Below are 54,854 nucleotides of genomic sequence, written 5' to 3'. Positions count from 1 at the left end.
CAACCGTCGCACTTGCCCCCCAAGTGGCTCGACACCCAATACCGAGGTTAGACATGTCCACCCCCTCCGCGCCGGCCAACCCGAAAGTCGGCTTCGTATCCCTGGGTTGCCCAAAAGCTCTGGTCGACTCCGAGCGCATCCTCACTCAACTGCGCATGGAAGGCTATGACGTGGTCTCCACCTACCAGGACGCCGACGTCGTGGTGGTCAACACCTGCGGTTTCATCGACTCGGCCAAGGCCGAATCCCTGGAAGTGATCGGCGAAGCCATCAAGGAAAACGGCAAGGTCATCGTCACCGGCTGCATGGGCGTGGAAGAAGGCAATATCCGTGACGTGCACCCTAGCGTGCTGGCGGTCACCGGCCCCCAACAGTACGAGCAGGTGGTCAACGCCGTGCACGAAGTGGTGCCACCGAAACAGGACCACAACCCGCTGATCGACCTGGTGCCGCCGCAAGGCATCAAGCTGACCCCGCGACACTACGCCTACCTGAAGATTTCCGAAGGCTGCAACCACAGCTGCAGCTTCTGCATCATCCCGTCGATGCGCGGCAAGCTGGTCAGCCGCCCGGTGGGCGATGTGCTCGACGAAGCCCAGCGCCTGGTCAAGTCCGGGGTCAAGGAACTGCTGGTGATCTCCCAGGACACCAGCGCCTATGGCGTCGACGTCAAGTACCGCACCGGCTTCTGGAACGGCGCGCCAGTGAAGACCCGCATGACCGAGCTCTGCGAAGCCCTGAGCACCCTGGGCGTATGGGTTCGCCTGCACTACGTGTACCCCTACCCGCACGTGGACGAGCTGATTCCGCTGATGGCCGCCGGCAAGATCCTGCCGTACCTGGACATCCCGTTCCAGCATGCCAGCCCGAAAGTGCTCAAGGCCATGAAGCGCCCGGCCTTCGAAGACAAGACCCTGGCGCGAATCAAGAACTGGCGCGAGATCTGCCCTGAACTAATCATCCGTTCGACCTTTATCGTCGGCTTCCCGGGCGAAACCGAAGAAGACTTCCAGTACCTGCTGAACTGGCTGACCGAAGCCCAACTGGACCGCGTCGGCTGCTTCCAGTACTCGCCGGTGGAAGGCGCTCCAGCCAACGACCTGGACCTGGAAGTGGTCCCGGACGAGGTCAAGCAGGACCGTTGGGAGCGCTTCATGGCGCACCAGCAGGCAATCAGCTCAGCACGCCTGCAACAGCGCATCGGCAAGGAAATCGAAGTGCTGATCGATGAAGTCGACGAGAATGGCGCCGTGGGCCGCTGCTTCTTCGATGCCCCGGAAATCGACGGCAATGTGTTCATCGACGGCGCGGGTGACCTGAAGCCGGGCGACAAGGTCTGGTGCCGGGTGACCGACGCCGACGAATACGACCTCTGGGCCGAAACCCTGTAAGGCGTAAAAAACTGCCAAGCCCCGCTCTCGCCACGAGATGCGGGGCTTTTTTCGGTCTATCGTTTGCTCTGCCAGGCCTGCAATCACTGCGGCCTATCACTTCAGGGGCAGGCGGCATGCGCCAACACTCGGTCGTGCATACACCCAAACTCAGCGATTACCCGGAACTGACCCAGGTCTGGGAAGCCTCGGTACGTGCCACCCACGACTTTCTCCCGGACAGCTATATAGAGTTGCTGCGCAACCTGGTGCTGACCCGCTACCTGGACGCGGTGATGCTGATCTGCACCCGCGATGCACGCCAGCGCATCACCGGGTTTGCCGGGGTCGCGGCGGGCAAGGTGGAAATGCTCTTCATCGACCCGGCCCATCGGGGCCGAGGCCTGGGCCGCCAGCTGCTGCAGTACGCGGTGGAACACCTCAATGCCCAGCAGTTGGACGTCAACGAGCAGAACCCCCAAGCCCTGGGCTTCTACTTCAGGCAAGGCTTCGAAGTGGTCGGGCGCTCGGAGCAGGACGGCATGGGCCAGCCCTACCCGCTGCTGCACATGCGCCTGAAACAGGCACAACTGCAGGCCCGGCGCGGCTAAAAGCCACAGCGGGCAAATGGACCCGCGATTAACCGGCGCCAGGCAGGTACAATAGCTGCCCTCTTTTGTTACGGCCCCTGTCATGACTGACCCGATTCGTCTCTCCAAACGCCTCATCGAACTGGTCGGCTGCTCCCGCCGGGAGGCTGAGCTGTTCATCGAGGGCGGCTGGGTCACCGTAGACGGCGAAGTCATCGACGAACCGCAGTTCAAGGTCGGCGCGCAAACCGTCGCTCTGGACCCCGAGGCCAAGGCCACCGCGCCGGAGCCTGTGACCATCCTGCTCAACGCGCCTGCCGGCCAGGACCTGGACAGCGCCATGCAGTCCATTGGCGCCGACAGCCTGTCCGAAGAACACCGCTACGGCAAACGTCCATTGCGCGGGCATTTCCTGCGCCTGACCGCCAGCGATGACCTTCAGCCCAACGCCAGCGGCCTGCTGGTGTTCACCCAGGACTGGAAAGTGCTGCGCAAGCTGACTGCCGACGCGGCCAAGATCGAGCAGGAATACGTGGTCGAGGTCGAAGGCGAGATGATCGACCACGGGCTCAACCGCCTGAACCACGGCCTGACCTACAAAGGCCGCGAGCTGCCACCGGTAAAAGCCAGCTGGCAGAACGAGAACCGCCTGCGCTTCGCCATGAAGAACCCGCAGCCGGGCGTGATTGCGCTGTTTTGCCAGGCCGTCGGCCTCAAGGTCGTCGCCATCCGCCGCATCCGGGTCGGCGGCGTGTCCATCGGCAAGGTGCCGCCGGGCCAGTGGCGCTACCTGTCGGCCAAAGAGAAGTTCTAAAGCCGCCCCCATTCAGACGCCGTGCCCTTGCGCGGCGCTCCACGCGCATTGATCAGGACTGTAACCATGATTCATAACGATGTACTGCGCAGCGTGCGCTACATGCTCGACATCAGCGACAAGAAGGTCGTCGAGATCATCAAGCTCACCGGCTTCAAGGTCAGCCTGGACGATATCGTCAGCTACCTGAAGAAGGATGAGGAAGAAGGTTTTGTGCATTGCCCGGACGAAGTCATGGCGCACTTCCTCGATGGCCTGGTGATCTTCAAGCGCGGCAAGGACGAAAGCCGTCCCCCGCTGCCGATCGAACTGCCGGTCACCAACAACATCATTCTGAAGAAGCTGCGAGTGGCCTTCGAACTCAAGGAAGACGACATGCACGCCGTACTCAAGGCGGCCGACTTCCCGGTGTCCAAGCCGGAGCTGAGCGCGCTGTTCCGCAAGTTCGGCCACACCAACTACCGCCCGTGCGGCGATCAGCTGCTGCGCAACTTTCTCAAGGGCCTGACCCTGCGCGTACGCGGCTGAACCCCTTGCGCGGCCGCTGTACATTCTCAGCGGCCCTGATGAGCCGCTATTGCCCCAGGCAATAGTGGCTCCCCGGCAAGCGCCTGAAGACTAGGGTAGGCACACACCTATCTGCTCAGGACTTCCCATGCATCCCTATTTCTCCCTGCAAGGCCGCACCGCCCTGGTGACCGGCGGCACCCGTGGTATCGGCAAGATGATTGCCAAGGCCTTTGTCGAAGCCGGCGCCCGGGTGTATATCTGCGCCCGTGATCCCGACGCCTGCCAGCAGGTCGCCGAGGAACTGGCCGCATTCGGAGAGTGCCGGGGGCTGGCCGCCAACCTGGCCAGTGAGGAAGGCGTGCAGCAGCTTGCCGCCACTTTGGGCCAGCAACTCGACTCCCTGGACATCCTGGTGAACAACGCCGGCACGACCTGGGGCGCGCCACTGGAAAGCTACCCGGCCAAGGGTTGGGAAAAGGTCATGCAATTGAACGTGACTTCGGTGTTCAGCTGTATCCAGCAGTTGCTGCCGCTGCTGCGCCGTGCCGGCTCGGCGGCCCATCCGGCGCGCATCATCAATATCGGCTCGGTGGCCGGAATCAGCTCATTCGGCGAACAGGCCTACGCCTATGGCCCGAGCAAGGCGGCGCTGCACCAGATGTCGCGGATCCTCGCCCGGGAGCTGGTGAGCCAGCACATCAACGTCAATGTCATCGCGCCGGGACGTTTTCCCAGCAAGATGACCCAGCACATCGGTAACGATGAACAGGCCCTGGCCGAAGACGTGGCGCTGATCCCGATGAAACGCTGGGGCCGGGAAGAGGAAATGGCCGCCCTGGCCATCAGCCTGGCAAGCACTGCGGGGGCCTACATGACCGGCAACATCATTCCTCTGGATGGCGGCTTCAGTCTCTGATCGATGTTGTGCAATTCGCCGGCAAGCCGGCTCCTACAGGTGGCGCGGGTGTTGTAGGAGCTGGCTTGCCAGCGAACGGGTTATCATGCCCTCCCCTTACAGCCTCGACCCCAGAACATGACCTACAGCGTTTCCCCCATCGGCTTCGTGCGTTCCTGCTTCAAGGAGAAGTTCGCCATCCCGCGCCAACCGCAACTGGCTCCGGCCGCGCGCGGGGTGCTGGAACTGGTGGCGCCTTTCGACCAGGGCGACGCGGTGCAAGGGCTGGAGCAGGTCAGCCACGTCTGGCTGCTGTTCCTGTTTCACCAGGCCCTGGAGGACAAGCCGCGACTCAAGGTGCGCCCGCCGCGCCTGGGGGGCAACAAGTCCATGGGGGTCTTCGCCACCCGTGCGACCCACCGCCCCAATGGCATCGGCCAGTCGGTGGTCAAGCTGGACAAGGTCGAGGCCAACCGCCTGTGGATCTCCGGCATCGACCTGCTGGACGGTACGCCGATCCTCGATATCAAGCCCTACGTGCCCTACGCCGACATCATTGCCACCGCGAGCAATGAGATCGCCAGCGCCGCGCCGCAGATTATTCCGGTGCAGTGGCAGGACAATGCCCTGCAACAGGCTCAGATCCACGCTCAGCGTCTGCAGGAGCCCCTGGTGGAGCTGATCGAGCAGTGCCTGGCTCAGGATCCGCGTCCGGCCTACCAGGTGCCCACGGCCGAACGCGAGTACGGCGCCCAGTTCTGGGATCTGGACGTGCGCTGGCATTACCCAGAGCCCGGGGTGATCCGGGTGCTGGAAGTGGTCCCGGCGGGCTGAACCCCGGAAACGAAAAAGCCCGCGCTGCCTTTCCAGGCAACGCGGGCTTTTCTGTGTCCGGGAGAATCCGCCCAGTCAGCACCAATGCGCTGCCTGGACGGTCTTCGCGAGCACGCTCGCTCCTACTTTTCGACGAATGCACGCTCGATCAGGTAGTCACCCGGCTCGCGCATGCGCGGCGAAACGGTCAGGCCGAAACTGTTGAGCACTTCGCTGGTTTCATCCAGCATGCTCGGGCTGCCGCACAGCATGGCGCGGTCGTCCTGCGGGTTGATCGGCGGCAGGCCGATGTCGCGGAACAGCTTGCCGCTGCGCATCAGGTCGGTCAGGCGGCCTTCGTTCTCGAACGGCTCGCGGGTCACGGTGGGGTAGTAGATCAGCTTTTCACGCAAGGCTTCGCCGAAGAACTCGTTCTGCGGCAGGTGCTCGGTGATGAACTCGCGGTAGGCGACTTCGTTGACGTAGCGTACGCCGTGGCACAGGATCACTTTTTCGAAACGCTCGTAGGTTTCCGGATCCTGGATCACGCTCATGAACGGCGCCAGGCCGGTGCCGGTGCTGAGCAGGTACAGGTGTTTGCCGGGCTTCAAGTCATCCAGTACCAGGGTACCGGTTGGCTTCTTGCTGATGATGATCTCGTCGCCTTCCTTCAGATGCTGCAGTTGGGAAGTCAACGGACCGTCTGGAACCTTGATGCTGAAGAATTCGAGATGCTCTTCCCAGTTCGGGCTGGCAATGGAGTAGGCACGCATAAGCGGACGGCCATTAGGCTGTTGCAGGCCGATCATCACGAACTGACCGTTCTCGAAGCGCAGACCCGGATCGCGGGTGCACTTGAAGCTGAACAGAGTGTCATTCCAGTGATGAACACTGAGGACACGCTCGTGGTTCATGTTGCTCATGTACGGGGGCTCCTAGAAATTGCCTGCGCTGACCATGAGCGCAATTGCACAGCATTCTAATGGCGGCGACAATATCTGTTAACTGGATTATTAAGATAAGGGTTATCGGTTATATCGATATGCGATTTACTCTCCGTCAACTGCAAGTCTTCGTCGCCGTCGCCCAGCAAGAGAGCGTTTCTCGTGCTGCGGGGCTGCTGTCCCTGTCGCAATCGGCCGCCAGTACCTCGATCACCGAACTCGAGCGCCAATCCAGTTGCCAGCTGTTCGATCGCGCGGGCAAGCGCCTGAGCCTCAATGCCCTGGGCAAACAGCTGCTGCCACAGGCAGTGGCCCTGCTGGACCAGGCCAAGGAGATCGAAGACCTGCTCAACGGCAAGTCCGGGTTCGGCTCGCTTTCGGTGGGTGCGACCCTGACCATCGGCAACTACCTGGCCACCCTGCTGATCGGCAGTTTCATGCAGGTGCACCCGGAGAGCCAAGTGAAGCTCCATGTGCAGAACACTGCGCATATCGTGCAACAGGTGGCCCACTACGAAATTGATCTGGGTCTAATCGAGGGCGACTGCAGCCATCCGGATATCGAAGTCCAGACCTGGGTCGAAGATGAACTGGTGGTGTTCTGCGCGCCCCAGCATCCACTGGCCAAGCGCGGCCACGCCACCATGGAAGAACTGACCCATGAAGCCTGGATCCTTCGCGAACAGGGTTCCGGGACGCGCCTGACCTTTGACCAGGCCATGCGTCACCACCGCAGTGCACTGAACATCCGCCTGGAGTTGGAGCACACCGAAGCCATCAAGCGTGCGGTGGAGTCGGGTTTGGGGATTGGCTGCATTTCCCGGCTGGCCCTGCGCGATGCGTTTCGCCGCGGCAGCCTGGTGCCGGTGGAAACCCCGGGCCTGGACCTGGCCCGGCAGTTCTACTTCATCTGGCACAAGCAGAAGTACCAGACCTCGGCCATGCGCGAATTCCTGGAACTGTGTCGCGCCTTTACCGCCGGGGTGCAACGCAGCGACGAAATCGTCCTGCCAAGCATTCCCTGATTCAGATCAGGATCACTGCCCAGACGATGGTGATCATGCTCAGAGCGACAAACTGCGCCGCGCTGCCCATGTCCTTGGCGTTTTTCGACAAAGGATGACGATCCAGGGAGATGCGGTCGATGGCCGCCTCCACCGCCGAATTGAGCAGCTCGACGATCAGCGCCAGCAGGCACACGGCGATCAACAGCGCACGCTCGACCCGGCTGACATTGAGCAGGAAGCTCAGGGGAATCAGGATCACATTGAGCAGCACCAACTGACGGAATGCCGCCTCGCCAGTGAACGCCGCGCGCAAGCCATCGAACGAATAGCCGGCGGCGTTAAGGATACGTTTGAGACCGGTTTGACCTTTGAAAGGCGACATAAGCTGGGCAACTGAAGAAAAAGAAGTGGGGAAGCTAGTTCAACCAAAGTCAAAAAAGCGTGAACAAACAGCCGGTTAATGGCTGGAAATTGACTCAAGCTGTTGCAAGAGCAGCGCTGCCTGGGTCCGGGTACGCACCCCGAGCTTGCGAAAGATCGCCGTCACGTGGGCCTTGATCGTGGCTTCCGACACGCTCAGCTCGTAGGCAATCTGCTTGTTCAGCAACCCTTCGCAGACCATGGTCAGAACCCGGAACTGCTGGGGCGTCAGGCTAGCCAGGCCTTCGCTGGCGGCCTTGGCTTCGGCTGAGACACTGACCTCTTCAAACGCCTGGGGCGGCCACCAGACATCACCGTCGAGCACACTGCGCACGGCCTGCTGGATGACTTCCAGGGAACTGGACTTGGGAATGAAACCGCTGGCGCCGAACTCTCGGGAGCGCACCATGACGGAGGCTTCTTCCTGCGCCGAAACCATCACCACCGGAATTTGCGGGTACTGCCCGCGCAACAGCACCAGACCGGAAAAACCGTAGGCACCGGGCATGTTCAGGTCCAGCAGGACCAGATCCCAGTCGGATTTTTCGGTGAGTCGCACTTCCAGTTCGGCAATGCTTGCCACTTCCACCAGACGCACATCGGGGCCCAGGCCCAAGGTGACAGCTTGATGCAGTGCACTGCGAAAAAGCGGGTGATCATCGGCAATCAGGATTTCGTATGTGGCCATTTTTCAAATGATCCTGTTTTTCATGGCAGGACTGATGCATTCAGCCCTCACCAAAGCAACACGGAGGCACGCCAGAATACCGCACCCAAAGAGCACGAACGCCGCGAAAAGCCTGAGCAAAACAGTGGTTCAAACAGCGCCGGCGCCCTAATCGGCGCCAAGCATGCCCAGCCAAGCCAGGGTGGTCAAGCGTGAAGCTTTGCGGCATCTTAGCTGGCTAACTAATAAGAGAGCCATCATGCGCAGCCAAGCCTTGCGTGCCGATGTCCTGATGCTGATTACCGCGGTGATCTGGGGCTCGGCGTTTGTCGCACAAACTTCCGGTATGGATCATATCGGCCCCTTCCTTTATTCCGGCCTGCGCTTCGCCCTGGGCTCACTCTGCCTCTTGCCGCTGGTGCTGCGTAAAACACCCACGGATCGTCAGCCCGAACCCTTGCTCAATCGTGGGCTGCTACTGGGCGGCGTACTCATGGGGCTGGCCCTGGCCCTGGGCATCAATCTGCAACAGGTGGGGCTGATGTTCACCACCGTCACCAATGCAGGTTTCATCACCGGGCTCTATGTCATTGTAGTGCCGCTTCTGGGGCTGCTGATTGGCCACAAGACTGGCTTGGGTACCTGGCTCGGCGCCGTGCTGGCGGTGGTGGGCATGTTCCTGCTGAGCGTCAGCGACAGCTTCCACGTTGCCTCGGGAGACTGGCTGCAGTTGATTGGCGCCTTCGTCTGGGGTGGGCACGTGATTCTGGTGGGAGTTTTCGCCGGCCGTCATGACCCGATTCGCCTGGCGTTCCTGCAATTTGCCACCTGCGCGGTGATCAGCCTGATCCTGGCGTTGTGCCTGGAACCGCTTCGCTGGGAAGCGATTGTCGGCGCCGGGCCGGCCATTCTCTATGGCGGGGTGGTGGCCGTCGGTATCGGCTACACCTTGCAGGTGATTGCCCAAAAGGACGCAATCGCCTCTCACGCGGCAATCATTCTGTCCCTGGAAGCGGTATTTGCCGCCATTGCCGGGGCCTGGTTGCTGGATGAGTCGCTGCAGGCCCGCGGCTACTTCGGCTGCGCGCTGATGCTCAGCGGCATGCTGGTAGCCCAGCTATGGCCACAAAAGCCTCATTCCAGCACGACTACACAAAGGGCTTGAGCCGGGCATGCACATCGTCATCCGGATCGATGGCCTTCTGGAACTTCGCTGACAGGTAATGGGTGCTGAACACATCGAGGTAGGCATCCAGTACCTGGCTGACCTGCTCATCGCCGGCCAGCTCCAGGCATAACGCCGCCACTTCAGCGGTACAGAAGTGATCATCACGCTTGGAGCGACGCAGCTTGTAGCGCGAGAGCTTCTCCGGGGACAGGCTGAGAACCGGCAAGTGCTCCAGGTAAGGGCTCTTGCGGAACATCTTGCGCGCCTCGCTCCAGGTAGCGTCCAGCAGAATGAACAGCGGCCGCTTGCCCTCCTCCTGCCTGACTTCGCTGACCACCCGTTCGGGCGCGACGAACTCGCCCGGAAACACGATATAGGGCTGCCACTGCGGGTCGGCCAGCAACGCCAGCAGTTGCGGATCGACCTCAGTACGCGACCAACTGAACGCCGTCGTGTCGCCGATCACATCGGCAATCAGCCAACCGGTATTGCTCGGCTTGAGCGGTTCGACGTCGTGCATCACCAGGCACATGGCTGACCGGGCAACGACTTTCGGTCGCCAGGCACACAGGCAATGGCTGGGAATCACTCGGCAGCGGGGGCAGCGTTCAGCCCGTGAGCCGCGTGCGAAAAAGGGCTTGGCCACGCGCGCCATCCGCAGATCACGTAGACGGGAAACCGCATGACTCATCGCAGGACATGCCAGCAAGAAACAGAAATCAACACGACAAACACTCAAGAGGGTAAAAAGTCGGACAAGTTTATCAGAGCTATATGTTCAAACCTGTACCGCCCTGCGGCCTCTCCCCCTATAATTCGTCGCCACTGAACGCACAGTCGAGTGGCTGGTCGAAGCATCAGTCACTGCACCAGGAGAGTTTCATGTTGCGCTTTACCATTCCTACCGTCGCCCTTCTGCTGGCCCTGCCCCTGGGTGCCCAAGCTGCGTCCCTGCAAGAATTCGAACTGGGCAAAATGCTGGAGAAGGTCGCTGCGGAAAGCAACGTCGGCACTCCTCGGGAAATCAACGAGAACATTCTCGACCAGGGCTATACCGTTGAAGGCAAGGAACTGATCAACCACCTCAGCGTGCAGTCTGGCCATGCCGAGCAGATGCGCGCCAATCCCAAGGCGGTCTACCTGCAACTTGGGGCAAGCGTCTGCCGCAATCCCAACTACCGCAAGCTGATGGCCAAAGGCGCCATCATGCGTTACGAGTTCACTGAAAACCGCACCAATCGCCCGGTGGCGTCGGCGCGCTTTCAGGAGTCGGATTGCCCGGCGCAAAGCACGCCCAAGAAAAAGTAATCACGAACGAGCGGCGCGCCGCTGCTGATCATCGGCGCGCAGTTCGGCGACCAGGGCCTGTAGGTATCGCGATGGCCGCTCCTGTGCTGCCAATCGGCGCCGGCACTCATCCTCCAGGCTTATTTGATGGTCAGCGGCAGCGGCTTGCAGCAGCTGATACAACTGCGGATCAATCTCCAGCGTGACAATGGTCATCCTCTGCCTCCCTGCTCTGGGCCTGCATGGCCCAGAACCCGCCTGCCTCTCTCCGGCCCCTGCTCCTGCGCCAGACGCTGCACCTTAGTAAATCAGAGCCGTCATCCCTTGCCGCCCCTCCTGACCAGCGGTGCCAGCCTGGGGAAAACCGCGAACAAGCGGTTGCCAGCCAAGACTTTATGAGCACATGATCAAGCCATGTCCGAAACGGCTTGCGGACGGTTGAGGAGGCCGTCCTTGTGCGTCTTGCTGTGCAAATGTTCTCAAATAAAGGAAAGCAGGACCTCTGTGGATGACCCCAACACTGCCCAGCGATTGTCAGCTGTGATCGGGTCCGGAAATTCGCTCATTCGCTGGGCTGAGCAGGCAGCGACACAGGCAGTGTCGTGGCACATTCGAATATCTCGATCGTGCGCAAGGTTCTGTGCAGAAGGAGAAGCTGAATGCCTTACCAATCGAATGACCTGTTAAGTCGTCATTTTCAGAGCAACGGCGTCGACCTGACGAACCAGGTCGAAGCGCAACTCAACCAGATAGCCCCCAACAGCCCGAATCTTCCTCTTTACCGCGACATGGTGCTCACCGTCCTACGTATGGCCGAGGATGACCTCAATCGCTGGAATGCCAAGATAACCCTGCAGGCCCTGCGCGAACTGGAGCACGCCTTCCGTGTCCTGGAACAGTTCAAGGGCCGACGCAAAGTGACGGTCTTCGGCTCGGCACGCACCCCCAGTGAACACCCGCTATACGCCATGGCCCGAGAGCTGGGCGCGGCCCTGGCCCGCTCGGATCTGATGGTCATTACCGGGGCCGGCGGGGGCATCATGGCCGCCGCCCACGATGGTGCAGGCCTGGAGCACAGCTTGGGGTTCAACATCACCCTGCCTTTCGAGCAGCATGCCAACCCCACCGTTGGTGGTACGGAGAACCTGCTGTCGTTCCACTTTTTCTTCACCCGCAAGCTGTTCTTCGTCAAGGAGGCCGACGCACTGGTGCTTTGCCCAGGCGGCTTTGGCACCCTTGATGAAGCCCTGGAAGTACTGACCCTGATTCAGACCGGCAAAAGCCCGCTGGTACCCGTGGTACTGCTGGACATGCCGGGTGGACAGTTCTGGCAAGGCGCCCTGGACTTCATCCACAACCAACTGGAAGCCAATCGCTACATTCTGCCCAGTGACATGAAGCTGGTACGCCTGGTGCACAGCACTGAAGAAGCGGTGCAGGAAATCCAGCAGTTCTATGCCAACTTCCACTCCAGCCGCTGGCTCAAGCAGCAGTTCGTCATCCGCATGAACCACAACCTCAATGAGCAGGCGCTGGAGCAGATGCAGACAGCATTCGCCGACCTGTGCCTGAGTGGCCAGTTTCAACAGCATGCCTACAGCGGGGAGGAACACGACGAAGTGCAGTTCAGCCATCTGGCGCGGCTGTCATTCGCCTTCAATGCTCGCGACAACGGTCGCCTGCGCGAGCTGATCGACTTCATCAACCTGCCGGAAAACTGGGCCAGGCCTCAGCCCCAAACAACGCAACGGGCACGAGAAACCAGCAAAGCCAACTGACCCCAACCATAGCCCGCTGCGTTATGCAGCGGGTACGGCTTCAGTCGTCCATGCCTCGGCCACTCAACAAGCGGCTGATCATGTCCATGGAATACCCGCGATAACTCAGGAAACGCCCTTGCTTGGCACGCTCTCGAGCATCTGCAGGAAACCGCCCAGCAAACTTGCGCTGCCAGACGTCACGCAATTGTTCCTGCCAATCGATACCGCACTCGCGCAGCGCAAGATCAATATCGCTGCGCTGCAAGCCGCGCTGGCCCAGTTCCTCACGAATACGCATGGGCCCGTAACCGGATCGGGCACGGTAGGAAACGAAGCTTTCGAGATAACGGGATTCGGACAGCAGGCCTTCTTCCGTCAAACGGTCAAGGGCTGCTTCGATCATTTCAGGAGGGGCGCCGCGCTGACGCAGTTTACGCGTCAGCTCGACACGACCGTGCTCGCGTCTTGCGAGCAGGTCCATTGCGGTTCGCCGCACCGCGACGAGGGTATCGAGTACGGCGGTCATTGGATCAATCAGATATCAGCGTCGGCCATATCGTCTTCGGTCTCTTTGACCGGGTTGGCTTTGACGTCTGGCGATGCAGTCAGCAGTTTTTCACGGATCTGCTTCTCCAGCGCGTTGCCGATTTCCGGGTTGTCCTGCAGGAACTTGGCCGAGTTGGCCTTGCCCTGACCGATCTTGTTGCCCTGGTAGCTGTACCAGGCACCGGATTTCTCCAGGAAGCCGTGCAGCACGCCCAGATCGATGATTTCACCGTTGAGGTAGATGCCCTTGCCGTAAAGAATCTGGAACTCGGCCTGACGGAACGGCGGAGCCACCTTGTTCTTGACGATCTTGACCCGGGTTTCGCTGCCCACCACTTCGTCGCCTTCCTTCACCGCACCGGTACGGCGGATGTCCAGACGGACCGAAGCGTAGAACTTCAGCGCGTTACCACCGGTGGTGGTTTCCGGGCTACCGAACATCACGCCGATCTTCATGCGGATCTGGTTGATGAAGATCACCAGGCAGTTGGCGTTCTTGATGTTACCGGTGATTTTGCGCAGCGCCTGGGACATCAGGCGGGCTTGCAGGCCCACGTGCATGTCGCCCATTTCGCCTTCGATTTCAGCCTTGGGCACCAGGGCCGCCACGGAGTCGACGATGATCACGTCAACCGCGTTGGAACGCACCAGCATGTCGGTGATTTCCAGGGCCTGTTCGCCGGTGTCCGGCTGGGAAACCAACAGGTCGTCAACATTCACACCCAGCTTGCCGGCGTATTCCGGATCCAGTGCGTGCTCGGCATCGACGAACGCACAAGTTGCACCGGCTTTCTGCGCCTGGGCAATAACCGACAGAGTCAGGGTAGTTTTACCGGACGACTCAGGGCCGTAGATTTCAACGATACGGCCTTTTGGCAGACCGCCAATGCCCAGAGCAATGTCCAGACCCAGAGAGCCGGTGGAAATGGCCGGGATCGCCTGACGGTCGTGATCGCCCATACGCATTACGGCACCCTTGCCGAATTGACGTTCGATCTGACCCAGGGCCGCAGCCAAGGCTTTCTTCTTGTTGTCGTCCATTAAAGTCCTCACGTAATCAATAAGGCCTGACGGCCAACACCTGTATAAGTAGCCAGTATTATTCCACAGCGCTCGAGGATCGCCTACCCCTGATTTGCGATTTCTGCCGCAGCATGTTGCAGCAACCCCTCTAGCGCGGCCTTCACCGTTTGTCGGCGGACCTCATCGCGATTTCCCGGAAAGTGCCGGCACTCGGTGGTCAGCGTCTCTCCCGCCCCCCAGGCCAGCCACACAGTGCCCACAGGCTTCTGCGCAGAACCGCCATCCGGCCCGGCGATACCGCTGACCGCCACGGCAAAATGCGCATGACTCCTGGCCTGTGCCCCCCGGACCATGGCCTCGACCACTTCACGACTGACAGCGCCGACCGAATTGAACAAATCGGCCGGTACATTCAATTGCAGGGTCTTCTGGCGATTGGAATAGGTGACATAACCGGCCTCGAACCAGGCCGAACTGCCAGGGATCCGCGTGATCGCCTCGGCGATGCCTCCCCCGGTGCAGGACTCCGCGGTGGTGACGTGGGCATTCAGAACCTGCAAACGCCTGCCGAGTTCAGCGGCAAGCTGGGTGATTTCTTTCACAATCCTCTCCTGATGGGGCTGGCGTGTGCTTACCGTACACCAGGCGAGGTGGCTTGCAAGTGACAGGCTGTCAGATCGGAATCAGAGTTGAGTACTCTTGGACCGGTCTATCTCCCTTGCGCAGCTTCGACAATCACGCGCGGCCTCCAGAACCACTGATAGAGGCACGTCACTTGGTGATCAGCATGTCGATGGTGCTGGTATCGCAAGAGTAATTGGCCTTCTTGTCCAGGACAAAATAGATGGACGACAACTTGCTGACAGGCACCTTGCTTACCGAAAAAACAGCTCCCGTACCTCTGGCCAAGCTACCCGACTGAAGAACCGAGTCATCCAAATTCAGGGACCAGGCAACCCCATCGCCACAGCTGTCGTGAATGCTGTTGACACGCCCGAGAACATTTACCTCACCAACGACCGGGCTGCTCCAGCGGATAACCGTCTGGCTATTTTTCCCGGGGTGAAACGCCACATTGCCCGGAGCGATAACAAAACTGCCGTTTCCAGTGAATGTATAAGTCTTGAAGTGGACCGATACGTGAGCCCCTGATACCGGATCCTGCCAACAGGTCACAGGTTGAGCAGTGCAGTCGTCCGCCTTGAAGAAAGGTAGCAACGTATAGTTTTCAGGCTTATTCACCCCTGATGTGTTCTGCATGAATGTCCAGGGCGAGTTCGCCACGACGCTCTCCTTGGCCAGCATTACATCCCTTGCCAGGTTCCACGACATGGCCGTCTCTGCACTCACATTGAGGGAAATCCCGATCAGTGCAAACAAGCTCATCAGCAAGATGTTTTTAGTATTCTGCATAACTTCTCCAGTAGTTCTCATTCCGAGCGAACATGCTCATTTTTCAAACAAAGCCGTGCGCATTCGGCAATCCTGAAACGGCCAAATAATGCGAACTTCATATAAGTCCCCAAGTACCCGAGGCCATAAGCCAATGTCCTGCATCGCTGATGCGATAGCACTTTTACTGGCTGTCACTGGCCGTCACCTTGTCACTCCTCCCTTCCACCTGGATGCAACCCAACCCGGCCGGCTCCAGTGGAGCCGGAGAGTTGATCGACAACCTGCTCTCAGGGCTGCAGCAACATCTCCGTAGTGCTGCGCAGCACAGCCTGGGATTCGCGCACCCACCGCTGCAACGCCTTCAATTGCTCGGCATTGGCGTGGCATTCGCTGTAGTTGTCGACGACGCTGGCGGCGACGGTAGAGAGTGCAAGGCCCGAGGCGGCGCCATCAGTGACGCTGGGGCCTCCGGCCACGGGCAGGTTGGCGGCGCCGGCGTCGTGCACCCGGACAAAACCAGCAGGCACAACGCAGGCTCTATCAGCCGCTTTCGAGACATAGACAGGAACCTCCTTGGTGATGGTGGCGCCCGTCTGATAGACCTTGACGATACGGTCGACGTACTCGACCACCACCTTTTCCCTGATCGTGCCCAGGGCCCGGCCTTGTTCAAAGGATTGTTTGAGACGAGCCTCATCGAGGCGTTGGTTGTTACTGCGCTCACTGCCGGCACCGCTGACGTAGCCGAGTGCATAAAGCAACCCGGCCGCCACAGCGATGGCCAGCCAGCCACGGATATTCATCAAGCCCTCCTGAGGCGGGCAGGAAATGAATCACCCAGCCTGCCAAAAAAACCTGTAGCCGCTGCCGCAGGCTGCGAAAAGGTCCGCAGGACCTTCAGACGGCAGCCCTCACACCACCGGCAAACACAGCACCGCCCGCGCCCTGGCCCAGAGTTGCAGGCGCTCCTGCAAGCCATTCAGGCCACCATTGATCCGCCGGGTAATGCTGTTGAACTCATCGCGGTCAGCCAGCGCATTGAGCCCACCGCGCTCCCAGAACCAGGCCGCCGACTCGGCGGCCCATTGCGGCTGCTCCAGCAGCTGCGGCAACTCCAGCAGACGCTCATCGCCAAACAGCCCGAGGCTGCACTGGCGATAGTTGCTGCGCCCGGTGATCTGGATCAGCCCACGCCCGCGATACCGCTGACCGTCGCCGTCGGCCTCTGGGGTGTTGCCCAGGCGTGCGGCGAGAGAGCCCGTGTCGTACTTGCTCAGGTATTGATCACTGCCCAATTCGCGTACGTATTGCAGCTGCCCGGATTCGTGTCCGATCTGAGCAAGAAAAGCCGCCTGGCGCTTCGGCGTATCGATCTGCCGCTTGGCCATGGCGGTGTTGAGTGGAGAAACAAAAACGCCCGCTTGGCGGCGGGCGTTAGGCATGATTTGCAGCAGTTGTTCTTCGGTTATTGGCATGGTCAGTGTTTGCAGGTCGGATAAGAAAACGCCCCGGCGGTACGGGGCGTTTATTCAGTTTGTTCAGTAACCCAGGATGGCGCGACAGGGCGGTACTGAGAGTCGGGGAAGTGCGGCGATTGCGGCCAGTCACGCAAGGCCTGCATGTACACAAGCAGTTGCTTGAACTGTGCACTGGCAAGCGTTGTAGGTACTTCGATCTCCAACTGATCGCGGTGCCGCTCACGCAACCACCTCACCGAATCCAGTGCTGAATCACGCCAGACACGCTCTCCTACCGATACAGGTGACGGCGCCGTCGCACTTTCTATGTGGAGCCGAACTTCCTCTTCGGACATCGGGATCAACTGGCTGGATATGAAATGCGCGGGGGCATCGTCATCGTAAGCATGGACACGGTTTGTCTCGGGATTATGAAAATACTTCATGCACGTAACTCCGACCAAACTGGATTGACTGGACTACCAAAAGTTACTGAGTAAGTTGCTCCGACCGGCACCACGAACGATGCGTGATAGGCAGAAGTTGCCACGGCCACACCACCGCAAGTTGCAGTAACCGCACCGGTCGTAATAGATGCCTGAACTTGAATCGGGCGCCCCGTAGTATTGGTGTAGACAGTGCCTGAAACGCGACTGGCCGTAACATTCTGCCAGGCCTGTCCATCACCCAAGCCCCGAGGTCGGGTCTCTAACGCTGAAACGTTCGCAGCCAGACCGGAAATGTCGATATTCCCCTGGTTGATGGGAGCGTTCCAGGCCTTAATGCACCACATAACCGCCAGGTTGCGAGGGCGGGTTTCAATTCCGCCTGTTGGATTGGTTTTTAGATTTTCGTCGTCGGTGACTCCATTTCCAGTATCACCATAAACCCAAGAATCAAACACATTTCCAGCACTCGAGCTGTCCTTCACTGAGTGTGTATGACTCTTGAACTCATCGGCCTGCCAGCTGCCTACCGCCCGCCCAGCATCCACCCCCCGCCCATGATCCCAACCCCGCAAAAACTCGCCTCGCGACTCAGGCAAGCGGAAGTTACCCGCCCCCTCACCCCCGGTATTGAACATAGTCCCCAGATAAGCCGCCAGATCCGGATAGGTCGCAGCACTCTGCACACTGCCATCCACCTCCAGGAATCCGGCCGGCACCGTGCCCTTGGGAAACGGCACCATCGCCCCCACCGGCAAGGCCGACATGTTCTTCAACAGCGCCTCGATCTCCGCCTTGGTATAGGTCACCGACTTGGTATAGGCATCGGTGATCCCGTAATCGGCCAGGGTGGTGCGGATCTTCTCCGGTGGGATCGAATCACGCACGATCGCCTTGATCGCCGCCAGCAACTGGTCATGCTCGGCCTCGGCCGGCTCTTCCCCTCCTGCACGAATCACGTTGAGCAATTCGTCGGTCACTGCATTACCCCAATCGGAAGAAATCATTGAGCCGACTTGGCCCGTGACGGGGTTCTCATCGACAAACTTTCCGTTCAACAGCCCTACGCTGGGAACACTTTTCGGATAGTCCACGTATTCCTGTCCTCTCTAGTCATAGTTGATGTACACCTGTGTATGCGCCGGTGTACTGCGATGGATTAGGCACTCCAGGGCGCTGCCCGGGTTCATGCCAAAACGTTCGCCCCAATAGCTGGCGCCGAAGCGCCGGCCCAGTTGCAGGCGGCCGCCGGTATTGAGGGTCCACATGAAGTTCGCCCGCCAGGTGCCGAAATGCGCGTGACCAAAGCGTGAGCGGCCCATGCGCGGGGTACTCAGCTCAGTGACGCTGGCATTGGGATAGCCCTGGCTGCGGGCGATTTCGACGAAGTAGGCGGCGCGCTGGCTGCCCACCGCCAACAGACGACGGCGCACGGCCAGGCGCCGGTCTTCGAACAGCGGCGTCAGGCCCAGGCAGGGGTCGGGCAGGTCCATGACCTTTTCCCAATCCGTCACCAGTTCGCTGACGCTGGCCGGGTCCATTTCGTTTTGCAGGTCCACGGCCCGGGCGTCGATGCGCGCCAGCTCCTGGGAGATGCCCTGCAACACCCGTTCAAGCTCCGGCACCCGTTCCGGGTCCCAGGCCGGGCCGCTGGGCAGCAGGCTGCGCAGCTGGCCCTGGTACTGGGCGGCGCTTCTTATTGCAGCCATTGGCAACCTCCAAATACCAGCAGTTGGTTGCTGCTTGCCGGCACATCGGCCAGCGGCGCCAGCAGGCGGTGATCCTGTTCACCGGTGGCGCTGCTGATGGCCTCGCGGATGTGGCTCAAGAGCAGGGTTTCTCCCAGGCCGGCCTCGCGGCTGTGCAGATCACGCAGTTGGTCCTCGACCGCGGCCCGCACCGCACTGGTGTCGGGGGTCAGGCGCACCTGGTAGATCACCGGCTGTATCACTGGCGCCAGCACATGCACCTCGGCGGTTACCGGGCGCAAGGGCTCGATATAGGCCAGAACCCGCGCCAGCTGCTCGGCATTGGGAATCGGCTGCAGGTCGTCGTCACGCATGACGAACAAGCCCACGGTGCCCGGCCCCAGGTAATTGCGCCGGCACCATGCACGGGTGATGCCCGGGCACTCCATGGCCCAGGTTTCGTAGTCGTCCGCCGAGCCGCCATGGGGAATGATCCGATAGGAACGGATCACCCGCGAGCGCAGGGATTCGAGGCTTTCCCGGGCCACGCCACCGCTCAGGCCCGGGGCCAGGACGGTGAACGAGTTGCTGATGCCCTGCACCGGCTGCACCGCGGTCAGCTCCAGGCCGGCATCGGCATTGCCCAGGGTACCGCCGTCGACGGCCTGGATCGTGGTGCTGTTGAGGCCTGCGCTGGTGGTTCGCGCGGCGGTCACTGTGTAGCTGCGACCGTCGCTGCTTTGCAACAGGGTGCCGAGATCCAGCACGGCACCGGCTGCCGCGTTGAAACTGACGCTGCCACTGGCCGCCTGGGCAGCCTTGCGCGGCTGGTTCAGGCGCAGCGCGGCGATGCGCTCCAGGGTCGACTCATCGGCCTTGTCCGGAAGGATCTGCTCGGCGATCCAATCCAGGTAGCCATACAGGCCAAAGGCGGCACCGCTCAGGGTGCGGGCCAGCACTTGGGCATCGGACTGGCGCAGCGAATCGCTGGCCAGGTCGCTTTGGGTGCGCTGAATCAGCACCGGCAGCGAAGGGGTTTCAAACGGCATAGGTCACCTGCCAACTGTGAATGAGGTTGATGTCCAGGCGCTCGCCGTCGGCCAGGATCAGCACCGTGCGCAGGTTCAGGCGCTGGGCATCGAGGCGCTCGGTCATGATCTCCACGGCGTTGCAGTGGCCATCGTCGATCAGCCACTGCAGGGCCTCGCGGGCATAGAACTCGGCATCGAGCTGGGTCTGCCGGCTCAGCTTGACCCGGCGCAACAGCCACAGCCGCGAGCCGATACGGTCGTCGGCCACGCTGGGAAAACTGTCGCCCCACCAGCCGTAGCGCTGGTCGTCATCCAGGGCGTCGTCATCGGCGGCGCGGCGCCAGGTGAACAGGCTGATTTCCACGGCCCGGGTCAGGGCGTTCTTCAGGTCATAAGTGGCGAACATGCTTAACCTCCCACCGGCACGCCGGTCTGCCCCGGGCCGGGTTGCACGCCGCTGTGGACGTGGTTGATCTGGCTGATGCCGGCGGCGACCTGATCGCCCTGGGAGACGATCTTGCCGCTCATGCTCAGGGTCGGGCTGTCGATGATGACGCCGCTGCTGGCGCGGATATTCAAGGTGGCGGTGTCGATGTCGATGACCCGCCCGCGCTTGAAGTGAATCTTGTCGCCCTCGTCGGTGTAGATCGCCACTTCACCGGCGGCCAAGGCCTTGAGGCGATAGCGCCGGTCGGCCACCACCAGCACCACTCCATGGGAGCGATCGCCGCCGAGGAAGGTGGCGATGCCCTCGGCGCCGGCCAGGGGGTTGCTGGTAAAACCGTAAGGCTCGAAATGCTCCATGTCGTCGTTGACCTCGCCGGCGGTGAGGCGCATTTGCAGCGATTGCAATTTGTTGGCCGAATGGGCGAGCACCACGGTGCCCCGCGCCAACAGGCGTGTCAGTAGGCTCATGCTGGGTTCCTTGGGGGGAGAAGAGCCGGCTTGCCGGCGAACAGGGATTGCGCGGTTTCGTGCCGGGTGCCTTCGCCGGCCAGCCGGCTCCTGCGGTTGGGCGCAGGTTTCAGTTTTTTGCGGGTGTCGGGTTGGCATCGAAGGTCTGCGGCGGCGCCACCTGCAAGGTGGTGATGGAGCCCTGGTCGGACAGCGACCAGGTGACCTTGGAGATCAGCATGTCCTGGTCGAAACCCAGCACCGGGTCGATGACCCGCACCAACGTGTTGTGTCGCCACAAATCACCATTGCTCTGGCGCCAGCCCTGCACCTGATAGGTGGTGGTCAGCGCCTTGCCGGTGCGGGTGCCGCACTCCCAGTCAGCCCGCTGCTGAGCCAGTTCCGCACTCAGTTGCGCCGCCTCGTTGATCACCGTCACCCGTTTGCGCGAAGCCCGGGCATCGCTGGCCTGGCCGGACACCTCGCAGACCGCAACACCGCTGCTCTGGTCGCTGCCCTTGTGCTGGCCGATCACCCGGTACTCGGAAAACACCGCGGAAAAATCCATCGCTGCATTGGCCGAAAGAATGTTCTTGCCCAGCTCCAGGGCATCGCTGGCGCGCCCGCCGCTGCCCGGTGCCGCCAGCAGCAGGTAGCCGTCGGCGTCATCGGTGGAGAACACCCGGTACAAGGTCAACAAGCGGTCGATGGAGGCAAACACCGTCTCCCCCGGCACAATGCTGTGGGTGTGCAACTTGCTGGTGGGTGCAATCTCGCTGCGCACCCCCACCCCGTAAGAGCCGGCCAGGGCGCGAACGATGCTCAGCACATCCTGCTGGCGCCACTGGCTCGGCCGGTTGATGGCCGCGCAATCCACCAGATCCTGGGTCAGGGAGCTGCCCTGGATGCTCAGGCTGATCTGCCTGCCGTCATAACTGACCGGCGCCTTGTAGACATGCCCGGTGAGCACCAGGTCGCAGCCGATGCGCACCTGGCAGCGAGCGCCCGGGCGGATCCGCACCTGCCCATCCTGCCCCGGCCATTGCCAGGTGATGTTGAGGCTGAAGGTGCGGAACTGGCGCTCCAGGTCTGCCGTGATCTCCACGCTTTTCCAGCCGCTGTAGTCGAGCCCGTCCACCGTCAGGGTGACGATATTTGCCAGTTCGTCCATGGGTCACTCCCGCGCAATCTGCAGATCGGCCGGCGGCAGGAAGCCCGGATGGGCCACCCGGTTGCGCTGTACCACTTCACCGACCCGCGTCGCATCGGCAAACCGCTCATAAGCCAGGACCAGCGCCGGCATGCTGCTTTTGGGGCTGAGACTGACCAGCCGTACCCCGGACGAAGCCACTGCATTGAGATGGCCCTGCAGTTGCTGGCGCAGGGTGTTGAGCGCCTGGTAATGCATCGGGTCGGCCTTGAGCGCGGCTTGCCAGATCACTTCGTTGAGCTGGTCACGCAGGGCCAGTACATCGTCGGCCACCGGCACCTCCAGGCGCTGCACCGGCTGGCTGGCCTGCTGCGCCAGGGGCGGCGTGCTCTTGAGCTTGACCACCGGGGTGGCCACCGGCAAGGCCGACACCAACCGGGCGATCTGCACCAGCAACGCATCCTGGACCAGGTTCGCTACCGCCTCGACCGCCGCGGTGGTGTCCTTGCCGGTGGTCAGCTTGGGCGCATCAATGCGCCTGGCCGCCTCCACCTGCTGGGAAATATCGGCGAGCATCTGCCGATAGCCGGTGCGGGCAAAATCCTTGAGCCCGCGTACATCCTCCAGCAACCCCTTGAACTCCGTGCTCAGCTCCTTGGGTATTTCCTTGACCGCCTTGACCAGGGTGTTGAGGTCGCCATACAACTCGATCAGCGGCTTGAACTCGTGTTCGATGACCGCGTACACCTCAGTCAATCCCTTGCGCAGCGAATCCACGCCGATCCGCGCCTGCTTGATCAGGTTGGTGGCGAACTCGAACCGCAGCACCGCCGAGCCCAGCAAGGTATCGCTGGCCACCAGCACCTGCTGCTGGGTGTTGACCACCGCCGAAGGAAAGCGCAGCGGCTGGTCCGGGTAGAACTTCAGGCTGAAGGTCACCAGGCCACCATCCTGGCGGCTCTGGGTCATCTCGCACTCGCCGACCTTGACCTGCATCCGTCCAAGCCACGGATGCACCAGCTCGCCGCTGCCCTCCTCCAGGGCCTTGAGCAGCCTGTCGCGCTGCTCCAGGCAATCGGCGCCGACGATGAAGGCCGTCAGGTCATGGACTTTCGCCTGCTGGCCAAGGCCCTCGAAAAACGGCTGGTCGCGCTGCGGGTACTCATGCAACTGGCCTTTTTGCCCCACCGGGGTTTTCGCCTGGTCAACCCAGAAGGGCACGCCGCGAAAGGATGCGGGCAACAAACGATCACGCCAGTTATCCGCCATGGGAACCTCCTAGGGAAAGTGAGCGATAGCCCAGGGTCGAAGCGATGTTCAAACCCGGTTGATTGGTCGTGGCCTGTTCGGCGCGCAGGCCAGCCGGGGCGTTTTCGAAGCGCAGGGTCAAACCGCCTTCGAGTTGAGTGCGGTTGTTCGCGGCGTTCTGCTGGATCAGCGCACTGGAATTCTGGGTCAGCGAGCTGCCCTGGGTTGCGGCAAAGGGTGATGCCAGCCCGCCTTTACCCTCGGCGTTGATCTGCTTTTGCGCTTCGGTAAAGCCTTCGACCTTGGCGGTGACCGTGGCAATCAGCCCTCCGAAACCGCCCTCGAACAGCTCCTTGAATGGCACCATCAACTCTTGAAGCTTGCTCCACAGCCCGGAAAACCAATCGGCGATGGGGGCCCAATTGGTCATGATCAGCTCCATCGGCGACCAGTCGAACAGGGCCTCGATGGCCTTTCTGATCGAGTCGATACCCGGTTGCAGCTCGGCCCAGATCGAACCGAAGAAGTCCGTGACCGCGCCCCAGTTGTTGTAGAGGATCACTAGCGGGGAAAAGTCGAACAGGGTGTGCAGGACTTTCTTGACCCCGTCGATGCCCGGTTGCAGCCCCGCCCAGATCGACGCGAAGAAGCCGGTGACTGCCCCCCAGCTCCTGGTGATCATGTCCATCGGCCCCCAGTCGAACAGGCCTTTTAGAAAGGCCATCGCCGGTACCGTCAAGGCCTTGAGGGATTCCCAGATAGAGGCGAATAGCCCCGTCAGCCCTGCCCAGTTATTGATGATCAGTCCCAGAGGCGACCAGGAGAACACCTCCTTGAGGAAGCCGACGATCGAAGCCGTCATCGCCTGGATACTGTCCCAGAGCCCGGCAAAGAACGCCGTGATCGCCCCCCAGTTGCCAATTAGCATGCCCAGGGGCGTCCAGCCGAACAGAGTACTGAGCACCTCCATCGCCTGCGCCGCGAAGCTCTTCACACCTTCCCAGAGGCTGACGAAAAAGGCCGAGATCGGCGTCCAGTTGGCAATGATCACCCCGGCGGCCAGTGCAATGCCCATGGAAATCAGCATCACCGGGCTGGCCTTGGTCACGGTGCCCATCAGATCGAGCACCTGGGTCGCCCCGGTCACGGCGGTTTGCATCGCCGAGAAGGCAATGGCGCCCATCGCCAGCCCCTCAACCAGCTTGGGGTTGTCGTCGAGCAGCGTCCCCACACTGTTGAGCATGGGCTCCAGACCGACCACCAGCGCCCCCACTGCCGGCGCCAGTGCAGCATCAATGGCCGAGGACACCTTGGCCATCGACTGACTGAATACATTCATGCCTTTGGCCGCATCAGCCGGCGCGCTGGAGTCGCCGACTTCGGCCAGCTTGCCCTTGAACGCATCGCAGGCCTTGATCCCGTCCAGAAACGGGGTGATCAGGCTGCCGCCCTTGAACAGCCCGCTGATATCCAGCTTGCCCAGCCCGGTCTGCTCAAGGTTTTTCTTGAACAAGTCGACCTTGCCTTGAAGGGCGACGAGTTTGGGTGACAGTTGGTCTATGCCGGTCAACAGCACCGACTTCTTCTCTACGGTTTGTGTGTCTGCCATCACTGCACCTGCTGCATCGCATTGATCCGTTGCGCGTGCTCCAGGGATTCGCGGAGCACATCCAGTGGCCTGGCCATCATCTGTTCGGGGTCAACCTTCCAGAACCAGGCCAGGTCATAGGCGACAGCGATCAGGTCGGCGATGGCTGCGATGCCGCACTCATGAAAAAACTCGCCACCGCCCAGCTCAGGGCGTTGAGGTCCACCAGGTCGAGCTGGTTCACCGAGGACGGTGGAATGCCGGCGCAGACCGCGATGTATTTGGCCGCGACGTCCATGTCGAGGCTGACCTCTTCGCTCTTGTCGATCTTGTACGGCAGCGCCTTGATCGCCCGTACTTCCTGCACCGTCGGGCGGCGCAGGCTGAGTTCGGCCAGGGGCTCGCCGTGGGCCTCGATGGGCACCTGCAGCTTCACCGTGTTGCTCATTGCCAGGTCCCCTTCTGCCCTTCGAAGTTCAGCTCGATGCTGGCGTCGTCGCCCTTGGCAATAGGCTCGTCCACCAGGTAGGCACCGGCCAGTACGTAGACCTTGCCGTTGGCGAACTCGCAGGTGACGGTCATGTCGACGCCTTCGATCAGTTGCTTGAGCGGAAAGTCCGGGGTGTGCAGCGCGGTGACTTTGAACGACGGTGTGAGGTCGGTTTCCTTGTAGAAGCCCGGAACCACGGTTTCTCGCTTGACGGCCATCAGTGGTGCTTCGCAGCCGCCGCTGATGGTCAGTTGAGCGCCGTCCACTTTGACGTAGCAGGTGCCCGCGATCAGTTGACCCATGTTGTTTCTCCCAAAAAATAAGCCCGCTCAAGGCGGGCTGAAAAAGCGCAGCGATGCAGGTCCGGCTCAGGCCGCCGCGTCGTACTGCAGGCGGAATTGGTTGAGCAGCGCGAACACCCGCAGGCCGTTGATGTAGTCCGGCGGGAACAGCACGTTGACCCGGCTCGGGTCCTGCACATCGCGTTCGACGATCAGGTGCTCGGCGAACAGCTCGGCGTTCTCCACATGGCCCTCCAGCTCCAGCTTGGCGTACTGGGCAATCAGCTCACCGCGAATGGTGCTCGGGGTGACGATCGGCTGGCCGGCGCCGAAACGAGTGCCGTCGGCAGCCAGCTTGTGGCGCCCGTATTTGCTGGTGATCACGCTTTGCAGGCGGCGCACGATGAACGCCGACTGGTGCATGGTTTCGCTGTCCAGGTAGGAGTTGTCGGCCTGGCCGTAGGCGTTCTTCTGGTAGGTGGTGATCGCCCGCTGAATGCGCATGTAGCCGCCTTCGTAGTAGGCGGTGGCGATGCCGTAGCTCAGCAGCGACTGGCGCTCGGTGAGGGTGAAGCGCTCGCTGGCCGGCGCCGGGTCGACGCCCGGCAGGCTGCCGCTCTGGGTCGGGCGGCTGGCATCGGCGGAGATGAACACCGAAGTCCGCGCCGCCAGGGCGGCGGCCTGGACCCACACCGGTTGCGGCACGCCGGTTTCCAGGGCCTGGATGGTGATGTGCTGGTCGTTGCGTGCCTGGCCGGCCGCCACCAGGGTACCGACGGTGCCGCGCTTGGCGCTGTAGACGTGACCGAACAACTGCTTGGTCCAGGACCAGCGACCGGTGCTGTCATCCATGACGGCTTGCCAGGTGTTGAGGCTGGCCGTATCGGTCCAGGGCATGCAGATGAACTCGAAAGGCTCGTCGCCCAGGGCCGCCAGCGCAGCCACCTGATCCGGCACACCGGTGCCACCGGCCATCTTGCCCAGCACCAGGGTCAGGCCCGCCGGGGTCTGTTCGCCATTGCTCTTGCCCAGACGGTTGAGTTGCAGACTGATGTCGTTGCCGCTGTCGCCGGTCCACTTGGCGCTCAGGGTCACAGTGCCGTCGACGGCTGCCGCGGTCACCGGCAGATCCACCGCCGCATTGACCTTCAACGCCAGGGCGCTGGCCGCCTGAGCGGCAGTGGCGCCGCTGACGATGGATGCCTGCACCCGCACGCCACCGACGTAAAGATTGAGCAGGCCGCTTTCGCTGGCGGCACCGGTGATCTTCACCTCAGCCTTGGCCACACTGCCTTCAGTGCTGTGCAGCGGCAGGCACCAGATCTCGCCCACCGGGTCGGTCTTGCGCCAGGTTTCGTACATCGAAGCGAGCATCGAGCCCTGGCCGCCAATGCTCCTGGCCAGGGCCACGCTGGACACCAGCACCAGTTTGCCGAGATCGTCGCCAGCCTGGTTGTCGTTGACCTGGGCGACGATCAGACGACGCATGGCCGAGGACGCGCTATTGGCCGCCGAATTGTCCATCTCGGCGTAGAACAGCGGCACACGGATGTCCGCCGGGATATTGCTGAAACCGATCGCCATTATTTGGCTCCTTGAGATTTCGCCGCTTTCACGGCTTTGCTAGTGATATCGCCATCGGCCAGACGCCGGCGCCACCAGGCGCTGTCCGACACTTCACGGCCGGAAGCGGGCAGCAGATCGCCCGCTTCCGGGTCCGGTACGGCGCGGCCGGCGACCGGCAGCACGGTGATGCGTTTGCTCATTGCTTCAGCTCTCCTGAAAAAGTCAGCTCCAGGCGCCCGTCGGGCCCTGGGCGTTGCAGATTGGGGTCCGCCGGATCGATGGCATCGACCCGCACCGTGACCCCGGTCAAGGACGGCAAGCCGTCGAGTTCACGCTCATGCCAGGTTTCCGCCGGCTGGCTGGGCAGGTTGCGACCGAGTTGGAACTCGGCGAAAAAGCGCAGGCGGTAGAGCAAGCCAGAGGCGTCGAGCGACACCAGCTCGCCGCCGTCGTACTGGATCGGGTTGTACTCGGCGCCGGGCTTGAAGCCGACCAGGGCGCGCCAGACTTCGGCGCGCAGGTCGTGCAGCGGATTCAGCGCTTTTGCAGGCTCGGCGGCGCCAAGCGCCAGGACCACGTCGAAGCGGTCGCGGATAGTCTGGCGAATGATGTTCTGCCCGGCGCTGGCACTGGCCAGATCGTTGCTGGGCGCCAAATAGGCGGCTGGCATTGGCGCACCAACGCCTGAAGCAGAATCGGCATGGGTGCCGACAATGATGCGCCCGGTAAAGCTCGGGCACTGTGCTTGTAGCTGATCGAGAACAGCCGAGAGTTTCATGACAAGGCTCCTGGAACGGGATGAGGCTGCGGTGAGGCTTGTTTCTGCCGGGCATGAAAAAACCCGTCGAGACGGGTTTCGCAAAAGCGCCCTGGAATCACTGCCCCAGGCGTACTGCAGAATCTGTGGCAGCCAGCTCCAGAGCCCATCCGGCCAGTCACTCCCGCCCGGTCGGCAAGAGCTCATTGCTGGCCTTGAGCCCTGACTGCAGCGCGGCCCAGAACTCGGCATTTTCATAGCCCATGGCCCAGACGCTGGTGCCGGCCAGGCCCAGCTTGGCGACCAGGGCGGTCTTGGTCTTGATGCTGGCGGCATCGTCGTACCAGAGCACGGGTTGCGCTCGTTCCGGGGTCCATTCCACGCCATCGGCGAAGCTCTTGACCGGGCCCCAGGTGGCATAAGGCGTCGCAGAAGCGGCATCCCGATGAGTGGCTGCCCGGTGCTCGGCAATGATTTCCTGATAGGCCGACCAGTGCACCCGGTTGCCGATGCTGTAGTCCTGGCCGTAAGCGGGCAGCCCCGCCAGGACCTTGCTCGCCGGGACTCGGGAAACGGCGTAACTGAGCAGCGCCTGCTGCCAGTCGAAGCCCGATTCGGGGCCGGGCCAGGCTTCATTGTGAAAGCCGCCGCTGCTCCAGCCCGGCCCGACCTGGTCGTAGGTCATCACCTGGAAGTAGTCCACCGCCGCGCCCAGGGCCTTGTAGTCGTAGCCTTGCAGGTACTCAGGCTCGGTGTCGCTGAGCTTGGGCGGGATGCTGATGATCAGCTTCTTGTTGCCGGCATGCAGGGCGTTGCCCAGGGTTTTGACGTAGGCGCAAAACGCGGCGCGATTCCTGGGTTCGACCTTCTCGAAGTCCAGGTTGATGCCAGCAAATCCGCCCTCTTTGGCCAGCTTGACCAACTGCTTGACGGTGCCGGCGCTCAACGCCCGGTCGTTGAGGATGGAGTGGGAAATAGCCGGGTCGAAGGCGCCGATGTCTTCGTTGTAGTCGGAAACAGTCGGGTACAGCGGCAGGGATTGGCTCTTGGCAAAGCGGATGATGTTCTGCGTGGTTTCGTTCATGCCGTCCTGATGCAGCTTGCCGGTGACGGTCAGGCCGTAGGTGCTGCCCAGGCCGACGGCGGACAGGTTGCGGTGGAACGCCTGCAGATTGCTGTAGGACGCTTCGACCTGGCCGTCGGTATAGGCCAGGACAAAGGGTGCCGCATGGGCGGCAGCGGCCAGCAGCAAGCTGCAGCCGACGATCAAGGTCCGGAGAAAATGCCGGATCGCCAGGGTGATGCCTGGTTTCATGAATACTCCTGTGGGCGGGTTGCCTCGTCAGTGGGAAATGTGATCAAGGCTCAAAGCTGCTCGACCCTGAGGGGTTTGCGGGCCTGGGGCGGCTTGCCCTTGGCCTTGGCCTTGCCTTGCTTGCCGCCGTTGCACTGGACCGTGGTCGTCCATCCGGCCTGGGTGAACAACTGCTCGACCGAGTCCACCAGATAGTCACCGTCGAGCCCGGCCTTGAAGCCCTGGGCATTGATCATTCGCTCGGCGAACAGATCGGTGCGCCCCGCAAGGTCCAGGCGCAGGCTGGCGGTGCTGCGGTTGAAGGCCGCCAGGCGCGCCTTGGCGGCCTGCTCGGCGGCAGACTGGTTCGGGTAGAGGTGGCGGTCGGTGTGCACGGCGGGCGAATCATCCGGCGAGCCATCGTTCCCCAGGTCGATGACCCGCAGCTTTCCGCTCCTGGGGTCCTGGTGCCGGGTCTGCACTGCCTTGTGGGTGCTGCCGTCACTCAGGCGGAACTGGTAGCGGCTGACATCGCCACGCCCGAGGGTGACAACCCCCAGGGCCTTGCCGCTGGCGCTCTGTCCGGCCTGGCGGGGCAACACCAGCAGCTTGCCTTCGGCCACCTTGGCGGTGCAGTCATATTGCCGGGCCAGGCGGGTGATGAAGTTGAAATCCGACTCGTTGAGCTGATCGATGCGCGGCACCTTGATGGCGAGCGGGCAGACCGGCTGCCATCCATTGCGCGCCGCCAGGTCACGGACGATGAGCTGCAGCGCAACGTTCTCCCAACTGCCGCTGCGGGTGGTCTTGCCACTGCCGCGCATGTCGCTGGCCTTGCCACGGATCTCGAGCGTATCGGGCGGCCCGTTCACCACCACTTCGTCCACGGTGTAGCGCCCCAGGCGAGTCAGCTCCTGGCCGGCGTAACCGAGGAACACTTCAATGCTCGCGCCGCGCCGGGGCAGCGCCACGGCGCCGTCGCGGTCATCGATGCGCAGCTCGAATTCATCCGACTCCAGGCCGGGCTTGTCCGTGGTGCGCAGGCTCAGCAAGCGGTCGTTGATCTGCGCGGTGATGTCCCGGCCATCGGCGACGATGCGAAACGCTGGGGTCATGTGCCGTACTCCAGAAAAAAAGCCAACCCCGTGCTCGACGGGGTTGGGTAAAGGGGTTGGGGCTCAATCCCATAGCTGGACCCTGGCCTCGGCCCGGGCCGGTAGCTCCGGCAACCGGATCAGCAGCCCGGCGCGAAACGGCTGTACCTCGTCGGCCAACCCCTGGTTGGCGTCCAGCACCGCTTCGACACAGCCGTTGAGGTGGCCGTAATACTGGTAACACAAGGTATCGAGCAGATCCCCGTCAGACGTTCTGCAAGTCGTCGCCATAGCTTACGAACTCCAATGAAAAACCTTGTTTGCGCGGGATACCGCCGGCCAGCAGGTGGCTCTGATCTTCCTCGATGCTGGTCAGGCACCAGGTGCCCAGCACTTCGCCGTAGCCGGTGGTCAGGCTCAGCGGCTGCAAGCGCCGCCCGATGCTGCGCAAGGTCTGCAACTGCCCCAGGCCGCCCTTGAACCCGGGAAACACCGTGCCTTTGAGAGAGATCCGCTCTTCACCCTGGCCCACCGCCTGCTGGGCGACACTGCGGCTCAAGCGCTCCTGACCGGCCCAGCGGAATCCGCTCTGCCGGCGCAGCGCCTCGAAGGCTGCGGTATCGACGTTGAAGTAGTAAGGCTGGGCGCCCGCCCCGAGCGGTTGCAGGATCAACAGGTGCGCGAAGGGCTTCACCGCCTCGGCCGCCGGAGTGGTCTGTTCGGCAAATGCGGCGGTCGGGAAGATGTTGCCCAGGGAAGGACTGATCTGCCCGCCGATCCGATTGATTGCCGCGCCGGACTTGGCCACCTGTTCCTGCAGGGCGCCAAGACGCTGCTGCATCTGCCCGGCCACGGTCACTGCCTGGCTGTACTTGGCCGCGACTTCCCCCACCACCGACTGCGCCGCACCGATACTGCGCATCGTGCGTTGCAGTTTGGCGCCCAGCTCCGGCCCGACAACGGGCAGGCTTTCAAGCTCCAGGGCGGCGCCGCTGATGTCGCTGATGGCACCGTTCATGGGCCCGAGCATTTCATCAGCACTGCGCCGCCCCGCTTCCGCTGCCGCCACCAGGGAACCCAGCCCCGATTGCAGCTGCTCCATGTAAGCCATGCGATCTCCTTAAACGTGTGCGGCGTCGAACAGCTGGCGAGCGGCAGCCTGGCGGCTGAACTCGTCGAACTGCCAGCGCAGGTGGGGTTCCAGTTCCCGGGCCAGTTGCGCGGGGTCGCGCACATCACCCTGGACCGAGATCGACAAGTAGGGCGCGAAGCTGAACTGCTGCTCGATGACTGGAGGTACCTGGGGTTTGAGCGACTCCGGCGCGGTGATCGTGGCCGGCGCCGCAGCAGACGACGATGGGCTGAGCATCGAGCGCGCCGCCTGCCCCATCAGCGGGGGCGTCTGGCCTTTCTGGAAGGATTTGGCGATATCGCCCATGACCGGCGGGATGTTCTGTCCAGCGTTGCGCATCATCAGCGGACCGGCGGCGGGCAAGTGCTTGAGCGACTCGTCGGAGCCGAACAGCTTTTTACCCAAGGCGCCACCGGCGGCCGAACCGCCCCAGGCACCCAGGGCGCCGCCCACCAGCCCGCCAATCACCGTGCCGATCACCGGCACCACGGAGCCAATGGCCGCCCCTGCTGCTGCACCCGCGGCGGCGCCAGCAAGATTGCCCGCCGCCTCGCCGTAGCCTTCGGCTTTTTCATCCTGGGTCTGGGCATTCAGGTAAGTGTCCGCCACCTGGAAACCTGCACCGAGCACCGAAAGGATCGCACCGCCCTTGAGCAAGGGGGCGACTCCCTTGGCCAGGGAACCGGCGCCTTTCATTACGGCACCAGAGGTGGCAGCCCCTCTGGCCACTCTCTCCAGGCCGCTGGGCGTCAAAGGGCTCTTGAAGCCTTTGCTGCCCATGCCCCTCGAACGAGGCTCGCGCCTGGGCGTCTTGCGCCCGCCACGGCCCTTGCGGCGTTTTTTGTCCGGGCCGCAATCGAGCATGGGCGCACAACAGTCGATACCGCTCGCAGTGCCACCAGAGGAGCGCTTCGCCATTTTGCGGCCAACCTGCAGTGAACCTCGAGCGACATTCAGCAGGCCCTTGCCAATGGTGTAGACAGCCATCAGCTTTTTCACCGCGACATAAGCGGCGCCCAGGGCAGTCACCCCCAGTACCAATGAGGGTGCCTTCTCCGCCAGTTCGGTCAGCTTGCCGACCACCAGCGTGATGCTTTGGGCCACCAGATCCGTGGCCGGTTGCAGGGCCTTCCCCACGGCAAGCATGCCACCGTCGACCGCCTGCGCGGTTTCCTTCCACAGCTGGGCGGAGGCTTGCCGACGCTCGGCCAGGTTCTTGTCGATAACCCCCGAAGCACTCAACGAGTCCTTCTTCAGTTGCTCGTATTGCTGCCGGCCCTGGGTGTGAGCCAGCAAGGCCGCCTTGATCTGCATATCGGTGAACAGGTCACCGGTACGCAGGGACTCTTCCAGAGCCTCGAGCATGGACTTGGCCTTCGCCGGATCGGTTTCCTTGCTGATCTGCGCCTGGGCCTCGGCCATCTTCGCGGCCTTGGCCGGGTCGATGGCCCTGACATAGCGCATGGCCAGGGCAAAGCTCGCCTCCAGGCTCGACATACCCTTCTGGATACCGGTGTTCAGCGACGCCTGATAATCAATGCCGGCATCTTCGTAAGCCTTGACCGCCTCACTGGAACCGATTTTCTCGATCCAGTTCTGCAGTTGACCGGCGGCCTGATCAGCACCGCCCGCGGTGTTCATCTGCACTTGCAGCATCGAGCCCAGCTGGCTCACCGCATCCATGCCGGTGAGCCCCTCCCCGCTCGCGCTCTCGAGCAGCGCCGGGAGCAAGCGCGCCATGTCGGCGGCCTCGAAATTGCCCGCCTGCCCCTGCAAGGCGATGGCCTCCAGGGCCTGCTCCATGACCTTGGGGTCGCTGATCCCGGCCTTCAGCTCAAGGGCCCGCATCAGGTTCGACGTATCTTCGATACCCGCGCCCTGCCCCACCGCGAACCTGGCCGCAAGCCCCGCGTAACCTTGCGCCTTGTCCAGCGACATGCCCTTGGCAGTCATCTGCCCCACCAGAGCCGCCACCTCGTTGCGGGCCATTCCCGTATTCCGTGAAGTCTGAACGACGCTGCGGCTCAGCTGCGCTTCCTGAGGTTGATTGGCCACACCGGCCTTGATAGCGATGTCACGGATCAGCGCCTGATAGTCGGCATTGATCTTGACCGGAATGGCCAGCTTGCCGACCCCGTCCTTGGCCAAGCCATACGCCGCCTTGAAGTCGGCCTTGCCCTGGTCGATCTGCTGGTGCCCCCGGGCCTGCAGAGCGGAGCCCCGGGCCACCTTACCCAGCGCCTGATATTCCTGACGCAGTTTATGTACCTGCACACCTTGCTGGCGCAGGCCATCACGGCTCTGTTCCAACCGGCGCAACAGCCCGGCGGCAGATGCAGCACCGGTGTCATGGGCCTTTTTCCATTCATCCTGCAGGCGCAGGGTCTGGCCAATGGTCTTTTCCAGTACCCGGGCCTTGCTGCCCTGCTGCTCCAGTTGCTTGATCCGGCCTTCCACCGTCTTGAAGGCGGCGTCCCACGTCGAACTGAGGGCGGTACCCACCACCACCAGCCCTGATTCCAGCTTGTTCGCCATCTGCTTCTCCTGCTCCTTGGGTGACGGGCTCAATCCGTGAGCCACCAGACCATGTCGGAAAACCTCATGGTCATGATTTCCTCGGCGGCGAAATGCAGCTCGCTGGCGAGCCGCTTCGCCGCCATCTTCATCACCGCAGGGTCAAAGCTCGTCGTCTTGCACCAGGCGAAAATAGCCGGCCTGCAGGCGCTGATAGTCCTTGAGCGCCATGCCCTCCAGATCCTTGGCACTGATTTGCGCCAGGCTGGCGAACAGCATCAGTTCGCGCTGTTCATCATCGCCGGCAGCCCCGGAGTTGGCCGCACGCACATCACGCACGGTGGGGGCGCGCAAGGTGACCTTGTCGCAGACCACGCCGTTCATCTCCACCGGCTTGCTAAGGCTGATCACGACGTTTTCCGCGCTCAGGGTCATCCACGCCGGGGTCTTGTTGATTGCTTGAGTCATGCTGGTGGTTTCCTTACAGGCCCAGGGCAGAACGTTGCGCGGCCAGTTGGTCGACGCCGTTGATCACGCGCTTCATGCCCAGGGCATCGATCTCGTAGATCAAGCGACCATCGACTTCCAGCTTGTAGTAGGTCAGGGCCACGTTGTGCTTGACCTCGGCCTTGTCGCCGGATTTCCAATCGCCCATGTCGACTTCCTTGAGCAAGCCGCGCAGGGTCACGATCACCGGCGTGACCTTGCCCTTGAGGCCCTTGAAGGCGCCACGGAACACGCCGTTGAAACCGCTGCCATCGGCCAGGCCGAACATCTTCAGCGACTCGCGGCGCACACCGGTGGTGGTGAAGCCGGCTTCCTGTTTTTCCATGCCCATGTCCAGCTCGACGGGCACATCCATGCCGCCGACCCGATGTTCCTCGGTCTTGAGGGTCAACTTGGGCAGGGTCAGGCTCGGCACGTCGCCTTGAAAGCTGATGCCATCGACGAACAGGTTCATGTTCGCCAGGGTTTCGGGAATCATTGCCATTGCTGCTGCTCCTTAAGCGGTGTGTTCGAGGACTTCGGTCAGCCACTGGTTGGTGACCTCGACGCGGAAGTTGGGGTTTTCGGCCGGTGGCACGTCGGTGAAGCGGATGTTCCAGTACACCTTGCCCTGCTCCAGCTGGCTGGCAGTGTTGAGTTCGGCGTCGGCGTAGACCTCGAAATTGATGATCGCGCCCTGGTTCTTCAGATCACGCATGAACGCCTGCAGGCTCTCGGTAACGTCCTTGACGTAGGTCGCGGTGATCGAGCGGTCCACTGCCCATTTGTGGCCGTAGAGGATCGCGTCCATGACGATGTCCATGGTCCGTACCCGGGTGACAAAGGCCCACTTCGGATCGCTGGACAGCGTGCGGTTGCCCCACAGGCGGAAACCTTCATCACGAATGATGGTTGTGATGTTGGCGTTGTTCAGCAGGTTGGCGCGGCAGGTTTCATCGCCGTCCAGGAACTCGATGGCACGCGCAGTGCCGGTGATGCCGACAAACTCCTTGTTCGACGGCGAGGCCCAGAAGCCGTACTCGTTGTCGGTCCAGGCAAACAGGCCCGCGACCCAGGCCGAAGCCGGCGCATCGACGGTGGCGCTGGCGCCGTTGTCCCAGTACTGAATGCCCGGGTCGACCATGTAGGCGCGCTTGGCGCCGAAGTGCTTGGCATACGCCATGGCCGCTTCGTCGGTGCTGTTGGGGCCATCGATGATCGCCAGGCCACGCAGCTTGTCGGCCAGGGCCACCAGCGCAGTACCGACCGCCTGGGTCGAACTGTGCTTGGGGGTCACCAGCAACCGCGGCTGGGCGTTGAAACGGCTCTTGCCATCCAGCAAGGCTTGCAGGCCGGTACGCTTGCCGTCGGCCAGCACCCCGCCGATGATCGCCGAGGTCTGCTCGGCCGCATCCGCCACCTTGGCCACGCCGCAAGCGACGATCACCGCCTTGGCCCGCTGGTAGATGGCCTGGCAGGCCTTGGTGATGGCCGCATCCGGGCCCCAGGCCGCGATAGCCTCACGCTCGTTGGTGATCAGCAGCAGGTCGTTGGCCTTGGCGCTGAAGTCAGGGCCTTCGGTGAAGGTATCCACCAGGCCGATGATCGAAGACGTGGGCAGCGAGATGGTGCGTGCGCCGGTGTCGACGTTGGTGACAGTAACGCCGTGGAAAAAACCACTCATGGATAAACTCCAGACATGAAAAAGCCCCGGGTGAAGGGGGCTCGTAGGGATGATTGATTAGTGGGAAGCGGGAAAGAAAACGCCCCGGCGGTGCGGGGCGTTTATCGGGTTTGTTCGGCGATCCAGGATGGAGCTGCCGGGCGGTGTTCGGTTTGTGGGAAGTGCGGGGATTGGGGCCAGTCGCGTAGGGATTGCATGTACATCAGAAGCTCGTTGAACTGCTGCTCCGAAAGATTGGTGGATACCTTCATTTCAAGCTGATCGTAATGGCGATCGCGCAGCCAGGTCACCGTCGTCAACTGCGCGGCACGCCAGAGTCGCTCATCGTCTCCAAGGCTGGAAGGTTCAACCATTGCCTGGAGTGCTTGAGGCAACTCCAAGGCGACAGCTGGAGCTGGGCGCATACTCTCGATGACTTGGGCCAAGGCCACGGCATCGATGTCGGGGGTGGTCAGAATCTCCTGGGGTATGTAGTGGTTCAGCGTTACATCGCCCCAGTCGACAAGCATGGTGCCAGCGGTCGCCGACACAGAGAGAACTTTAAATCCATTCACAAGATATTCCCCTTTACTCGATCAGGGCTGTTGCCCGCTTCAAAGATCAAGTTGTTGCCATTTTTCTCAATCGAATAACCGCCAGCACCAGCGGGATTGGACGAGCCGACACCAGGGCTGCCCGGTGCTCCGCCGGCACCACCATTCCACCCGGCGGTGTACCAGCCGCCAGCGCCGCCAGCATCCAAAGTGCCGGCCGCTGGATAGCCATAGCCGTAAGTCGAGACTTGATACATCCCTCCACCCACGCCACCAGGACGCCCCGCGCCGCCGCCACCGCCGGTGTGCAGTACGTTGGGCCAATAGGCATCCCCACCGCCCCCGCCGCCACCGAAAATGTACCCGTTACGGTTGTCCAACGTTGCTGGGTAATCCAGAACAAAGGCTGTAGCGCCTGGCAAAGGGCGAGGAGGATAAGCCCCCGCGCCGCCCGCACCACGGATGTAGTGTTCATTGATGATTTTCAGTGTGGAGCCTGGGGGAAATACACCCGTTCTCAGTGAGTATCCAGCGCCACCGCCGTAGATCATCGCGCGATTGATAAAGAGATAATTCCGGGCTCTGGCGGGACTGCCCATGAGCTCAAAAATGCTCGCACCTGCTCGCTCCACCGTGTTGATAAACACAAACGTTCGCCGCCAGACCGTGCGCCACCCACTTTCGGTTTTGATGAACAGTTCCGCACCCTCTCGCCAGCCGTCTGCAAGCTTTACATAAGGCATGACACCAGGCCGGTAACCGCCATCCAGTTTTACGTGGAAGTTCATCATGGCTCCTCGTATTGCAGCCAAAGCGTACCGACCGCCCCCTCAGTGGGTTTAGGGGCATTTGGAGAGTAGATCAGCCGATTCGCCGGTAAAGCATCAGTGATGCCATATCCTGCAAGCGTGGTCGCTTTGTCTGCTTTTCGCGTCGGGTCAAAGTTGCCAGCATTCCATAGCAAGTTGCCAAAGACGGTGGCGGTCCTGTCGGCAAGACTCAAAAGAAGCGGTGTTGACGTTTCACCGCCATAACTTGCAAAAACCCTCACGTTGTTATTTAGAACATCCATGCGAGCGTCACAGGTGGGCGTCACCCAGCCAAACTCCGGCGAGTCGTTATTGTCACTCGACAGCAATACCGATCCCGTCAACCGTCCACCCGTTGTGGGAAGCAAATTGCTGACTGCGCTCGCCAGGTCAGTTTTTGTTACCCCGTCTGTAATCCCATATCCACCGAGAGTGGTGGCTTTTACTGCTTTGCCGGCAAGCGCATTCGTCACTGTCGTTGAAAAGCCAGGGTCATCGCCCACTGCGCCAGCCAGCTTTTTTAGTGTGTCGAGTGCAACAGGCGCCGCCGCTACGATGCTCTCCTTTGAAAGCTGTATGGCTGAACTGGTCTCTGACTTGGTAAATGCATCAGCAATGCCATAACCGGATAGCGTTGTGGGGTTGGTGCCACTGACAACTATGCCTCGCTTATCGATAGTGACTTGCCGATAAGCGCCGGCAACCTTATCCGCCGGAAGGGCTGCCACCAGGGAGTCATCCACATATTGACGAGTCGCCAGCACCACCGCCGGGTCGATCTTCAACACGATCTGCGCAGTGTTGGCGACGATGAAGTTCATGCGGATGACCTGGGTCTTGCCGGTACCCTGGGCCAGCAGGGGCTTGAAGCTTGGTGCGCAGTTGGCCACCGCCACCAGGTCGCCGTCTGCGTCGAGCAGGCCGATTTCACGGATCCAGCGCCCGCCGACATCAGGCGGAATCACCTGTTCGGTGATGATGATGTTGGGGTTGGCCGGATCAGTACGCACCTGATTGACCGGGGCACGTCGCCATTCGTTGATCAGCTTGGTCTGGGTTCTGTTCGGGATGGGGTCGGTGCCGTTGGCATCGCCGATAGCCATTTCCTTGAAGGTCCAGGGCGTGCCCAGGGCAGTGGCGTTGGCCTGTTTCGCCTCGCCCACCGCAGTGAGGATGGCGAAGAACTGACTGTTGGAATCGATCATGAGTACACATCCAGGGTGTCTGTTTCATCAATGCACATGACCTGGCCGTAACGGCCGATCACTTCAATATCGCGAGGGGTCGGGGGGTAAACGTCGAGTACTTCACCCTGGTCCACATAAGCGCCGTAACCGATGACACCGGAGGTTTCCAGGCTGATGGCAAGGCCCGTCATGTGCCGGCTCACCGGCCTGGCGTCATCGATCAGCCGGGTCAGTTCCTGGTACATCTGTTCGGTGATGCCGGTATCCAGCACCCCGACTTTCAGGGCAAAGGTGGCTGGCTCGCCTTCGGGAGCCATCTGCCACCACTCGACCACTTCAATCAGGTAGCCCAGCGGTTCCACCACACGGCGCAAAGCGCCGATGGTGCCCTTGCGGGCATGGATGAAGAACGAGGCGCGAATGGCATTGCGCTTGACCGTCTCGCTCCAGCGCGGGTCCCAGCGATCCACCGACCAGGCCCAGGCCAGCTGTGGCAGCAGGTGCACCGGGCAGGTCGAGGGGTTGTACAGGGTGCGCAACATGGTGGCGGTGTCGCTGCTGTTGGTCGCCTCCAGGGCGCGTTCCAAGAGTGTGCTGTTGCTTGGCAGCAGGCTGGTCATATCAGCTCCCCAAGGTAACGCTGTAGCCGGTGCAATACGCGGCCTGGGCCTTGCTCGGGACTATGTCCTGCCAACCCCGCAGTTCAACCCGAGCCACGCCGGCCACATGCAGCTGGGCATCTATGGCTGAACGCGCCACCTCGATGCCCAGGCGCCGGCGTGGGTTGACCCAGGCGGCCAGCTTGCGCTCGGCCTCTGCCAGGGCGGCATCGCTTTCCGGGCCCGGCCCTTTCATGTGCAGCACCGCGTCGATGCGATACGGCAGTATCTGGGCGCTGTTCACCGTGACCCGATCCCCCAGCGGTCGCACGTCCTCGTCATTGAGGGCCGCGGCGACCGTCGCCAGCAGTTCCGGCGCCGCTGCGCCGTCACCTTCCAGGCTCATCACCGTAACCGTGACGCAGGCCGGTGACGGGCTTTCGGCCTCGGCGTCCGCCACCCGGGCCGAGGCATTGCGGGCATGCAGGATGTAGCTGTTGCGTGGCCCGGCGGTGGTCAGGCCTTCATAGGCCAGTTGGACACGCTCGCGCAGTGCGTCGTCGGCTTCCTTGACCTGCGCCACAGGCGGTACCGCTTGCAGGTCACCGGCCTGGATCACCAGGCGCTGCAGGTTGACGTTGGCGGCCAACTGATCCAGGTCCGTGCCTTGGGCATGGGCCAGCAGCAGCGCCTTGGCCGCATCGTTGACCCGGGCCCGCAACAGCATGTCGCCGTAGGCCGACAGCTCCAGTTGCTTGGTGACCGGATCGCTTTCCAGATTGGCCGTCCAGTTGTCGCCCATATAGCGGCGAAAGGTCGCCAGCTTGCCCTGATACAGCGCTTCAAAATCCAGGGTTTCCAGCACCTGCGGCGCCGGCAGTGCCGATAAATCCAGCATGCTCATGCCGTCACCTCCAAAACCGCGTCATTACCCAGGTAGCGGCCCGTCAGTTGGAAACTGACCTGGCCCTCCACCACCGCTACAACCTTTACCCGCTCCAGCTTCAAGCGGGGCTCCCAGCGCAACAGCGCCCGGGCGACTTCTGCCTGAACCGCGCTTTTCCAGCCACCGGTCACCGGCAAGTCGACATAACGGCGCAGGTTGCTGCCGTATTCAGGAAGCATCCGCCGGCTGCCCAAGGGCGTGGTCAGGATGTCCTCGATGGACTGCCGCAAATGCTCGATGCCGGACAGCGGCAAGCCGGTACGGCGATCCATTCCGATCATCGTGTTACTCCTGCAACTGAAAGTCCGGGTGCTGCTCCAGGTAGTCTCGGGCGAGGGTGTCGCTGACCGGTACCGATACCTCGCCCTGGGCCACCGACAGCGCGCGGCCATCCGCCAGGATCAGAATGCGCGAGGTGTAGAGGGTGTCGCGAAAGACCGCAGCGCCACTGTTGGCCGTGCGGCCGGCCTTTTTTTTCGGGATTGCCATGCTTTTCTCCGGGTACAAAAAATCCGCATTCGGCAGATTGATCGGGTTTATCGGGGTTGTAGGTTGGGTGGCCGGCGTTGATCGCCAAGGCGTCACTGCGGTGGAGCGGTTGCTCCGGGGCCGGGCATCACGGCTGGATGGATGTGGGTCGAGCCGACATTCACCCCGTTGTGCTTCAAGCTCGCACCGTTGATTTGCACCTCGCCATTCAAGGTGATTGCCCCCGTCAGGGTGATGCTGTCGGCGTTGCCGGTAATGCTGCTGTCCGTCACCAAGACCGAACTGGTGCCGACCTGAATCGTCACCGTGCCGCTGGGCAGGGAGATGCTGTAGCTCTTGGCCTGCCAGTCGTAGACCAGCGAGCCGCCATCATCGAAGCGCCAGACCTCGACGTGCTCGCGGTTATCCGGCTGGGCACCGGCATCGCCATATAGGCCGGGAACGAAGGTGCCCTGCGCCGGCTCGCCACTGGGGCTGATCAGTACGCCCTGCTCCCCCAGGCTCGGCGCCCGCCAGTGCCGGGCCTTGCCGGCGGCCTGGCTGTGCCAGCGAACCCAGGCGCTGGTCCAGCCCGCGCCATCGGATACCCGCAGTCTGCCCGCGGCAAGGTCCACGCCGACCACAGCGCAAGGCAGGATCAGGCCAGAAAGCATTCGGTCGTGAGTTGCGGTGACGTAATTCACGACATCTGCTCCGGCGCCTGATAGTGCCCCTCGTGACCGGGGCCGGTGTCGGGGCTGAAACCCAATACCAGTGTTCCCGGGGTTGATCGGGCCAGGGCCATTGTTCCTGGCCCAGGTAGATGGACTGCTGCCATTGCACGGTCCACTCGGTTTTCGGCGCCGAATCCACGGCCGTGCCGGCTGGTTTGGCCCACACCGCCTTCGCACTATCGACAGAATCAAGATTCCAGTACTGGCAACGCAGCAGGTCCATGAGCTGCGCTGCCAGAACAACCGCCTGCAAGGAGGCTTGCGCAAGGCTCGGGTCAACCCGCACCCGGGCCTCGAAGGTCGCCCGCAGGCAACTACGGCCGTCGCCCGGATCAGCTCCCGGGTCCATGCCGGTGATTGCAAAGTAGATCGCTGTCTCGGCGCAGCCATCAACGGTCTCGGGAAATGCCTCGACCTTGTGCAGATGCGGCATGGCCGTCTTGATCGTGGACGTGATGGCCTCGGGTAGCTGCGTCAGTACGCTCATTGTCTGCTTCCAGAATCAGGCCGAAGCGGCCCCGGCGGCGAAAGCCCGGGGCGCACGACCGTGTTGAGGGCGGTAGCCGCCCGGTGAATCAAGGCTGGTCCGAATGGGAATCCCGGGAAGGCGGTTCGCATACCCCGATGCGCTTGGCCGCCCAGCGCTCATAAAGGCCGATGGCGACGTCGGCGCCGGCCATGGCGGTCAGGCAACCGAAGGCGCAGGCGGTCCAGATCGACACGCCGGCGGCATACAGCAGCATGATCGCCGAGACCCCACAGACCACGCAGGCCCCGGAGCGCAGCGCCAGGCGCCGCAGCAGCGACCAGCCACGGGCGCCCTCCTTGTCGGCGCGCCACATTTCGCCGGAAACGCCACCGACCAGGGCCAGGACGATGACCAGCCAGATCGGCATGTCCAGCAACGCTTGTTGCTCGTTTGTCATTCACGTCTCCCGTGCGGATTGAGGCCAGCGAAATGGCCGGTTGATAGAAGGCTGATAACGATGTTTCAAAGGGTCCCTGTCTGTTGGTGGCCCACGTTAGGCAGGCATTCCAAAAAGCCCGGTCGCCCGGGCTTTTCAGTAATGCAAACCTTGGTCTTTCGGCACTACTGGTGCGGTACGGACCCATTCAAATTGTTCCTCCGACCGCGACCCTGTCCGCCGGATAACTGCTTCTGGTGCTTTACGCTGCACACCCGGGCCAGTTGCCAACCCTCTGAACCGTCGAGGCCGGTTCATCGCTGCCTTTGCTTTGCCACTAAAGAGCGTCTTTGCAGCCGCTGTTGCGCGGCTTGAGGCTCATATTATGCATTCATGCATATGCAGTCAATGCGTAAATGCATTTATTTATGCACAGGATTTGCTGGAATGCATGGAAGGCGCATAAACAAAGGGCTGGGGATTTTTCGCGGGCAAAAAAAAGCCCGCTCAAGGGCGGGCTTTGTTCAAGAGGGCTGGCTTAGCGAGCGTACATGCCCCACCAGAAGACGTGACCGAGGATGCTGATCTGCTCTTCCTGGATCTCCTGGAAGCTGTAGTCCTCATCCGGGTGTTCATCGCGGTTGAAGCTGCGCAGGCGGATCCCTGTAGGTAGGCGATACAGCTGCTTCACCCGCAATTGGCCGTTGTGGTTGATCGCGTAGAGGTCGCCATCAACGATGTCGCCAATTGCGCATTTGCCGGCATTGACGCCCACCGTGGCGCCGTCCCGCAGCACCGGCAACATGCTGTTGCCACGCACCGTGACGCACTTGGCCTGGTCGAACTGCACGCCGTTGTGCCGCAGGCTGCGCTTGCCGAAGCGCAGGCTGGCGCGCTCGCTTTCCTCGATGACGAATCTTCCTGATCCAGCAGCCAATTCAACCTCACGCAGAAAAGGAACCGACACCTCGTCGTCATCGACAGGGGTATCGTCGTCCCACAGGCTTATGTCCTTGAGTTCCGAATGAATCTCGTCACGGGGGGCAGCAGCCCGGGCAGGCGCGATATCCACGCGCCCACGCAACTGGTCGGTGCTCACCTGGAAGTATTCGGCGATCCGCGAGATGTGCTTATCCGAAGGATCGACGATCTTCCCGCTGAGAATCCGCGAGAGGGTGGATTGAGGCACACCGGTGCGACGGTGAAGCTCCGTGGGGGAGATTCCGTCACGATCCAGCAGCTCTCTTAAGACAGTAGAAACGTTGCGTATTTGCATAGAACGCATATTGCTTGATCTTTTGCGCAATGACAAATGCTGATTTGCATATATGTAATGCATTTACCGGACAACCACAGGAGCGCCTTGGTGCCTGCGAGGCCGGGGCACCCATGGTAACCTTGCCGCCATCTGCAAAAAGCCGAGCCCAGCGCTCCTTTGCTTCACCCATTCAACGAATCCGCCTGAATACCAATGAGTAAAAATACCTCCGATCTGTCCTCCCACACGCCGATGATGCAGCAGTACTGGCGCCTCAAGAACCAGCACCCTGATCAGTTGATGTTCTACCGCATGGGCGACTTCTACGAGATCTTCTATGAAGACGCGAAGAAGGCCGCCAAGCTGCTGGACATCACCCTGACGGCGCGCGGGCAGTCGGCCGGCCAGGCGATTCCCATGTGCGGTATTCCTTACCACGCCGCCGAGGGCTACCTGGCCAAGCTGGTAAAGCTCGGCGAGTCGGTGGTGATCTGCGAACAGGTGGGGGACCCGGCAACCAGCAAGGGCCCGGTGGAGCGCCAGGTGGTGCGTATCATCACGCCAGGCACCGTGAGTGACGAGGCTCTGCTGGATGAGCGCCGCGACAACCTGATCGCCGCCGTGCTGGGCGACGAGCGCCTGTTCGGCCTGGCGGTGCTGGACATCACCAGCGGCAACTTCAGCGTCCTGGAAATCAAGGGCTGGGAGAACCTGCTGGCCGAGTTGGAACGCATCAATCCAGTGGAGCTGCTGATCCCCGATGACTGGCCACAAGGCTTGCCGGCGGAAAAACGCCGCGGTGTGCGACGCCGTGCCCCCTGGGATTTCGAGCGGGACTCGGCGCACAAGAGCCTCTGCCAGCAGTTCTCTACCCAGGACCTCAAGGGCTTTGGCTGCGAAACCCTGACCCTGGCCATCGGCGCCGCCGGTTGCCTGCTCAGCTATGCCAAGGAAACCCAGCGTACCGCCCTGCCCCACCTGCGCAGCCTGCGTCATGAGCGCCTGGATGACACCGTGGTGTTGGACGGTGCCAGCCGTCGCAACCTGGAACTGGACACCAACCTAGCGGGCGGGCGCGACAACACCCTGCAATCGGTGGTCGACCGCTGCCAGACCGCCATGGGCAGCCGTTTGCTGACCCGCTGGCTGAACCGCCCGCTGCGCGACCTCAAGGTGCTGGAAGCGCGCCAGTCCTCTATTACTTGCCTGCTGGACGGCTACCGTTTCGAACGGCTGCAACCGCAGTTGAAGGAAATCGGCGATATCGAGCGGATTCTGGCGCGAATCGGCCTGCGCAATGCTCGTCCGCGGGACTTGGCCCGTCTACGTGATGCCCTGGCTGCACTGCCCGAGCTGCAAGAAGCCATGACCGAGCTGGAGGCCACTCACCTCAATCAGCTGGCTGCCACCACCAGCACCTACCCGGAGCTGGCCGCTCTGCTGGCCAAGGCCATCATCGACAACCCGCCGGCGGTGATCCGTGACGGCGGTGTACTCAAGACCGGCTACGACGCCGAGCTCGACGAGCTGCAGTCGCTGAGCGAGAACGCCGGACAGTTCCTGATTGACCTGGAAGCCCGCGAGAAAGCCCGTACCGGCCTGGCCAACCTCAAGGTCGGCTACAACCGTATCCATGGCTATTTCATCGAGCTGCCAAGCAAGCAGGCCGAACAGGCCCCGGCGGACTACATTCGCCGCCAGACATTGAAAGGCGCCGAGCGCTTCATCACTCCGGAACTCAAGGAGTTCGAAGACAAGGCGCTATCGGCCAAGAGCCGTGCCCTGGCCCGGGAGAAGATGCTCTACGACGCGCTGCTGGAAACCCTGATCAGCCATTTGCCGACGTTGCAGGATACCGCTGGTGCCCTGGCTGAGCTGGACGTGTTGAGCAACCTGGCCGAGCGCGCCTTGAACCTGGACCTCAACTGCCCACGTTTTGTCAGCGAACCTTGCATGCGCATCACCCAGGGTCGTCACCCAGTGGTGGAGCAAGTGTTGACCACGCCTTTCGTGGCCAACGACCTGAGCCTGGACGACAACACGCGGATGCTGGTGATCACCGGTCCGAACATGGGCGGTAAATCCACCTATATGCGCCAGACGGCCCTGATCGTGCTGCTGGCCCATATCGGCAGCTTCGTCCCGGCGGCTAGCTGCGAGCTGTCCCTGGTGGACCGGATCTTCACCCGTATCGGCTCCAGCGACGACCTGGCCGGCGGCCGTTCGACCTTCATGGTGGAAATGAGCGAAACCGCGAACATCCTGCACAACGCAACGGAACGCAGCCTGGTGCTGATGGACGAAGTGGGACGCGGTACCAGCACCTTTGACGGACTTTCCCTGGCCTGGGCTGCGGCAGAACGTCTCGCCCACCTGCGCGCCTATACCCTGTTCGCCACCCACTATTTCGAACTGACGGTACTGCCGGAAAGCGAGCCGCTGGTGGCCAACGTGCACCTCAATGCCACCGAGCACAATGAGCGCATTGTGTTCCTGCACCATGTCCTTCCAGGCCCAGCCAGCCAGAGCTATGGGCTGGCGGTAGCCCAGCTGGCCGGGGTTCCCAGCGCAGTCATCACCCGCGCCCGGGAGCACTTGAGCCGCCTGGAAACCACCAGTTTGCCCCATGAAGTGGCGCCTCAAGCGCCGGGCAAACCCTCGGTTCCGCAACAAAGCGACATGTTCGCCAGCCTGCCGCACCCGGTGCTCGACGACCTGGCCAAGCTGGATCTGGATGACATGACGCCACGCCGAGCGCTGGAAATGCTCTATACATTGAAGACACGCATCTAACGCGAACGCCTTCAAGCTGTTAGAATCTCGCGCGGTTTGGGATGCTGCGGACTATTAGCCTGGTTGCGCAGACTATCGCTCCCAAACCTGGCGACCCCGTCATGTAGGGGCTCCGCTGCCGCCGCCTGAGGAGAGAATTAGAAATGACCTTCGTCGTCACCGACAACTGCATCAAGTGCAAGTACACCGACTGCGTAGAAGTCTGTCCGGTGGACTGCTTTTACGAAGGCCCGAACTTCCTGGTGATTCACCCGGATGAGTGCATTGATTGCGCACTGTGTGAGCCTGAATGCCCCGCTGTAGCGATTTTCTCCGAGGATGAAGTCCCGGAAGAGATGCAAGAATTCATTCAGTTGAACGTCGAGCTGGCAGAGATCTGGCCGAACATCACTGAAAAGAAAGATCCGTTGCCGGATGCCGAAGAGTGGGATGGCGTCAAAGGCAAGATCAAGGATCTCGAACGCTGATTGCAGCTGCGTTCCCAAAGGCCCCTTGCGGGCCTTTTTGCGTTTCTGGGGCAAGGAAACTCCGGCGGGACTTTTCGACAGACGAAAAAAAGGGGCGGTATGACCCGCCCACATTTTTCCCTAGTCCCTGTGTTCCTTTTCATCGTCCTGATGAATCGCTTCCTGCGATGTCCTGACCATCGTCCTTGATGGCTGTGTCTATCCGTCGACACAGGGCTGATATTAGAGAGTTCCCCGGCAAGAGCAATCGCACTATTCGTGTGAAACTTGGTCGAAACTCATAGCCACTCATAAAAAATATTATATAAATCAATAATATAAAAAACAGCCTACGCAAAACTAGACAACGCAGAAGTAGCCGAGAACCGAATGCGTACGAAAAAGTAATCTTTGGCTTACATGACGGTTGAGAGTTAAGCCAACTTCTCTGGCAATAGCCCATTCAAAACCACAAGCTGCGTGCAATAAAAAGCCCCGAGTCGATCGGGGCTCTTGTGAATCGATCCAGTGGCTACTGAAACAGCGACTCACTGGACAATCCATTCTTCTCGAGAATTTCCCGAAGGCGCTTGAGCCCTTCAACCTGGATCTGCCGAACCCGCTCACGGGTCAGACCGATCTCCAGGCCCACATCTTCAAGGGTGCTGCTCTCGTGTCCTCGCAGGCCGAAACGTCGCACTACCACTTCACGCTGCTTCTCGGTCAATTCGGAAAGCCACTGATCGATACTTTGTGACAGATCGTCGTCCTGCAACAGCTCACAAGGATCTGTCGGACGGTCGTCGGTCAGGGTATCCAGCAGGGTCTTGTCCGAATCCGGGCCCAGGGAGACATCAACCGAAGAAACCCGCTCGTTCAGGCCGAGCATGCGTTTGACTTCGGCCACCGGCTTCTCCAGCAGGTTGGCGATTTCTTCGGGGGAGGGTTCATGATCGAGTTTTTGCGTCAACTCACGGGCGGCGCGCAAGTAGACGTTGAGTTCTTTGACCACATGGATCGGCAACCGGATGGTCCGGGTCTGATTCATGATGGCCCGCTCGATGGTCTGACGAATCCACCAGGTGGCATAGGTCGAGAAGCGGAAGCCGCGTTCCGGATCGAACTTCTCCACCGCTCGGATCAGCCCGAGGTTGCCCTCTTCGATCAGATCCAGCAGCGACAGGCCACGATTGACATAGCGCCGGGCGATTTTCACCACCAGCCGCAAGTTGCTTTCAATCATGCGCTTGCGCCCGGCCGGATCACCACTTTGCGACAACCGCGCAAAGTGCACTTCCTCTTCGGGGGAGAGCAATGGAGAAAAACCGATTTCATTGAGGTACAGCTGCGTGGCATCGAGTGCACGCGTGTAATCAATGTATTTGTGTTGCTTTAATGAAGCGGAGCTTTTGGATTTGGTGCGAACGGAAGGTGGAGTTGCCCCCTCATTATTCGACATCGAATCCATATCGATGCTGCTCTCCATAAGGAGAACCTCATCGTCGATGTCAAACTCCGGCACTTCTTTACTGAGAGCCATTGTTATAGTCCTTTGGTGAGTTCGACCTCAGGCTCAAGCGGCGCCTTTATCCCTGGCAACGCTGGAGCCTGTTCCCTCTACGTGAGCGGAACAGGCTGGTAACGGATCAACGACGTGGCAGGAATTGCAGCGGATCTACAGGTTTACCTTGTCGGCGAATCTCAAAGTGCAGTTTCACCCGGTCTGTACCAGTTGATCCCATCTCGGCAATTGTCTGTCCGACTTTGACCTGCTGTCCCTCCCGAACCAATAGCTTGCGGTTGTGGCCGTAAGCACTGACGTAGGTTTCGTTGTGTTTGATGATGACTAATTCGCCGTAGCCCCTTAAGCCACTCCCGGCGTAAACCACCGTCCCATCAGACGCAGCTAAAACAGGCTGTCCCAAATCTCCGGCGATATCAATGCCTTTATTCAAACTACCGTTTGAAGAAAATTTTCCAATCAGAACACCGTTCGAAGGCCATCCCCAACCCGTAGGAGCGGGGCCCGCGGGGGTAGCCGGAGCAGGCGCCGGCTTGCTCGCCGGGTTGGTGGTGGTGGCAGTTGCAGGCGTTGTCGTGGTGCCTGCCGGGCGACGAATGACCGTGGTCTTGCTGGAGGAAGAGGCACTGGACTGGGTGCTGGTAACAACCGTCGCCGGCGTAGTGCCAGTGCGGCCGTCAAAGCGAATGACCTGCCCGGGATGGATGGTGTAAGGCTCGGCGATGTTGTTGCGAGCGGCCAGCGCCTTGTAGTCCCAGCCATAGCGGAAGGCAATGGAAAACAAGGTGTCTCCGCGACGCACCGCGTACTGCCCGGTGGTCACCGTAGGGCGCTGCGGCGCAACAGTGTTACTGCGCTCGACCACCCCCACGCTGCTGGATTTGGTGCTGGAGCAACCGACCAACAAGGAACTCAAGGCAAGGCCAATCATCAGTCGCTGAAAGCTTGTTGTACCTATACGCTGCGCAATGACTGTGAGACTCACCCGCCGCTCCCTTTGTGGTGGTTGACGATATAGATTGCCTGACTCAGGCGTGAAGTGACGCAAGTATAACTGGACACAGGCGCTTTACCGCTGGCCCAGCACAAGGACAGCCGCAAGAACCTGCCTCTGACCGTCGTATCACTCATTGACGATCGATACGGCACTAAGACACAGCCCGCCAGACAGAATTCACCCCAGCCTGATAAATGCCTTCAGGCCAGGGGACCATTGAGCAACGGCACAAAACGCACCGCCCCCAGGACGTGCCGGGCAAAGCCCTGTTCTTCACGGATGATCAGCATCAACTGCTGCACCTCCCCTGCCCCCACCGGAATCACCAGGCGCCCGCCAGGCGCGAGTTGATCGAGCAGGGCCTGGGGGATATCGGTGGCGACGGCAGTGACGATGATGCCGTTATAGGGCGCCAGCGCCGGCCAGCCTTCCCAGCCGTCGCCCCAGCGAAATACGACGTTGCGCAGGTTCAATTCCTGCAGGCGCTCCTTGGCCCGGTCTTGCAGGACCTTGATCCGCTCCACCGAAAACACCCGCTCCACCAGCTGCGACAACACCGCAGTCTGGTAGCCCGAACCGGTGCCGATCTCCAGTACCTTGTCCAGCGGCCCGGCCGCCAGCAGCAGCTCACTCATGCGGGCCACCATATAAGGCTGGGAGATGGTCTGGTTGTGGCCGATCGGCAGCGCCGTGTCTTCATAGGCACGATGGGCCAGGGCCTCATCGACAAACAGATGCCGCGGTGTGCGCCGAATCACTTCCAGTACCTGAGGGTTGGACAGCCCCTCGTCATACAGGCGCTGGATCAGGCGTTCGCGGGTACGCTGGGAAGTCATGCCGATTCCCCGCCGCAGCAGATCGTCTTGCTCGCGAGCCATCAGCGCAGCCCCTCCAACCAGCCATCCAGACTCCTGAACGCGTCATTGAAGGTGCGATCCAGCTGCAGCGGCGTGACAGACACGTAGCCCTGCATCACTGCATGAAAGTCGGTGCCGGGCCCGCCATCCTCGGCGTCGCCGGCGGCAGCGATCCAGTAACCCGCCTTGCCGCGGGGGTCGACCACCTTCATCGGTGCCGCAGCACGGGCGCGATGGCCCAGGCGGGTCAACTGGATGCCCCGAATATGATCAAGCGGCAGGTTGGGAATATTCACGTTCAACACCGTCCGTGGTGGTAAATCCAGCAAGGCCTGGGCTTGCACCAGCTTGCGCGCGAAATAGGCTGCGGTCGCAAGGTTCTCCACCTGGCGCGAGACCAGCGAAAAGGCGATCGCAGGGCGTTGCAGGAAGCGCCCTTCCAATGCAGCGGCGACCGTCCCGGAGTACAGCACGTCATCACCGAGGTTGGCCCCCAGGTTGATGCCCGACACCACCATGTCCGGGTCATGCTCCAGCAGGCCGTTGAGCCCCAGGTGAACACAGTCGGTGGGGGTGCCATTGATGCTGATAAAGCCGTTGCCAAGGGTGTGCGGATGCAACGGACGGTCGAGCGTCAGCGAGCTGCTGGCGCCGCTTTTGTCTTGATCCGGAGCGATAACCACGCACTCGGCGTAATCCGCCAGCGCAGCGTGCAACGCCGCGATACCGGGTGCAGTTACCCCATCATCGTTAGAAATCAGAATGCGCATGAGCTGTCCGTCTGCCCCACCGGCACCAGATCGACGAGTTCACGCACCAAGGCGGTGGCGAAACATCCGGCCGGGAGGACGAATTCCAGTTGCAGAATATCAGGCTCGGGATAATGCCACGTCAAACCGCCAATGGGCAGCCGCAGGATGCGTCGTTCGTGGCTCATGCCGGCTTTTATCAGCCATTCGCACAGTGCCGCCTCGCGGTCGGCCATCTGCTGTTCAAGTTCATGAACCACACCACCCGCCGGAGACTCGCCTTCGCCCCACAACGGGCCTGTGGGATGCAAGTCAAGAATTGCCAGGCGCGGATCCGTGCATTCATCCGGGCCGGCCATGAAAAAGCTGCGGCTGTCGGTAAATGCCAGCAAGTCGCCCACTTGCGCCTGCTGCCAAGTGCCGTCCGCCACTCGCGCTGCCAGCGCCTGGTTGAACAGGTAGCTGCGGGCGGTGGACAACAGGCGCGAACGCACATTGCGCTGCTCCGGCAGCGCCTGGCGGGCAGCCCAGCTACGGGCGTCCGCCAGGTTGCCACCGTCGTAGCCGAAGCGCTGGGCGCCGAAATAGTTGGGAATACCTTGAGCGGCAATCCTCTTCAGGCGCTCGTCGATGGCTGCCTGATCCGCCTTGAGCTCTGTCAGACGCAGGGTAAAGCCATTGGCGGCATGGGCCCCACGCTGCAATTTGCGCTTGTGGCGGGTGGCCTCGAGGATCTTCAGAGTGTGATTTTCCGCTGCGCCAAGATCCGGATCGGCCTTGCCCGGCAGTTGCACACTGAACCACTGGCGGGTCAGCGCCTGGCGATCCTTGAGCCCGGCATAGCTGACGGTGCGCAACGACACCCCCGCCGCCTTGGCGATCCGCCGCGCCGCTTCCTCGGTGTTCAAGCCGCGTTTTTCCACCCACAGCCACAGATGCTCGCCTTCCCCGCTCAGCGGGATATCGAGTACTTCATCAACCTGGAAGTCTTCGGCAGTGGCCTTGAGTACGGCGCTGCCCAGGGCATCGCCATAGGCCCGCGGGCCCAACAATTGCAGTTCATTCATGGGCGTTGCAACAAGGCCACGGAATGCACGGCGATGCCTTCCTCGCGGCCGACAAAGCCGAGTTTTTCGGTGGTGGTTGCCTTCACGTTCACCTGGTCCAGCTCGACCTGCAGGTCCTCGGCAATCAAGGCCCGCATGGTTTCAATGTGAGGTGCCATTTTCGGTGCCTGGGCGACGATGGTGTTGTCGACGTTGCCGATCTTCCAGCCCTTGGCATGAATCAGCGCGACAACATGACGCAGCAGGACACGGCTGTCGGCGCCCTTGAACTGCGGATCGGTGTCCGGAAAGTGCTTGCCGATATCACCCAGCGCGGCAGCGCCCAGAAGGGCATCACTGAGTGCGTGTAACAGCACATCACCATCGGAGTGCGCGAGCAGCCCGAAATGGTGGGCAATACGCACCCCCCCCAACGTGATGAAGTCGCCCTCAGCGAAACGGTGCACATCGTAGCCGTGGCCAATACGCATAAAAAAACGCCCCGAAAAAGTCAGGGCGTGATTCTACCTGCTTTGGCAGGTATTAGGCGTTAAGAGCACGTGCATGGTGCTGCAAGTGGTCGTCTATGAAACTGGCGATAAAGAAGTAGCTGTGGTCGTACCCCGGCTGCATCCGCAACGTCAGCTCATGCCCGGCATTCTTTGCCGCTTGCTGCAGCACTTCAGGCTTGAGCTGACCGGCAAGGAAGTCGTCACGATCCCCCTGATCCACCAGCAACGGCAGCTTCTCGGTGACTTCGGCGATCAGCACGCTGGCATCCCACTCGCGCCAGCGTGAGCGTTCCTCCCCCAGGTAACGGGAAAACGCCTTCTGCCCCCAGGGGCAATCCATCGGGTTGCTGATGGGAGCGAAGGCCGAAACCGACTGATAGCGCCCCGGATTACGCAGCGCGCACACCAATGCCCCGTGACCGCCCATGGAGTGCCCGCTGATCCCACGCTTGTGCGAAGCGGGAAAATGCGCCTCCACCAGCTCCGGCAGCTCGTTCACCACATAATCGTGCATCCGGTAATGCTGGGCCCAGGGCTCCTGCGTCGCGTTCAGGTAGAACCCGGCACCCAGACCGAAATCCCAGGCACCGTCCGGGTCACCGGGCACGCCGGGGCCACGCGGGCTGGTATCCGGAGCGACGATGATCAAGCCCAGCTCGGCAGCCATGCGTTGAGCCCCGGCCTTGTGCATGAAGTTCTCGTCGGTACAGGTCAGGCCGGACAACCAGTAAAGCACCGGCAGCTTGCCGCCCTGTTCGGCCTGGGGCGGCAAATACACGGCGAACACCATGTCACAGCCCAGCACCCGGGAATGATGCTTGTAGCGTTTATGCCAGCCGCCGAAGCTTTTCTGGCAGGAAAGGTTTTCCAGACTCATGGCAGACCTCCAGCGGCACGCCGCAAGCCATGGGCCGCAAGCGGAACTCCCGCTTGGCGCCTGTGGCTTGCCGCCTGCCGCTGCTGTTAGAAGTGAATGACGGAGCGAATGCTCTTGCCTTCGTGCATTAGGTCGAACGCCTTGTTGATATCTTCCAGGCCCATGGTGTGGGTGATGAAGGTATCCAGGGGGATCTCGCCGGTCTGGGACATTTCCACGTAGCTTGGCAGCTCGCTGCGCCCGCGCACGCCACCAAAGGCTGAGCCGCGCCATACCCGGCCGGTCACCAATTGGAAGGGACGGGTGGAGATTTCCTGGCCGGCACCGGCCACGCCGATGATTACCGATTCGCCCCAGCCCTTGTGGCAGCACTCCAGGGCCGCACGCATCAGTTGCACATTGCCGATGCACTCGAAGGAGAAATCCACGCCGCCATCAGTCATGTCGACAATGACCTCCTGAATCGGACGGTCGAAATCCTTCGGATTGACGCAGTCGGTGGCGCCCAGTTGCTTGGCGATCTCGAACTTGGCCGGGTTGATATCGATGGCGATGATGCGCCCGGCCTTGGCCTTGACCGCACCGATGACCGCCGACAGGCCAATGCCGCCCAGGCCGAAGATGGCCACGGTATCACCGGCCTTGACCTTGGCGGTGTTGATCACCGCTCCGATCCCGGTGGTCACGCCGCACCCCAGCAGGCAGACCTTTTCCAGCGGCGCTTCCTTGGGAATCTTGGCCACGGAGATTTCCGGGAGCACGGTGTACTCGGAAAAGGTCGAGGTACCCATGTAGTGGAAAATCGGCTGACCCTTGTAGGAAAAACGCGTGGTGCCATCAGGCATCAGACCCTTGCCCTGGGTGGCGCGAATGGCCTGACAGAGGTTGGTCTTGCCCGACAGGCAGAATTTGCACTTGCCGCATTCCGGGGTGTACAGCGGGATCACATGGTCACCCACAGCCACCGAGGTCACGCCCTCGCCCACCGCCTCAACCACCGCACCGCCTTCGTGGCCGAGGATCGCCGGGAAGATGCCTTCAGGGTCGGCACCAGACAGCGTGTAGGCGTCGGTGTGGCAGACGCCGGAGGCGACGACCCGCAGCAGCACCTCGCCCGCCTTGGGCATGGCGACATCCACTTCGACGATTTCCAGCGGCTTCTTGGCCTCGAAGGCTACGGCAGCACGTGACTTGATCATCCTGACTCTCCAGCGAATAAAAACGAGGCACAGAGTGTAAAACAGCGCAATGCGATGAATAATCCAGGCAAAAGCAAAACATTATTGCTGTATAGGGACAATCAATGAATGACAACCGCTGGGAAGGTATCGACGAATTTGTCGCGGTCGCCGAATGCAGCCAGTTCACCGCTGCCGCCGAGCGCCTGGGGGTCTCTTCGTCCCATATCAGCCGTCAGGTGGCACGGCTTGAGGAGCGCTTGCAGACTCGCCTGCTGTATCGCAGTACCCGCCGGGTGACCCTGACCGAGGCCGGGCAGACCTTTCTCCAGCATTGCCAACGCTTGCAGGATGGTCGCGAGGAGGCCCTGCGGGCCGTAGGCGACCTGACCAGCGAGCCCAAGGGCATGCTGCGCATGACCTGTGCAG

General features: G+C 61.6%; 64 protein-coding genes (1 of these 64 cut by a window edge). 13 read left to right on the top strand and 51 right to left on the bottom strand.

What is annotated here, in order from left to right; all coding sequences use genetic code 11:
- Positions 1-53: 53 nt before the first annotated feature.
- The 6 genes from rimO to tsaA all read left to right on the top strand — a co-directional run bounded on the left by rimO (position 54) and on the right by tsaA (position 5,013).
- On the top strand, positions 54-1,391 hold the full coding sequence (gene rimO / locus KI242_RS06615) for a 30S ribosomal protein S12 methylthiotransferase RimO (RefSeq protein ID WP_015634382.1): 1,338 nt from the start codon (positions 54-56) through the stop codon (positions 1,389-1,391).
- Between the two features lie 116 nt (positions 1,392-1,507).
- The gene (locus KI242_RS06610) at positions 1,508-1,981 is read left to right on the top strand and encodes a GNAT family N-acetyltransferase (RefSeq protein ID WP_077933437.1); all 474 of its coding nucleotides are present in this window, start codon (positions 1,508-1,510) and stop codon (positions 1,979-1,981) included.
- A gap of 82 nt (positions 1,982-2,063) precedes the next feature.
- Complete coding sequence (locus tag KI242_RS06605) at positions 2,064-2,774, top strand: rRNA pseudouridine synthase (protein WP_212805998.1); 711 nt, start codon at positions 2,064-2,066, stop codon at positions 2,772-2,774.
- Positions 2,775-2,840: 66 nt separating this feature from the next.
- On the top strand, positions 2,841-3,302 hold the full coding sequence (locus KI242_RS06600) for a DUF1456 family protein (RefSeq protein ID WP_194237494.1): 462 nt from the start codon (positions 2,841-2,843) through the stop codon (positions 3,300-3,302).
- 127 nt (positions 3,303-3,429) lie between these two features.
- Complete coding sequence (locus KI242_RS06595; RefSeq protein WP_053149360.1) at positions 3,430-4,200, top strand: SDR family oxidoreductase; 771 nt, start codon at positions 3,430-3,432, stop codon at positions 4,198-4,200.
- A 117-nt stretch (positions 4,201-4,317) separates the two neighbouring features.
- The gene (gene tsaA / locus KI242_RS06590) at positions 4,318-5,013 is read left to right on the top strand and encodes a tRNA (N6-threonylcarbamoyladenosine(37)-N6)-methyltransferase TrmO (RefSeq protein ID WP_053149357.1); all 696 of its coding nucleotides are present in this window, start codon (positions 4,318-4,320) and stop codon (positions 5,011-5,013) included.
- A gap of 122 nt (positions 5,014-5,135) precedes the next feature.
- On the opposite strand, the gene fpr is transcribed toward tsaA, so the two are convergent.
- Positions 5,136-5,915 carry a ferredoxin-NADP reductase gene (gene fpr, locus KI242_RS06585; protein WP_003198368.1) on the bottom strand — a complete coding sequence of 260 codons (780 nt, stop codon included), beginning with the start codon at positions 5,913-5,915 and terminating at the stop codon, positions 5,136-5,138.
- 119 nt (positions 5,916-6,034) lie between these two features.
- On the opposite strand from fpr, the gene KI242_RS06580 reads away from it, so the two are divergent.
- On the top strand, positions 6,035-6,961 hold the full coding sequence (locus tag KI242_RS06580) for a LysR family transcriptional regulator (RefSeq protein WP_011059588.1): 927 nt from the start codon (positions 6,035-6,037) through the stop codon (positions 6,959-6,961).
- Position 6,962: 1 nt separating this feature from the next.
- Here the strand turns inward: KI242_RS06580 and KI242_RS06575 are convergent, their stop codons facing one another.
- Together KI242_RS06575 and erdR are read right to left on the bottom strand one after the other, a co-directional pair.
- Positions 6,963-7,325 (bottom strand): diacylglycerol kinase, encoded by a 363-nt coding sequence (locus KI242_RS06575; RefSeq protein WP_011059587.1) that lies wholly within the window; start codon positions 7,323-7,325, stop codon positions 6,963-6,965.
- Between the two features lie 75 nt (positions 7,326-7,400).
- A complete protein-coding gene (gene erdR, locus KI242_RS06570) occupies positions 7,401-8,051 on the bottom strand; it encodes a response regulator transcription factor ErdR (RefSeq protein WP_011059586.1) in 651 nt (216 codons plus the stop codon).
- 238 nt (positions 8,052-8,289) lie between these two features.
- Here erdR and KI242_RS06565 point away from each other — a divergent pair, with 238 nt between their 5' ends.
- A complete protein-coding gene (locus KI242_RS06565) occupies positions 8,290-9,195 on the top strand; it encodes a DMT family transporter (protein WP_212805997.1) in 906 nt (301 codons plus the stop codon).
- Here the strand turns inward: KI242_RS06565 and KI242_RS06560 are convergent.
- Complete coding sequence (locus tag KI242_RS06560) at positions 9,179-9,889, bottom strand: tRNA-uridine aminocarboxypropyltransferase (RefSeq protein WP_011059584.1); 711 nt, start codon at positions 9,887-9,889, stop codon at positions 9,179-9,181. The two genes, KI242_RS06565 and KI242_RS06560, sit on opposite strands and share 17 nt — an antisense overlap.
- Before the next feature lie 191 nt (positions 9,890-10,080).
- On the opposite strand from KI242_RS06560, the gene KI242_RS06555 reads away from it, so the two are divergent.
- Positions 10,081-10,506, top strand: a complete 426-nt coding sequence (locus tag KI242_RS06555) for a quorum-sensing-regulated virulence factor family protein (RefSeq protein ID WP_011059583.1) — start codon at positions 10,081-10,083, stop codon at positions 10,504-10,506.
- Here KI242_RS06555 and KI242_RS06550 read toward each other — a convergent pair whose 3' ends face one another.
- Positions 10,507-10,701, bottom strand: coding sequence for a hypothetical protein (locus KI242_RS06550; RefSeq protein WP_011059582.1), 195 nt, complete (start codon positions 10,699-10,701; stop codon positions 10,507-10,509).
- Positions 10,702-11,144: 443 nt separating this feature from the next.
- On the opposite strand from KI242_RS06550, the gene KI242_RS06545 reads away from it, so the two are divergent.
- Positions 11,145-12,263: an LOG family protein gene (locus tag KI242_RS06545; RefSeq protein ID WP_212805996.1), complete on the top strand. Its 1,119-nt coding sequence runs from the start codon at positions 11,145-11,147 to the stop codon at positions 12,261-12,263.
- A gap of 40 nt (positions 12,264-12,303) precedes the next feature.
- Here the strand turns inward: KI242_RS06545 and recX are convergent, their stop codons facing one another.
- From recX to KI242_RS06355, 38 genes are all read right to left on the bottom strand, one after another.
- The gene (recX, locus tag KI242_RS06540) at positions 12,304-12,771 is read right to left on the bottom strand and encodes a recombination regulator RecX (protein WP_011059580.1); all 468 of its coding nucleotides are present in this window, start codon (positions 12,769-12,771) and stop codon (positions 12,304-12,306) included.
- An 8-nt stretch (positions 12,772-12,779) separates the two neighbouring features.
- On the bottom strand, positions 12,780-13,832 hold the full coding sequence (gene recA / locus KI242_RS06535) for a recombinase RecA (RefSeq protein WP_011059579.1): 1,053 nt from the start codon (positions 13,830-13,832) through the stop codon (positions 12,780-12,782).
- 83 nt (positions 13,833-13,915) lie between these two features.
- The gene (locus KI242_RS06530; protein ID WP_011059578.1) at positions 13,916-14,416 is read right to left on the bottom strand and encodes a CinA family protein; all 501 of its coding nucleotides are present in this window, start codon (positions 14,414-14,416) and stop codon (positions 13,916-13,918) included.
- A 169-nt stretch (positions 14,417-14,585) separates the two neighbouring features.
- On the bottom strand, positions 14,586-15,227 hold the full coding sequence (locus KI242_RS06525; RefSeq protein WP_041116265.1) for a hypothetical protein: 642 nt from the start codon (positions 15,225-15,227) through the stop codon (positions 14,586-14,588).
- Between the two features lie 269 nt (positions 15,228-15,496).
- Complete coding sequence (locus tag KI242_RS06520) at positions 15,497-16,012, bottom strand: hypothetical protein (RefSeq protein WP_015634372.1); 516 nt, start codon at positions 16,010-16,012, stop codon at positions 15,497-15,499.
- 108 nt (positions 16,013-16,120) lie between these two features.
- Positions 16,121-16,684, bottom strand: a complete 564-nt coding sequence (locus KI242_RS06515; RefSeq protein WP_015634371.1) for a glycoside hydrolase family 19 protein — start codon at positions 16,682-16,684, stop codon at positions 16,121-16,123.
- A 50-nt stretch (positions 16,685-16,734) separates the two neighbouring features.
- A complete protein-coding gene (locus KI242_RS06510) occupies positions 16,735-17,112 on the bottom strand; it encodes a phage tail assembly chaperone (RefSeq protein WP_041116261.1) in 378 nt (125 codons plus the stop codon).
- Positions 17,109-18,119 carry a phage tail protein gene (locus tag KI242_RS06505; RefSeq protein WP_227454105.1) on the bottom strand — a complete coding sequence of 337 codons (1,011 nt, stop codon included), beginning with the start codon at positions 18,117-18,119 and terminating at the stop codon, positions 17,109-17,111. The genes KI242_RS06510 and KI242_RS06505 overlap by 4 nt, the downstream gene beginning before the upstream one ends.
- 102 nt (positions 18,120-18,221) lie before the next feature.
- Complete coding sequence (locus tag KI242_RS06500; RefSeq protein ID WP_011059572.1) at positions 18,222-18,821, bottom strand: putative phage tail protein; 600 nt, start codon at positions 18,819-18,821, stop codon at positions 18,222-18,224.
- Entirely contained in the window at positions 18,809-19,849 is a 1,041-nt protein-coding gene (locus KI242_RS06495) for a baseplate J/gp47 family protein (RefSeq protein ID WP_015634369.1), read from the bottom strand. The genes KI242_RS06500 and KI242_RS06495 overlap by 13 nt, the downstream gene beginning before the upstream one ends.
- Positions 19,839-20,237, bottom strand: coding sequence for a phage GP46 family protein (locus KI242_RS06490; protein ID WP_015634368.1), 399 nt, complete (start codon positions 20,235-20,237; stop codon positions 19,839-19,841). Before KI242_RS06490 ends, KI242_RS06495 begins: the two co-directional genes overlap by 11 nt.
- A 2-nt stretch (positions 20,238-20,239) precedes the next feature.
- A complete protein-coding gene (locus tag KI242_RS06485) occupies positions 20,240-20,746 on the bottom strand; it encodes a phage baseplate assembly protein (protein ID WP_041751983.1) in 507 nt (168 codons plus the stop codon).
- A 109-nt stretch (positions 20,747-20,855) separates the two neighbouring features.
- Complete coding sequence (locus KI242_RS06480; protein ID WP_015634366.1) at positions 20,856-21,896, bottom strand: phage baseplate assembly protein; 1,041 nt, start codon at positions 21,894-21,896, stop codon at positions 20,856-20,858.
- Positions 21,897-21,899: 3 nt separating this feature from the next.
- Positions 21,900-23,144, bottom strand: coding sequence for a DNA circularization N-terminal domain-containing protein (locus KI242_RS06475; protein WP_015634365.1), 1,245 nt, complete (start codon positions 23,142-23,144; stop codon positions 21,900-21,902).
- Entirely contained in the window at positions 23,134-24,732 is a 1,599-nt protein-coding gene (locus KI242_RS06470) for a phage tail protein (RefSeq protein WP_212805995.1), read from the bottom strand. The genes KI242_RS06475 and KI242_RS06470 overlap by 11 nt, the downstream gene beginning before the upstream one ends.
- A gap of 130 nt (positions 24,733-24,862) precedes the next feature.
- Entirely contained in the window at positions 24,863-25,159 is a 297-nt protein-coding gene (locus tag KI242_RS06465) for a phage tail assembly protein (protein WP_011059565.1), read from the bottom strand.
- Positions 25,156-25,503, bottom strand: coding sequence for a phage tail tube protein (locus KI242_RS06460; protein WP_011059564.1), 348 nt, complete (start codon positions 25,501-25,503; stop codon positions 25,156-25,158). Before KI242_RS06460 ends, KI242_RS06465 begins: the two co-directional genes overlap by 4 nt.
- 66 nt (positions 25,504-25,569) lie before the next feature.
- Positions 25,570-27,066, bottom strand: a complete 1,497-nt coding sequence (locus KI242_RS06455) for a phage tail sheath subtilisin-like domain-containing protein (RefSeq protein ID WP_212805994.1) — start codon at positions 27,064-27,066, stop codon at positions 25,570-25,572.
- A complete protein-coding gene (locus KI242_RS06450) occupies positions 27,066-27,248 on the bottom strand; it encodes a DUF2635 domain-containing protein (RefSeq protein WP_011059562.1) in 183 nt (60 codons plus the stop codon). Before KI242_RS06450 ends, KI242_RS06455 begins: the two co-directional genes overlap by 1 nt.
- Entirely contained in the window at positions 27,245-27,826 is a 582-nt protein-coding gene (locus tag KI242_RS06445) for a hypothetical protein (protein ID WP_015634362.1), read from the bottom strand. Before KI242_RS06445 ends, KI242_RS06450 begins: the two co-directional genes overlap by 4 nt.
- Before the next feature lie 157 nt (positions 27,827-27,983).
- Positions 27,984-29,120: a glycosyl hydrolase family 18 protein gene (locus KI242_RS06440; RefSeq protein ID WP_212805993.1), complete on the bottom strand. Its 1,137-nt coding sequence runs from the start codon at positions 29,118-29,120 to the stop codon at positions 27,984-27,986.
- A 50-nt stretch (positions 29,121-29,170) separates the two neighbouring features.
- Positions 29,171-30,214: a contractile injection system protein, VgrG/Pvc8 family gene (locus KI242_RS06435; RefSeq protein ID WP_053156574.1), complete on the bottom strand. Its 1,044-nt coding sequence runs from the start codon at positions 30,212-30,214 to the stop codon at positions 29,171-29,173.
- 63 nt (positions 30,215-30,277) lie between these two features.
- Positions 30,278-30,484: a tail protein X gene (locus KI242_RS06430; protein ID WP_015634359.1), complete on the bottom strand. Its 207-nt coding sequence runs from the start codon at positions 30,482-30,484 to the stop codon at positions 30,278-30,280.
- Positions 30,459-31,304 (bottom strand): phage tail protein, encoded by an 846-nt coding sequence (locus tag KI242_RS06425; RefSeq protein ID WP_053156573.1) that lies wholly within the window; start codon positions 31,302-31,304, stop codon positions 30,459-30,461. Before KI242_RS06425 ends, KI242_RS06430 begins: the two co-directional genes overlap by 26 nt.
- A 9-nt stretch (positions 31,305-31,313) precedes the next feature.
- Positions 31,314-33,860 (bottom strand): phage tail tape measure protein, encoded by a 2,547-nt coding sequence (locus tag KI242_RS06420; protein WP_072451153.1) that lies wholly within the window; start codon positions 33,858-33,860, stop codon positions 31,314-31,316.
- 141 nt (positions 33,861-34,001) lie between these two features.
- Complete coding sequence (locus KI242_RS06415; RefSeq protein ID WP_053156568.1) at positions 34,002-34,307, bottom strand: phage tail assembly protein; 306 nt, start codon at positions 34,305-34,307, stop codon at positions 34,002-34,004.
- A gap of 13 nt (positions 34,308-34,320) precedes the next feature.
- Complete coding sequence (locus tag KI242_RS06410) at positions 34,321-34,830, bottom strand: phage major tail tube protein (RefSeq protein WP_015634355.1); 510 nt, start codon at positions 34,828-34,830, stop codon at positions 34,321-34,323.
- A 12-nt stretch (positions 34,831-34,842) separates the two neighbouring features.
- Positions 34,843-36,009, bottom strand: coding sequence for a phage tail sheath family protein (locus tag KI242_RS06405; protein ID WP_212805992.1), 1,167 nt, complete (start codon positions 36,007-36,009; stop codon positions 34,843-34,845).
- A gap of 101 nt (positions 36,010-36,110) precedes the next feature.
- The gene (locus KI242_RS06400; protein WP_141323252.1) at positions 36,111-36,563 is read right to left on the bottom strand and encodes a phage tail assembly chaperone; all 453 of its coding nucleotides are present in this window, start codon (positions 36,561-36,563) and stop codon (positions 36,111-36,113) included.
- Positions 36,560-37,330, bottom strand: a complete 771-nt coding sequence (locus KI242_RS06395; protein WP_134532553.1) for a hypothetical protein — start codon at positions 37,328-37,330, stop codon at positions 36,560-36,562. Before KI242_RS06395 ends, KI242_RS06400 begins: the two co-directional genes overlap by 4 nt.
- Entirely contained in the window at positions 37,330-38,556 is a 1,227-nt protein-coding gene (locus KI242_RS06390; RefSeq protein WP_015634352.1) for a phage tail protein, read from the bottom strand. Before KI242_RS06390 ends, KI242_RS06395 begins: the two co-directional genes overlap by 1 nt.
- Complete coding sequence (locus KI242_RS06385; RefSeq protein ID WP_183001393.1) at positions 38,553-39,158, bottom strand: phage tail protein I; 606 nt, start codon at positions 39,156-39,158, stop codon at positions 38,553-38,555. Before KI242_RS06385 ends, KI242_RS06390 begins: the two co-directional genes overlap by 4 nt.
- A 1-nt stretch (position 39,159) precedes the next feature.
- On the bottom strand, positions 39,160-40,041 hold the full coding sequence (locus tag KI242_RS06380; protein ID WP_053149296.1) for a baseplate J/gp47 family protein: 882 nt from the start codon (positions 40,039-40,041) through the stop codon (positions 39,160-39,162).
- Complete coding sequence (locus KI242_RS06375) at positions 40,038-40,364, bottom strand: GPW/gp25 family protein (protein WP_015634349.1); 327 nt, start codon at positions 40,362-40,364, stop codon at positions 40,038-40,040. The genes KI242_RS06380 and KI242_RS06375 overlap by 4 nt, the downstream gene beginning before the upstream one ends.
- 4 nt (positions 40,365-40,368) lie before the next feature.
- Complete coding sequence (locus tag KI242_RS06370; RefSeq protein WP_015634348.1) at positions 40,369-40,572, bottom strand: hypothetical protein; 204 nt, start codon at positions 40,570-40,572, stop codon at positions 40,369-40,371.
- A 92-nt stretch (positions 40,573-40,664) separates the two neighbouring features.
- Positions 40,665-41,255 (bottom strand): phage baseplate assembly protein V, encoded by a 591-nt coding sequence (locus KI242_RS06365; RefSeq protein ID WP_041751979.1) that lies wholly within the window; start codon positions 41,253-41,255, stop codon positions 40,665-40,667.
- A gap of 605 nt (positions 41,256-41,860) precedes the next feature.
- Complete coding sequence (locus KI242_RS06360; protein ID WP_011059558.1) at positions 41,861-42,211, bottom strand: phage holin family protein; 351 nt, start codon at positions 42,209-42,211, stop codon at positions 41,861-41,863.
- A gap of 517 nt (positions 42,212-42,728) precedes the next feature.
- Complete coding sequence (locus KI242_RS06355; protein WP_019093195.1) at positions 42,729-43,475, bottom strand: XRE family transcriptional regulator; 747 nt, start codon at positions 43,473-43,475, stop codon at positions 42,729-42,731.
- Positions 43,476-43,661: 186 nt separating this feature from the next.
- Between KI242_RS06355 and mutS the strand changes: the two genes are divergently transcribed.
- Together mutS and fdxA are read left to right on the top strand one after the other, a co-directional pair.
- Complete coding sequence (gene mutS / locus KI242_RS06350; protein ID WP_212805991.1) at positions 43,662-46,241, top strand: DNA mismatch repair protein MutS; 2,580 nt, start codon at positions 43,662-43,664, stop codon at positions 46,239-46,241.
- Between the two features lie 143 nt (positions 46,242-46,384).
- Entirely contained in the window at positions 46,385-46,708 is a 324-nt protein-coding gene (gene fdxA, locus KI242_RS06345) for a ferredoxin FdxA (protein ID WP_011059555.1), read from the top strand.
- A gap of 511 nt (positions 46,709-47,219) precedes the next feature.
- On the opposite strand, the gene rpoS is transcribed toward fdxA, so the two are convergent.
- From rpoS to KI242_RS06305, 8 genes are all read right to left on the bottom strand, one after another.
- Positions 47,220-48,227: an RNA polymerase sigma factor RpoS gene (gene rpoS / locus KI242_RS06340; RefSeq protein WP_011059554.1), complete on the bottom strand. Its 1,008-nt coding sequence runs from the start codon at positions 48,225-48,227 to the stop codon at positions 47,220-47,222.
- 106 nt (positions 48,228-48,333) lie between these two features.
- Positions 48,334-49,194, bottom strand: a complete 861-nt coding sequence (locus KI242_RS06335; protein WP_011059553.1) for a peptidoglycan DD-metalloendopeptidase family protein — start codon at positions 49,192-49,194, stop codon at positions 48,334-48,336.
- Between the two features lie 212 nt (positions 49,195-49,406).
- Positions 49,407-50,042 (bottom strand): protein-L-isoaspartate(D-aspartate) O-methyltransferase, encoded by a 636-nt coding sequence (locus tag KI242_RS06330; protein ID WP_169892832.1) that lies wholly within the window; start codon positions 50,040-50,042, stop codon positions 49,407-49,409.
- Positions 50,043-50,083: 41 nt separating this feature from the next.
- Complete coding sequence (gene surE, locus KI242_RS06325; protein ID WP_015634343.1) at positions 50,084-50,833, bottom strand: 5'/3'-nucleotidase SurE; 750 nt, start codon at positions 50,831-50,833, stop codon at positions 50,084-50,086.
- The gene (gene truD / locus KI242_RS06320; protein ID WP_015634342.1) at positions 50,821-51,879 is read right to left on the bottom strand and encodes a tRNA pseudouridine(13) synthase TruD; all 1,059 of its coding nucleotides are present in this window, start codon (positions 51,877-51,879) and stop codon (positions 50,821-50,823) included. The genes surE and truD overlap by 13 nt, the downstream gene beginning before the upstream one ends.
- The gene (gene ispF, locus KI242_RS06315; RefSeq protein WP_011059549.1) at positions 51,876-52,349 is read right to left on the bottom strand and encodes a 2-C-methyl-D-erythritol 2,4-cyclodiphosphate synthase; all 474 of its coding nucleotides are present in this window, start codon (positions 52,347-52,349) and stop codon (positions 51,876-51,878) included. The genes truD and ispF overlap by 4 nt, the downstream gene beginning before the upstream one ends.
- 52 nt (positions 52,350-52,401) lie before the next feature.
- Positions 52,402-53,247 carry an S-formylglutathione hydrolase gene (gene fghA, locus KI242_RS06310; RefSeq protein ID WP_019093198.1) on the bottom strand — a complete coding sequence of 282 codons (846 nt, stop codon included), beginning with the start codon at positions 53,245-53,247 and terminating at the stop codon, positions 52,402-52,404.
- 86 nt (positions 53,248-53,333) lie between these two features.
- On the bottom strand, positions 53,334-54,446 hold the full coding sequence (locus KI242_RS06305; protein WP_011059547.1) for an S-(hydroxymethyl)glutathione dehydrogenase/class III alcohol dehydrogenase: 1,113 nt from the start codon (positions 54,444-54,446) through the stop codon (positions 53,334-53,336).
- Positions 54,447-54,550: 104 nt separating this feature from the next.
- On the opposite strand from KI242_RS06305, the gene KI242_RS06300 reads away from it, so the two are divergent.
- On the top strand, positions 54,551-54,854 hold the start of the coding sequence (locus tag KI242_RS06300) for a LysR substrate-binding domain-containing protein (protein ID WP_047284122.1). 596 nt of this gene lie beyond the right edge of the window; 304 of the gene's 900 nt are visible here — the first part of the coding sequence; its start codon is at positions 54,551-54,553; its stop codon lies beyond the right edge, outside the window.

This window comes from Pseudomonas sp. Eqa60, assembly GCF_018326405.1.
Taxonomy (GTDB): Bacteria; Pseudomonadota; Gammaproteobacteria; order Pseudomonadales; family Pseudomonadaceae; genus Aquipseudomonas; species Aquipseudomonas protegens.
Note: the sequence above shows the minus strand (reverse complement) of the source record. Positions and strands in the feature narration are given on the sequence as shown.

Coding starts and splice junctions, on each gene's coding strand:
- rimO (WP_015634382.1), top strand. CDS start 54: ATGTCCACCCCCTCCGCGCCGGCCAACCCGAAAGTCGGCTTCGTATCC.
- KI242_RS06610 (WP_077933437.1), top strand. CDS start 1,508: ATGCGCCAACACTCGGTCGTGCATACACCCAAACTCAGCGATTACCCG.
- KI242_RS06605 (WP_212805998.1), top strand. CDS start 2,064: ATGACTGACCCGATTCGTCTCTCCAAACGCCTCATCGAACTGGTCGGC.
- KI242_RS06600 (WP_194237494.1), top strand. CDS start 2,841: ATGATTCATAACGATGTACTGCGCAGCGTGCGCTACATGCTCGACATC.
- KI242_RS06595 (WP_053149360.1), top strand. CDS start 3,430: ATGCATCCCTATTTCTCCCTGCAAGGCCGCACCGCCCTGGTGACCGGC.
- tsaA (WP_053149357.1), top strand. CDS start 4,318: ATGACCTACAGCGTTTCCCCCATCGGCTTCGTGCGTTCCTGCTTCAAG.
- fpr (WP_003198368.1), bottom strand. CDS start 5,915: ATGAGCAACATGAACCACGAGCGTGTCCTCAGTGTTCATCACTGGAAT.
- KI242_RS06580 (WP_011059588.1), top strand. CDS start 6,035: ATGCGATTTACTCTCCGTCAACTGCAAGTCTTCGTCGCCGTCGCCCAG.
- KI242_RS06575 (WP_011059587.1), bottom strand. CDS start 7,325: ATGTCGCCTTTCAAAGGTCAAACCGGTCTCAAACGTATCCTTAACGCC.
- erdR (WP_011059586.1), bottom strand. CDS start 8,051: ATGGCCACATACGAAATCCTGATTGCCGATGATCACCCGCTTTTTCGC.
- KI242_RS06565 (WP_212805997.1), top strand. CDS start 8,290: ATGCGCAGCCAAGCCTTGCGTGCCGATGTCCTGATGCTGATTACCGCG.
- KI242_RS06560 (WP_011059584.1), bottom strand. CDS start 9,889: ATGAGTCATGCGGTTTCCCGTCTACGTGATCTGCGGATGGCGCGCGTG.
- KI242_RS06555 (WP_011059583.1), top strand. CDS start 10,081: ATGTTGCGCTTTACCATTCCTACCGTCGCCCTTCTGCTGGCCCTGCCC.
- KI242_RS06550 (WP_011059582.1), bottom strand. CDS start 10,701: ATGACCATTGTCACGCTGGAGATTGATCCGCAGTTGTATCAGCTGCTG.
- KI242_RS06545 (WP_212805996.1), top strand. CDS start 11,145: ATGCCTTACCAATCGAATGACCTGTTAAGTCGTCATTTTCAGAGCAAC.
- recX (WP_011059580.1), bottom strand. CDS start 12,771: ATGACCGCCGTACTCGATACCCTCGTCGCGGTGCGGCGAACCGCAATG.
- recA (WP_011059579.1), bottom strand. CDS start 13,832: ATGGACGACAACAAGAAGAAAGCCTTGGCTGCGGCCCTGGGTCAGATC.
- KI242_RS06525 (WP_041116265.1), bottom strand. CDS start 15,227: ATGCAGAATACTAAAAACATCTTGCTGATGAGCTTGTTTGCACTGATC.
- KI242_RS06520 (WP_015634372.1), bottom strand. CDS start 16,012: ATGAATATCCGTGGCTGGCTGGCCATCGCTGTGGCGGCCGGGTTGCTT.
- KI242_RS06515 (WP_015634371.1), bottom strand. CDS start 16,684: ATGCCAATAACCGAAGAACAACTGCTGCAAATCATGCCTAACGCCCGC.
- KI242_RS06510 (WP_041116261.1), bottom strand. CDS start 17,112: ATGAAGTATTTTCATAATCCCGAGACAAACCGTGTCCATGCTTACGAT.
- KI242_RS06505 (WP_227454105.1), bottom strand. CDS start 18,119: ATGATTTCTTCCGATTGGGGTAATGCAGTGACCGACGAATTGCTCAAC.
- KI242_RS06500 (WP_011059572.1), bottom strand. CDS start 18,821: ATGGCTGCAATAAGAAGCGCCGCCCAGTACCAGGGCCAGCTGCGCAGC.
- KI242_RS06495 (WP_015634369.1), bottom strand. CDS start 19,849: ATGCCGTTTGAAACCCCTTCGCTGCCGGTGCTGATTCAGCGCACCCAA.
- KI242_RS06490 (WP_015634368.1), bottom strand. CDS start 20,237: ATGTTCGCCACTTATGACCTGAAGAACGCCCTGACCCGGGCCGTGGAA.
- KI242_RS06485 (WP_041751983.1), bottom strand. CDS start 20,746: ATGAGCCTACTGACACGCCTGTTGGCGCGGGGCACCGTGGTGCTCGCC.
- KI242_RS06480 (WP_015634366.1), bottom strand. CDS start 21,896: ATGGACGAACTGGCAAATATCGTCACCCTGACGGTGGACGGGCTCGAC.
- KI242_RS06475 (WP_015634365.1), bottom strand. CDS start 23,144: ATGGCGGATAACTGGCGTGATCGTTTGTTGCCCGCATCCTTTCGCGGC.
- KI242_RS06470 (WP_212805995.1), bottom strand. CDS start 24,732: ATGGCAGACACACAAACCGTAGAGAAGAAGTCGGTGCTGTTGACCGGC.
- KI242_RS06465 (WP_011059565.1), bottom strand. CDS start 25,159: ATGAGCAACACGGTGAAGCTGCAGGTGCCCATCGAGGCCCACGGCGAG.
- KI242_RS06460 (WP_011059564.1), bottom strand. CDS start 25,503: ATGGGTCAACTGATCGCGGGCACCTGCTACGTCAAAGTGGACGGCGCT.
- KI242_RS06455 (WP_212805994.1), bottom strand. CDS start 27,066: ATGGCGATCGGTTTCAGCAATATCCCGGCGGACATCCGTGTGCCGCTG.
- KI242_RS06450 (WP_011059562.1), bottom strand. CDS start 27,248: ATGAGCAAACGCATCACCGTGCTGCCGGTCGCCGGCCGCGCCGTACCG.
- KI242_RS06445 (WP_015634362.1), bottom strand. CDS start 27,826: ATGAAACTCTCGGCTGTTCTCGATCAGCTACAAGCACAGTGCCCGAGC.
- KI242_RS06440 (WP_212805993.1), bottom strand. CDS start 29,120: ATGAAACCAGGCATCACCCTGGCGATCCGGCATTTTCTCCGGACCTTG.
- KI242_RS06435 (WP_053156574.1), bottom strand. CDS start 30,214: ATGACCCCAGCGTTTCGCATCGTCGCCGATGGCCGGGACATCACCGCG.
- KI242_RS06430 (WP_015634359.1), bottom strand. CDS start 30,484: ATGGCGACGACTTGCAGAACGTCTGACGGGGATCTGCTCGATACCTTG.
- KI242_RS06425 (WP_053156573.1), bottom strand. CDS start 31,304: ATGGCTTACATGGAGCAGCTGCAATCGGGGCTGGGTTCCCTGGTGGCG.
- KI242_RS06420 (WP_072451153.1), bottom strand. CDS start 33,860: ATGGCGAACAAGCTGGAATCAGGGCTGGTGGTGGTGGGTACCGCCCTC.
- KI242_RS06415 (WP_053156568.1), bottom strand. CDS start 34,307: ATGACTCAAGCAATCAACAAGACCCCGGCGTGGATGACCCTGAGCGCG.
- KI242_RS06410 (WP_015634355.1), bottom strand. CDS start 34,830: ATGGCAATGATTCCCGAAACCCTGGCGAACATGAACCTGTTCGTCGAT.
- KI242_RS06405 (WP_212805992.1), bottom strand. CDS start 36,009: ATGAGTGGTTTTTTCCACGGCGTTACTGTCACCAACGTCGACACCGGC.
- KI242_RS06395 (WP_134532553.1), bottom strand. CDS start 37,330: ATGAACTTCCACGTAAAACTGGATGGCGGTTACCGGCCTGGTGTCATG.
- KI242_RS06390 (WP_015634352.1), bottom strand. CDS start 38,556: ATGATCGATTCCAACAGTCAGTTCTTCGCCATCCTCACTGCGGTGGGC.
- KI242_RS06385 (WP_183001393.1), bottom strand. CDS start 39,158: ATGACCAGCCTGCTGCCAAGCAACAGCACACTCTTGGAACGCGCCCTG.
- KI242_RS06380 (WP_053149296.1), bottom strand. CDS start 40,041: ATGAGCATGCTGGATTTATCGGCACTGCCGGCGCCGCAGGTGCTGGAA.
- KI242_RS06375 (WP_015634349.1), bottom strand. CDS start 40,364: ATGATCGGAATGGATCGCCGTACCGGCTTGCCGCTGTCCGGCATCGAG.
- KI242_RS06370 (WP_015634348.1), bottom strand. CDS start 40,572: ATGGCAATCCCGAAAAAAAAGGCCGGCCGCACGGCCAACAGTGGCGCT.
- KI242_RS06360 (WP_011059558.1), bottom strand. CDS start 42,211: ATGACAAACGAGCAACAAGCGTTGCTGGACATGCCGATCTGGCTGGTC.
- KI242_RS06355 (WP_019093195.1), bottom strand. CDS start 43,475: ATGCGTTCTATGCAAATACGCAACGTTTCTACTGTCTTAAGAGAGCTG.
- mutS (WP_212805991.1), top strand. CDS start 43,662: ATGAGTAAAAATACCTCCGATCTGTCCTCCCACACGCCGATGATGCAG.
- fdxA (WP_011059555.1), top strand. CDS start 46,385: ATGACCTTCGTCGTCACCGACAACTGCATCAAGTGCAAGTACACCGAC.
- rpoS (WP_011059554.1), bottom strand. CDS start 48,227: ATGGCTCTCAGTAAAGAAGTGCCGGAGTTTGACATCGACGATGAGGTT.
- KI242_RS06330 (WP_169892832.1), bottom strand. CDS start 50,042: ATGACTTCCCAGCGTACCCGCGAACGCCTGATCCAGCGCCTGTATGAC.
- surE (WP_015634343.1), bottom strand. CDS start 50,833: ATGCGCATTCTGATTTCTAACGATGATGGGGTAACTGCACCCGGTATC.
- truD (WP_015634342.1), bottom strand. CDS start 51,879: ATGAATGAACTGCAATTGTTGGGCCCGCGGGCCTATGGCGATGCCCTG.
- ispF (WP_011059549.1), bottom strand. CDS start 52,349: ATGCGTATTGGCCACGGCTACGATGTGCACCGTTTCGCTGAGGGCGAC.
- fghA (WP_019093198.1), bottom strand. CDS start 53,247: ATGAGTCTGGAAAACCTTTCCTGCCAGAAAAGCTTCGGCGGCTGGCAT.
- KI242_RS06305 (WP_011059547.1), bottom strand. CDS start 54,446: ATGATCAAGTCACGTGCTGCCGTAGCCTTCGAGGCCAAGAAGCCGCTG.